Origin of the sequence: Mycobacterium heckeshornense, from assembly GCF_016592155.1 — a bacterium.
Lineage (GTDB): Bacteria > Actinomycetota > Actinomycetes > Mycobacteriales > Mycobacteriaceae > Mycobacterium > Mycobacterium heckeshornense.
Genome location: NZ_AP024237.1, coordinates 4,869,562 through 4,927,232, shown reverse-complemented (window position 1 = coordinate 4,927,232; position 57,671 = coordinate 4,869,562). Strand labels below are relative to the sequence as shown.

The 57,671-nt window shown below is 66.2% G+C and carries 49 protein-coding genes and 1 pseudogene (2 of these 50 only partly in view); 29 read left to right on the top strand and 21 right to left on the bottom strand.

Features of this window, described 5'->3' with window-relative positions; all coding sequences use genetic code 11:
- The 7 genes from MHEC_RS23685 to MHEC_RS23655 all read right to left on the bottom strand — a co-directional run.
- Window positions 1-164: the 5' portion of an amino acid ABC transporter ATP-binding protein gene (locus MHEC_RS23685; RefSeq protein WP_172442176.1), read on the bottom strand. Its footprint begins 586 nt before the window's first position; the window shows 164 of its 750 coding nt (coding positions 1-164); its start codon is at window positions 162-164; its stop codon lies beyond the left edge, outside the window.
- Window positions 161-1,954, bottom strand: coding sequence for an ABC transporter substrate-binding protein/permease (locus tag MHEC_RS23680; RefSeq protein ID WP_048891412.1), 1,794 nt, complete (start codon window positions 1,952-1,954; stop codon window positions 161-163). Before MHEC_RS23680 ends, MHEC_RS23685 begins: the two co-directional genes overlap by 4 nt.
- A gap of 51 nt (window positions 1,955-2,005) precedes the next feature.
- Entirely contained in the window at window positions 2,006-2,701 is a 696-nt protein-coding gene (locus MHEC_RS23675; protein WP_048891363.1) for a GntR family transcriptional regulator, read from the bottom strand.
- A gap of 86 nt (window positions 2,702-2,787) precedes the next feature.
- Window positions 2,788-3,585 (bottom strand): LLM class F420-dependent oxidoreductase, encoded by a 798-nt coding sequence (locus MHEC_RS23670; RefSeq protein WP_048891411.1) that lies wholly within the window; start codon window positions 3,583-3,585, stop codon window positions 2,788-2,790.
- Window positions 3,586-3,595: 10 nt separating this feature from the next.
- Window positions 3,596-4,495, bottom strand: coding sequence for an alpha/beta fold hydrolase (locus MHEC_RS23665; RefSeq protein ID WP_048891362.1), 900 nt, complete (start codon window positions 4,493-4,495; stop codon window positions 3,596-3,598).
- A gap of 91 nt (window positions 4,496-4,586) precedes the next feature.
- Window positions 4,587-5,690, bottom strand: coding sequence for an inositol-3-phosphate synthase (locus MHEC_RS23660; protein WP_048891361.1), 1,104 nt, complete (start codon window positions 5,688-5,690; stop codon window positions 4,587-4,589).
- A 53-nt stretch (window positions 5,691-5,743) separates the two neighbouring features.
- Window positions 5,744-6,286, bottom strand: coding sequence for a PadR family transcriptional regulator (locus MHEC_RS23655; protein ID WP_003919781.1), 543 nt, complete (start codon window positions 6,284-6,286; stop codon window positions 5,744-5,746).
- A gap of 304 nt (window positions 6,287-6,590) precedes the next feature.
- Here MHEC_RS23655 and MHEC_RS23650 point away from each other — a divergent pair, with 304 nt between their 5' ends.
- The 8 genes from MHEC_RS23650 (at window position 6,591) to MHEC_RS23615 (ending at window position 16,678) form a co-directional block, all read left to right on the top strand.
- Window positions 6,591-7,025: a DUF5318 family protein gene (locus MHEC_RS23650; protein ID WP_048891360.1), complete on the top strand. Its 435-nt coding sequence runs from the start codon at window positions 6,591-6,593 to the stop codon at window positions 7,023-7,025.
- Window positions 7,018-9,612 (top strand): transglycosylase domain-containing protein, encoded by a 2,595-nt coding sequence (locus MHEC_RS23645; RefSeq protein WP_048891359.1) that lies wholly within the window; start codon window positions 7,018-7,020, stop codon window positions 9,610-9,612. Before MHEC_RS23650 ends, MHEC_RS23645 begins: the two co-directional genes overlap by 8 nt.
- Window positions 9,609-11,216 carry a glycosyltransferase family 87 protein gene (locus MHEC_RS23640; protein WP_048891358.1) on the top strand — a complete coding sequence of 536 codons (1,608 nt, stop codon included), beginning with the start codon at window positions 9,609-9,611 and terminating at the stop codon, window positions 11,214-11,216. Before MHEC_RS23645 ends, MHEC_RS23640 begins: the two co-directional genes overlap by 4 nt.
- Window positions 11,217-11,424: 208 nt before the next feature.
- The gene (gene rpsF / locus MHEC_RS23635; protein WP_048891357.1) at window positions 11,425-11,715 is read left to right on the top strand and encodes a 30S ribosomal protein S6; all 291 of its coding nucleotides are present in this window, start codon (window positions 11,425-11,427) and stop codon (window positions 11,713-11,715) included.
- 107 nt (window positions 11,716-11,822) lie between these two features.
- Window positions 11,823-12,317 (top strand): single-stranded DNA-binding protein, encoded by a 495-nt coding sequence (locus MHEC_RS23630; protein WP_048891356.1) that lies wholly within the window; start codon window positions 11,823-11,825, stop codon window positions 12,315-12,317.
- Between the two features lie 33 nt (window positions 12,318-12,350).
- Window positions 12,351-12,605 carry a 30S ribosomal protein S18 gene (gene rpsR / locus MHEC_RS23625; protein ID WP_003919774.1) on the top strand — a complete coding sequence of 85 codons (255 nt, stop codon included), beginning with the start codon at window positions 12,351-12,353 and terminating at the stop codon, window positions 12,603-12,605.
- A gap of 30 nt (window positions 12,606-12,635) precedes the next feature.
- Window positions 12,636-13,094 (top strand): 50S ribosomal protein L9, encoded by a 459-nt coding sequence (gene rplI, locus MHEC_RS23620; RefSeq protein ID WP_048891355.1) that lies wholly within the window; start codon window positions 12,636-12,638, stop codon window positions 13,092-13,094.
- Between the two features lie 497 nt (window positions 13,095-13,591).
- On the top strand, window positions 13,592-16,678 hold the full coding sequence (locus tag MHEC_RS23615; protein ID WP_048891354.1) for a replicative DNA helicase: 3,087 nt from the start codon (window positions 13,592-13,594) through the stop codon (window positions 16,676-16,678).
- A 639-nt stretch (window positions 16,679-17,317) separates the two neighbouring features.
- On the opposite strand, the gene MHEC_RS23610 is transcribed toward MHEC_RS23615, so the two are convergent.
- From MHEC_RS23610 to MHEC_RS23600, 3 genes are all read right to left on the bottom strand, one after another.
- A complete protein-coding gene (locus MHEC_RS23610; RefSeq protein ID WP_048891353.1) occupies window positions 17,318-17,731 on the bottom strand; it encodes a type II toxin-antitoxin system VapC family toxin in 414 nt (137 codons plus the stop codon).
- Window positions 17,724-17,978 carry a type II toxin-antitoxin system Phd/YefM family antitoxin gene (locus MHEC_RS23605; RefSeq protein ID WP_071700057.1) on the bottom strand — a complete coding sequence of 85 codons (255 nt, stop codon included), beginning with the start codon at window positions 17,976-17,978 and terminating at the stop codon, window positions 17,724-17,726. Before MHEC_RS23605 ends, MHEC_RS23610 begins: the two co-directional genes overlap by 8 nt.
- A gap of 158 nt (window positions 17,979-18,136) precedes the next feature.
- Window positions 18,137-19,042, bottom strand: coding sequence for an IclR family transcriptional regulator (locus MHEC_RS23600; protein ID WP_048891352.1), 906 nt, complete (start codon window positions 19,040-19,042; stop codon window positions 18,137-18,139).
- Window positions 19,043-19,107: 65 nt separating this feature from the next.
- Here MHEC_RS23600 and MHEC_RS23595 point away from each other — a divergent pair, with 65 nt between their 5' ends.
- Genes MHEC_RS23595 through MHEC_RS23575 form a run of 5 tightly spaced genes read left to right on the top strand, consistent with a single transcriptional unit; the run spans window position 19,108 to window position 24,292 of the window.
- Window positions 19,108-20,046: an SDR family NAD(P)-dependent oxidoreductase gene (locus MHEC_RS23595; protein WP_172442175.1), complete on the top strand. Its 939-nt coding sequence runs from the start codon at window positions 19,108-19,110 to the stop codon at window positions 20,044-20,046.
- Window positions 20,043-20,846 (top strand): acetoacetate decarboxylase family protein, encoded by an 804-nt coding sequence (locus tag MHEC_RS23590; protein ID WP_048891351.1) that lies wholly within the window; start codon window positions 20,043-20,045, stop codon window positions 20,844-20,846. The genes MHEC_RS23595 and MHEC_RS23590 overlap by 4 nt, the downstream gene beginning before the upstream one ends.
- Before the next feature lie 2 nt (window positions 20,847-20,848).
- Window positions 20,849-22,063: an amidohydrolase family protein gene (locus MHEC_RS23585; protein ID WP_048891350.1), complete on the top strand. Its 1,215-nt coding sequence runs from the start codon at window positions 20,849-20,851 to the stop codon at window positions 22,061-22,063.
- A gap of 13 nt (window positions 22,064-22,076) precedes the next feature.
- The gene (locus MHEC_RS23580) at window positions 22,077-23,354 is read left to right on the top strand and encodes an amidohydrolase family protein (RefSeq protein ID WP_048891408.1); all 1,278 of its coding nucleotides are present in this window, start codon (window positions 22,077-22,079) and stop codon (window positions 23,352-23,354) included.
- 29 nt (window positions 23,355-23,383) lie between these two features.
- The gene (locus MHEC_RS23575) at window positions 23,384-24,292 is read left to right on the top strand and encodes an SDR family NAD(P)-dependent oxidoreductase (protein ID WP_327037185.1); all 909 of its coding nucleotides are present in this window, start codon (window positions 23,384-23,386) and stop codon (window positions 24,290-24,292) included.
- A 26-nt stretch (window positions 24,293-24,318) separates the two neighbouring features.
- On the opposite strand, the gene MHEC_RS23570 is transcribed toward MHEC_RS23575, so the two are convergent.
- The gene (locus MHEC_RS23570) at window positions 24,319-25,350 is read right to left on the bottom strand and encodes a fused (3R)-hydroxyacyl-ACP dehydratase subunits HadA/HadB (protein WP_048891348.1); all 1,032 of its coding nucleotides are present in this window, start codon (window positions 25,348-25,350) and stop codon (window positions 24,319-24,321) included.
- A 217-nt stretch (window positions 25,351-25,567) separates the two neighbouring features.
- Between MHEC_RS23570 and MHEC_RS23565 the strand changes: the two genes are divergently transcribed.
- Window positions 25,568-26,479: a hypothetical protein gene (locus MHEC_RS23565; RefSeq protein WP_235434789.1), complete on the top strand. Its 912-nt coding sequence runs from the start codon at window positions 25,568-25,570 to the stop codon at window positions 26,477-26,479.
- A gap of 73 nt (window positions 26,480-26,552) precedes the next feature.
- The gene (locus MHEC_RS23560; RefSeq protein ID WP_048891346.1) at window positions 26,553-27,842 is read left to right on the top strand and encodes an acyl-CoA dehydrogenase family protein; all 1,290 of its coding nucleotides are present in this window, start codon (window positions 26,553-26,555) and stop codon (window positions 27,840-27,842) included.
- A 29-nt stretch (window positions 27,843-27,871) separates the two neighbouring features.
- Here the strand turns inward: MHEC_RS23560 and MHEC_RS23555 are convergent, their stop codons facing one another.
- The gene (locus MHEC_RS23555) at window positions 27,872-28,615 is read right to left on the bottom strand and encodes a methyltransferase domain-containing protein (protein WP_048891345.1); all 744 of its coding nucleotides are present in this window, start codon (window positions 28,613-28,615) and stop codon (window positions 27,872-27,874) included.
- A gap of 198 nt (window positions 28,616-28,813) precedes the next feature.
- Here MHEC_RS23555 and MHEC_RS23550 point away from each other — a divergent pair, with 198 nt between their 5' ends.
- Both MHEC_RS23550 and MHEC_RS23545 read left to right on the top strand, forming a co-directional pair.
- The gene (locus tag MHEC_RS23550) at window positions 28,814-29,680 is read left to right on the top strand and encodes an SDR family NAD(P)-dependent oxidoreductase (protein ID WP_048891344.1); all 867 of its coding nucleotides are present in this window, start codon (window positions 28,814-28,816) and stop codon (window positions 29,678-29,680) included.
- Window positions 29,677-31,239 (top strand): AMP-binding protein, encoded by a 1,563-nt coding sequence (locus MHEC_RS23545; RefSeq protein WP_048891343.1) that lies wholly within the window; start codon window positions 29,677-29,679, stop codon window positions 31,237-31,239. Before MHEC_RS23550 ends, MHEC_RS23545 begins: the two co-directional genes overlap by 4 nt.
- Before the next feature lie 11 nt (window positions 31,240-31,250).
- Here the strand turns inward: MHEC_RS23545 and MHEC_RS23540 are convergent, their stop codons facing one another.
- On the bottom strand, window positions 31,251-36,047 hold the full coding sequence (locus tag MHEC_RS23540) for a cation-translocating P-type ATPase (RefSeq protein WP_048891342.1): 4,797 nt from the start codon (window positions 36,045-36,047) through the stop codon (window positions 31,251-31,253).
- A gap of 116 nt (window positions 36,048-36,163) precedes the next feature.
- Here MHEC_RS23540 and MHEC_RS23535 point away from each other — a divergent pair, with 116 nt between their 5' ends.
- The gene (locus MHEC_RS23535) at window positions 36,164-36,307 is read left to right on the top strand and encodes a hypothetical protein (protein ID WP_201399647.1); all 144 of its coding nucleotides are present in this window, start codon (window positions 36,164-36,166) and stop codon (window positions 36,305-36,307) included.
- Window positions 36,308-36,337: 30 nt separating this feature from the next.
- On the opposite strand, the gene MHEC_RS23530 is transcribed toward MHEC_RS23535, so the two are convergent.
- From MHEC_RS23530 to MHEC_RS23520, 3 genes are read right to left on the bottom strand one after another with little or no spacing between them, the layout of a single operon-like run.
- Window positions 36,338-36,745: a nuclear transport factor 2 family protein gene (locus tag MHEC_RS23530; protein ID WP_235434788.1), complete on the bottom strand. Its 408-nt coding sequence runs from the start codon at window positions 36,743-36,745 to the stop codon at window positions 36,338-36,340.
- Between the two features lie 27 nt (window positions 36,746-36,772).
- Window positions 36,773-37,408: a class I SAM-dependent methyltransferase gene (locus tag MHEC_RS23525; RefSeq protein WP_048891341.1), complete on the bottom strand. Its 636-nt coding sequence runs from the start codon at window positions 37,406-37,408 to the stop codon at window positions 36,773-36,775.
- A gap of 9 nt (window positions 37,409-37,417) precedes the next feature.
- On the bottom strand, window positions 37,418-38,320 hold the full coding sequence (locus MHEC_RS23520) for an alpha/beta hydrolase (protein WP_048891340.1): 903 nt from the start codon (window positions 38,318-38,320) through the stop codon (window positions 37,418-37,420).
- Window positions 38,321-38,442: 122 nt separating this feature from the next.
- Here MHEC_RS23520 and MHEC_RS23515 point away from each other — a divergent pair, with 122 nt between their 5' ends.
- The 4 genes and pseudogenes from MHEC_RS23515 to MHEC_RS23500 all read left to right on the top strand — a co-directional run bounded on the left by MHEC_RS23515 (window position 38,443) and on the right by MHEC_RS23500 (window position 43,093).
- Complete coding sequence (locus tag MHEC_RS23515) at window positions 38,443-40,098, top strand: AMP-binding protein (protein ID WP_048891339.1); 1,656 nt, start codon at window positions 38,443-38,445, stop codon at window positions 40,096-40,098.
- A 3-nt stretch (window positions 40,099-40,101) separates the two neighbouring features.
- Window positions 40,102-41,701, top strand: a pseudogene (locus MHEC_RS23510) (AMP-binding protein); the annotation flags it as partial.
- Between the two features lie 178 nt (window positions 41,702-41,879).
- The gene (locus tag MHEC_RS23505; protein ID WP_235434787.1) at window positions 41,880-42,632 is read left to right on the top strand and encodes an enoyl-CoA hydratase/isomerase family protein; all 753 of its coding nucleotides are present in this window, start codon (window positions 41,880-41,882) and stop codon (window positions 42,630-42,632) included.
- On the top strand, window positions 42,629-43,093 hold the full coding sequence (locus MHEC_RS23500; RefSeq protein WP_048891338.1) for an SRPBCC family protein: 465 nt from the start codon (window positions 42,629-42,631) through the stop codon (window positions 43,091-43,093). The genes MHEC_RS23505 and MHEC_RS23500 overlap by 4 nt, the downstream gene beginning before the upstream one ends.
- 9 nt (window positions 43,094-43,102) lie before the next feature.
- On the opposite strand, the gene MHEC_RS23495 is transcribed toward MHEC_RS23500, so the two are convergent.
- From MHEC_RS23495 to MHEC_RS23475, 5 genes are read right to left on the bottom strand one after another with little or no spacing between them, the layout of a single operon-like run.
- Entirely contained in the window at window positions 43,103-44,572 is a 1,470-nt protein-coding gene (locus MHEC_RS23495) for an AMP-binding protein (protein ID WP_048891405.1), read from the bottom strand.
- Window positions 44,569-45,342 carry an SDR family NAD(P)-dependent oxidoreductase gene (locus tag MHEC_RS23490; RefSeq protein WP_048891337.1) on the bottom strand — a complete coding sequence of 258 codons (774 nt, stop codon included), beginning with the start codon at window positions 45,340-45,342 and terminating at the stop codon, window positions 44,569-44,571. Before MHEC_RS23490 ends, MHEC_RS23495 begins: the two co-directional genes overlap by 4 nt.
- A 1-nt stretch (window position 45,343) precedes the next feature.
- On the bottom strand, window positions 45,344-46,933 hold the full coding sequence (locus MHEC_RS23485) for an AMP-binding protein (RefSeq protein ID WP_048891336.1): 1,590 nt from the start codon (window positions 46,931-46,933) through the stop codon (window positions 45,344-45,346).
- 7 nt (window positions 46,934-46,940) lie between these two features.
- A complete protein-coding gene (locus MHEC_RS23480) occupies window positions 46,941-47,678 on the bottom strand; it encodes a GntR family transcriptional regulator (RefSeq protein ID WP_048891335.1) in 738 nt (245 codons plus the stop codon).
- Entirely contained in the window at window positions 47,675-49,291 is a 1,617-nt protein-coding gene (locus MHEC_RS23475; protein WP_048891334.1) for an SMP-30/gluconolactonase/LRE family protein, read from the bottom strand. The genes MHEC_RS23480 and MHEC_RS23475 overlap by 4 nt, the downstream gene beginning before the upstream one ends.
- Window positions 49,292-49,462: 171 nt before the next feature.
- Here MHEC_RS23475 and MHEC_RS23470 point away from each other — a divergent pair, with 171 nt between their 5' ends.
- From MHEC_RS23470 to MHEC_RS23440, 7 genes are all read left to right on the top strand, one after another.
- The gene (locus MHEC_RS23470; RefSeq protein ID WP_048891333.1) at window positions 49,463-50,314 is read left to right on the top strand and encodes an SDR family NAD(P)-dependent oxidoreductase; all 852 of its coding nucleotides are present in this window, start codon (window positions 49,463-49,465) and stop codon (window positions 50,312-50,314) included.
- Window positions 50,311-51,669 (top strand): aromatic ring-hydroxylating oxygenase subunit alpha, encoded by a 1,359-nt coding sequence (locus MHEC_RS23465; protein WP_048891332.1) that lies wholly within the window; start codon window positions 50,311-50,313, stop codon window positions 51,667-51,669. The genes MHEC_RS23470 and MHEC_RS23465 overlap by 4 nt, the downstream gene beginning before the upstream one ends.
- Before the next feature lie 62 nt (window positions 51,670-51,731).
- A complete protein-coding gene (locus MHEC_RS23460; protein WP_048891331.1) occupies window positions 51,732-53,579 on the top strand; it encodes a flavin-containing monooxygenase in 1,848 nt (615 codons plus the stop codon).
- Window positions 53,580-54,515 (top strand): SDR family NAD(P)-dependent oxidoreductase, encoded by a 936-nt coding sequence (locus MHEC_RS23455; RefSeq protein ID WP_048891330.1) that lies wholly within the window; start codon window positions 53,580-53,582, stop codon window positions 54,513-54,515.
- 16 nt (window positions 54,516-54,531) lie between these two features.
- A complete protein-coding gene (locus tag MHEC_RS23450) occupies window positions 54,532-55,725 on the top strand; it encodes a CaiB/BaiF CoA transferase family protein (RefSeq protein ID WP_172442177.1) in 1,194 nt (397 codons plus the stop codon).
- Between the two features lie 3 nt (window positions 55,726-55,728).
- Window positions 55,729-57,435: a thiamine pyrophosphate-binding protein gene (locus tag MHEC_RS23445; protein WP_048891328.1), complete on the top strand. Its 1,707-nt coding sequence runs from the start codon at window positions 55,729-55,731 to the stop codon at window positions 57,433-57,435.
- 14 nt (window positions 57,436-57,449) lie between these two features.
- Window positions 57,450-57,671 carry the 5' portion of an aldehyde dehydrogenase family protein gene (locus MHEC_RS23440; RefSeq protein ID WP_048891327.1) on the top strand. It continues 1,215 nt past the right edge of the window, so only the first 222 of its 1,437 coding nucleotides appear in the window; the start codon lies at window positions 57,450-57,452; the stop codon falls past the right edge of the window.

Sequence of the window (57,671 nt, the reverse complement as noted above, 5' to 3'; positions counted from 1 at the left end):
AGCAACGTGGACTTGCCCGAACCCGACGGACCAATCACCGCCACCGTGCTGCCCGCCGGTACGTCGATATCCACCCCCCGCAGCACCGCGTTCGGGCCGAATGACAGATGAATATCCTTGCCCGCCAACGAAACCGGCTCACGACGCGCGATCTGTGCCGTCACGTCATCTCCTGGGCGGAGATGGAGCTGGGGTCCAGCGGGTCCTGCGGCTCGGCAACCACCCGGCCGCGGCGCAGCCGAGCGTCGATGAAGTTCACCAGATGCGTTAGCGGGATGGTCAGCGCCAGGTAGAAAATGCCGGCGGCCACCAGCGGCGAAAGGCTGCCGGTCTGGGCGTTGAGGTCGCGGCCGACCTGGAACAGTTCGCGCTGCCCGGCGACCAAGCCCAGGAAATATACCAGCGCGGAAGCCTTCAGCAACGCGATGAACTGGTTGACCAGCGCGGGCAGCACCCGCCGGATGCCCTGCGGCACCACCACCAGCCGCATCGCCGCCGGATAGCTGAACCCCAGCGCCCGCGACGCCTCGAGCTGGCCGGGGTCGACGCTTTGGATGCCGGAACGGAAAATCTCGCCCACGTAGGCCGCCGCCGTCAGCCCGAGCGCGGCGATCCCCAGCGGATAGGGATTGCTGTTGGTCAGCCCGCCCACCAGCGGCCCCACGCCCAGCCCGATCAGCAGGATGATCACCACCTCGGGCAGGCCGCGGAAAATGTCGGTGTACACCCGCGCCGGCCAGCGCAGCCAGCGCACGTGCGAGATCCCGGCGATCGCCAGCAGCATGCCGACCACCAGCCCGATCAGGCTGGCGCTGAAAGTCAGGAGCAGCGTGTTCGGCAGCCCCGTCGCCAACAGCGCCGGGATGGCCTGCTTGTAGAGGCTCCAGTCGAAGAACGAGTCGCGAAGCTGGGCCAGTGTGGATTTCGCCGCGACCGGCTCGTCGACGGTCCGGTGATGGCGTGCGGCGATCACGGCGAAGGGCGGCAAGTGTGGTTGCGGCGCCGCCTTGGAGCCGGGTTTCCAGCCCGGCGGCAGTGGCCTGGGCACCCAGTCGGCGTAGAGCCGCGACCAGGTGCCGTCGGCGATGACGGCGTCCAATCCAGAGTTCAGGGCGGCGAGCAGCGGGCGGTTGTCCTTGGCCACCGCGTAGGCCACGTAGTTGCCGAGGCTGAAGGTATGGGCGACGGTCACCGCCGGGTCGCCCGGGCGCACCGCGTCGAGCGCCTCCAGGGCCGGTGCCACCCAGGCGTCGATCTGACGCGTTTTGAGGCTGGCGTACACGGTGTTGAAGTCGGGGAACTTCACCGGCTGCAGGTGCAAAGTTTCCACGACGTAGGCATCCTCGACCGTGCCCTGAACGACCCCGATGCGTTGCCGACCGGTGAGGTCGTCGAATCCGGCGATCGGTGAGCCGGACGGAACGACCAGCGAAAAGTAGCCGAAGTCATAGCCATTGGTGAAGGCGACGGTGCGCCGCCGGGCGTCGGTGGCGGTGATCGACGCCGAACCGACATCGAACCGGTGGGACGCCACCTGGGCGAGCAGTCCGGAGAAGTCAGTGCCGGCGAAGGTCACCTTCAAACCCAGCTTTGCCGCGATGGCCCGCAGCAGCTCGTTGTCGAAGCCGCTGTAGCGGCCCTGGGCGTTGATGCAGCTTGTCGGCGGGGCCTGCGACAGTGTGCCGACCGTCAGGGTTCCGGGGGTGATCAGCCCCAGCGCGCCGATGTTTACCGCTGACAGCGGCTCGACGGTGGGGGTCGTGTACTTGTCCTCGTGCGGACGGCGGGCGCTGGCCAGCTTGCGCGGCAACGCGATCGCGTTGTCGGCGCCGGTTGGGGCGCACTGGTTGGTGTCGGCTGCGACGGGCGGGGCTATTCCGGGGCCGGCCACCATCATCAGCGCGGCGGTCAGCACCAGCACCCGCCCCGCACGCCGTCCAAGGTTGACGCTCATGACCGCAACGTATCGGCTGGTGGGCCGTTCAGCCACGACCGGTGGGTGCGGTCACAGCGCGACGGCGTGCGCAGACCCGGAACCCACCCAACCGGGAGGGGCGAACACCCCGCGGCGAACCAGTTCGGCGAGCATGACTTTGCCCATCACGTCGGCGCGGCCGATGCATGCGGCGCGCGCAGCGGCCGGGTCGCGTCGATGGATGGCCGAGGTCTCCTCTTCGTAGAAGGGCAAGAGTTCGTCGCGGCCGTTCTGATAGGTCGCCCAGAACATTCGCGGGATCAGGGTTTGGGTGGCGCGGATCGCGGCATGTAACCGCGGCCCGGCGTACTCGTCATTGACGGTGCGCCGGTACTGCGCCGCGGCGTCGAGGAAAGCGCGCGATTCCCCGGCAGTGCGCAGCACGCGCAGCAGGGTGTCGAGCTGCCCGAGGATCCGCGGCGTCGGGTTGGCCGCCGCGCGCGCGGAGGCCATGCCGTTGAGCATCCCGTAGAGCTCGTGATGTTCGGCGACGGTGTCCTCGTCGAAACGCTCGATAAACGCGCCGCGGTGATAGCGGGTGGACAGGATGCCGTCGTGTTCGAGCTGCACCAGCGCCTCCTGGATGGGGACGCGGCTGATCCCGAGTTGCTTGGCGATCTCGTTGCGGTCGACGCGGTCGCCGGTGCGCAGCTTGCCGGTCAGCACCAGGTTCAGGATGTGGGAGACGACCAGGTCCTTCTCTTTGACCCCGTACTTCTTGGGCATCGGTGGCTCCTGGCTTGCTCTGCAGATACGCGCTGTAAAGCTTCTCACGCGCCACACCGATGCGGTCCTTTTTGCCCGACCGGGCCCTACCGGCTGTCGCGCCACCGGCACAACGCCTCGGCGGCGCTCAAGTCGTAGTCGGGACCGGAGGAGCCGACCGTCAGCAATGTCACACCCAACCGGGTGAGATCCTCGGCCTCGGCGATCAGCGCGTCGTCGCCGCGCGCCCCGGTTTCGCCGCCGACCGCGGCGGAGTGTTCGATGGTCTCGGGGTTGCGCCCGACCGCCGCGCAGTGATCGGCCAGCACCGCCGCCTTGGCCGGGTAGGTGTCGCGGGTGGCGAAGCTGTGCCACATGTCGGCGTACTGGGCGACGAGCCGCAACGTCTTTTTCTCGCCCTGCCCGCCGATGAGGATCGGAATGTGGTGCGTAGGCGCCGGATTCAAACGGGCCAGACGCGATTTGATGCGCGGCAATGCGGCGGCCAGGTCGTCGAGCCGGCTGGCGGCCGTGCCGAATTCGTAGCCGTATTCGTCGTAGTCCTTCTTTTTCCAGCCAGATCCAATGCCGAGAATCAGCCGGCCGCCGCTGATGTGGTCGACGGTGCGGGCCATGTCGGCGAGCAGGTCCGGATTCCGGTAGGAGTTGCAGGTCACCAGCGCGCCGATCTGGATGCGTGACGTCTGCTCAGCCCAGGCGCCCAGCATCGTCCAGCATTCGAAGTGAGCGCCATCGGGGTCACCGTAGAGCGGGAAGAAGTGGTCCCAGTTGAACACCGCGTCGACACCGATGTCTTCACAACGGCGGACCGCGTCGCGGATGATGCGGTATTGGGAGGCGTGCTGCGGCTGCAACTGCACACCGATGCGTACGGGCTGCGTCATGGCCACCACGTTAGCGGTCGAGCACTGTCCGCAGGATGCCGACCAGGGTCCGGGGCTGATCGCTTTGCACCGAATGCCCGGAGTCGTTGACCACGTGGACACCACGGAAACACTTTGCGCGCCGGCGTAATTCGACGATGTCGTCGTCTCCGACGAAACCTGACATGCCGCCGCGGACCAGCGTGACGGGCGCGGCGAGGGATTGCACGTCGTCCCACAGGCCGGCGAAATCGGGTGCGGTGCGCATCGCGTCGTAGCGCCACGTCCAGCGTCCGTCGTCGAGCCGGCGCGAATTGTGAAACACGCCCCGCCGCAACGATTTCACGTCGCGGTGCGGTGCGGCGGCGACTGCCTGCTGCAGCATGGCCGCAAAGTCGGGGAATACCCGCTCGCCGTGCATCAACGCCACCGTGCCGCGCTGTTCGTCGGTGAGCTCGGCGTGTCGCTGCAACGACGACGGGGTGACGTCGACCAGCACCAGTTCGCGCACCAACTCGGGTGCCGCGGCGCCCACCGCTATCGCGGTCAACCCACCCAACGACATGCCCACCACCAGCTCGGCGCCCGAAGCCAGCTCCCGCAGTACCGGTATCAGCGCCTCGGCGTTGCGCCGCGGCGAGTAGTCGCCGTCGTCACGCCAGGCCGAATGGCCGTGGCCGGGAAGGTCCACCGCCAGCGCCGGCTCGCCCAAACCGACGATGACGGTGTCCCAGGTATGCGCGTTTTGCCCCCCGCCGTGCAGGAACACCACCCGCGGCGGACGGTCGCCCCAGCGCAGCGCACTGATCGCGCCGGCGTCGACGCGCTCCACGCTGGGCAACGCCCCGGTTACCCCGGCCTGCTCGGCGTTCTCGGGCAGCAGCGCGAACTCGGATAGCCCAGCTAATTCGTCGTCGGAGATGTCAGTCACCGGGTCAAGGCTAGCGATAGACTTCCGCGAAAATGCAACTGGCGACGGGTTTCCCAAGGTAGGGCCGGCGATAGTGGCACTCTCGCGAGCGTTAAGCCTTGATGAACTCTTCGAGCCGGGCGCGCGCGATGTCGTCGGGCAGCTGCTGTGGCGGGCTTTTCATCAGATAGGCCGACGCCGCGACGACCGGGCCGCCGATGCCGCGGTCTTTGGCGATCTTGGCCGCCCGGATGGCGTCGATGATGACGCCGGCCGAGTTCGGCGAGTCCCACACCTCGAGCTTGTACTCCAGGTTCAGCGGTACGTCGCCGAAGGCGCGGCCTTCCAGCCGCACATAGGCCCACTTTCGGTCGTCGAGCCAGCCGACGTGGTCGGACGGGCCGATGTGCACGTCCTTGGTTTTGAACTCGCGTTGCAGGTTGCTCGTGACCGCCCGGGTTTTGGAGATCTTCTTCGACTCCAGCCGCTCGCGCTCGAGCATGTTGAGGAAGTCCATGTTGCCGCCGACGTTGAGCTGCATGGTGCGGTCCAGCTGCACACCGCGGTCCTCGAACAGCTTGGCCAGCACCCGATGCGTGATCGTGGCGCCGACCTGGCTTTTGATGTCGTCGCCGATGATCGGCACCCCGGCGTCGGCGAACTTGGCCGCCCACACCGGATCGGACGCGATGAACACCGGCAGCGCGTTGACGAACGCCGCGCCGGCGTCGATCGCGCACTGAGCGTAGAACTTGTCGGCCTGCTCCGAGCCCACCGGCAGGTAGGACACCAGCACATCGACCTCGGCGTCGCGCAGCACCTTGGCCACATCGACCGCGTCGGCGTCGGAAAGCTCGATGGTGTCGGCGTAGTACTTGCCGATGCCGTCGAGCGTCGGTCCGCGCTGCACGACCACGTCGGTGGGCGGGACGTCGGCGATCTTGATGGTATTGTTCTCCGACGCGAAGATCGCCTCCGACAGGTCGAACCCGACCTTCTTGGCGTCGACGTCGAACGCGGCGACGAACTTGACGTCGCGGACGTGGTAGGGCCCGAACCGCACGTGCATCAAGCCGGGCACCGAGGAGTTCTCGTCAGCGTCCTGGTAATACTGAACGCCCTGGACCAGCGAGGACGCGCAGTTACCGACGCCGACAATGGCGACTCGGATCTCTGGCTGCGCCCCCGGCGCCTGCGGCGGCTTGTGCTCACTCATAAGGCGTTCTCCTTACCTGTACCTGTGCGGGTTGACGTGGTGCTCAGCTGGGTCTACGCCTGCTCGGCGTGACCTTGGGCGACCCGCTCCGCGGCGATCAACTCGTTGAGCCACTTGACTTCGCGCTCGCTGGACTCCAGCCCGAGTTGATGCAGCTGGCGGGTATAGCGGTCGAACGAGCTGCTGGCCCGCGCCACTGCTTGACGCAGACCTTCCCGGCGCTCTTCGACTTGGCGGCGGCGCCCTTCCAAAATCCGCATCCGCGCCTCGGCCGGAGTGCGGTTGAAAAACGCCAGGTGTACCCCGAAGCCGTCGTCGGTGTAGTTGTGCGGACCGGTGTCGGCCACCAGTTCGGCGAAACGCCGCCGACCGGCGTCGGTGAGTTGGTACACCCGCCGGGCCCGCCGCACCGGCGTCCCGGCCGGGGCTGCGTTCTCGGCGATCAGGCCGTCGGCCTGCATGCGCCGCAACGCCGGATACAGCGAGCCGTACGAAAACGCGCGGAAGGCACCGAGTAGACCCGTCAGCCGCTTGCGCAACTCGTAGCCATGCATGGGTGACTCGAGCAGGAGACCGAGGATGGCCAGCTCCAGCACCGAGTCACCTCCTTTGCTCCGTCGTGGCGACGCTGTCATATCGACACACAGCCTCGAGTAATAATATCGTCCCGATATATTTGCCACCACACCAGCTTTTGTTGGTGCGGTGTTCACCGGCTCGCCAGGTACCGGCGGGGCTCACGACGGATAGTTCACCTCTCCTCACGCCGCGGCAACCGTGTCCGCTTCCGCGCTGGAGCGCACCACCCTGGCGGTGCGCCCGGCCCGGCGCGGAGCGGAGAGCCGCACAACTTCTCGGCCAGCATCTCGGCAAGGGCCGCACGGACGTACTCTGGTCACCATGCGACTCCAGCGACAGGTGGTGGACTACGCATTGCGCCGCCGCTCACTGCTGGCCGAGGTGTACTCGGGACGCACCGGCATCTCGGAGGTGTGTGACGCCGATCCCTACCTGCTGCGCGCTGCGAAATACCATGGCAGACCCAGCCCGGTGATGTGCCCGATCTGCCGGAAAGAGCAGCTGACGCTGGTGTCGTGGGTGTTCGGCGAGCATCTGGGACCGGTGTCGGGTTCGGCCCGCACCAGCGAAGAGCTGGTCTTGCTGGCGTCCCGCTTCGACGAGTTTTCGGTACACGTAGTGGAGGTGTGTCGGACCTGCAGCTGGAATCACCTGGTCAAGTCGTATGTCCTGGGTGCGGCACGCCCGGCCCGTCCTCCTCGGGGGTCGCGCGGCACCCGGGCAGCGCGCAACGGTGCCCGCACGGCCAGTGAATAGCGAAGGGCGCCACGACCGCTCATCCACCGACGTCCCGCTCGGACCGGCGCCGGGCGGTGCGGCCAGGCACAGCCGGGATCGCCGGTCACGCGGTCCTTCCCGCCCGGCGCGCAGTGGGCCGACGCATCGGCCGATACCGCCTGACGACCGGTTGACGACCGTCTTGCCACCCGTCACCGATGACACCTCGCCCGGCCTGCGCGACCCGATCGAGGAGGTCAAGGCGGCGCTGGATGGCACTCGGCCCAGAACCCCGCAGCGGGCTCCAATCGAAACGGTTGCGGCCGCGCTGGACAGTGCCCCGCCGCCGCGCGGGCACCGCCCGCTGACCGGCGGCCCGCCGCCCGGCGGCCTGCCACCCGGCGGCCCCCCGGCAAGGAGGCCGCCGCATCGGCTTGGCCAGTTGGGCCGGCGACTGCAGCAGCTGAATTGGGATCGGCTGCACCATCTCAACTGGGTGTGGGTGCGACGCGGCCTCTACGTCGGCGCGGCCGTGCTGCTGGTATTGCCGATCATCACCTTCGCCATGGCCTATTTCATCGTCGACGTTCCCAAACCGGGAGACATTCGCACCAACCAGGTTTCGACGATCTTGGCCAGCGACGGCTCTGAGCTCGCCAAAATTATTCCGCCCGAAGGCAATCGGGTCGACGTCGATCTCAAACAGGTACCTGTGCATGTGCGCCGGGCGGTGCTGGCCGCCGAAGACCGCAACTTCTACTCCAATCCGGGCTTTTCGCTGACGGGTTTCGCGCGGGCGGTGAAGAACAATATCTTCGGCGGCGACCTGCAGGGCGGTTCGACGATCACGCAACAATATGTGAAGAACGCACTGGTCGGGTCTCAGCGCGTCGGATTCGGCGGGTTGATCCGTAAGGCCAAAGAGCTCGTCGTCGCCACCAAGATGTCGGGGGAGTGGTCCAAAGACGATGTGCTGCAGGCCTACCTGAACATCATCTACTTCGGCCGAGGCGCCTACGGCATCGCAGCCGCGTCCAAGGCTTACTTCGACAAACCCGTCGAGCAGCTCACCGTCGCGGAGGGCGCGCTGCTGGCCGCACTGATCCAGCGACCGTCCACGCTTGATCCTGCGGTCAATCTCAAGGGCGCGACGATCCGCTGGAATTGGGTGCTCGACGGGATGGTGGAGACCGGGGCGCTGTCACCGAGTGACCGCACGCAACAGGTGTTTCCGCAAACCGTGCCGCCGGAGCTGGCCCGCGCGCAGAACCAAACCACCGGACCCAATGGCCTGATCGAACGGCAGGTGACCAAGGAGCTGCTGGACCTGTTCAACATCGACGAAAAAACGCTGTACACCCAGGGACTGCAGATCACCACCACCATCGACCCGCAAGCCCAGCACGCGGCGGAGAAAGCGGTGTCGACCTACCTCGACGGCCAGGACCCCGAGATGCGGGCCGCGGTGGTGTCGATCGATCCGCACAACGGAGCGGTGCGGGCATACTACGGTGGCGCGGATGCCAACGGTTTCGACTTCGCCCAAGCGGGGCTGCAGACGGGCTCCTCGTTCAAGGTATTCGCGTTGGTGGCTGCCCTGGAGCAGGGTATCGGCCTGGGTTACCAGGTGGACAGCTCACCGCTGACGGTCGACGGCATCAAGATCAGCAACGTCGAGGGTGAAAGCTGCGGAACATGCTCTATCGCCGAGGCGCTGAAACGGTCACTCAACACCTCCTACTACCGGCTGATGCTCAAGCTCAAACACGGCCCGCAAGACGTCGCCGACGCCGCGCACCGAGCCGGCGTCGCCACCAGCTTTCCCGGTGTGCCGCATACCTTGTCTGAAGACGGTAAAGGCGGCCCGCCCAACAACGGAATTGTGTTGGGCCAGTATCAGACTCGGGTCATCGATATGGCCTCGGCCTATGCCACCCTGGCGGCGTCGGGTGTCTACCACGCGCCGCATTTCGTGCAAAAGGTCGTCAACTCCGATGGCCAGGTGCTCTTCGACGCCGCTACCCAGGGTAACAACGGCGAGCAGCGCATCGACAAGGCCGTCGCCGACAACGTCACGTCCGCGATGCAGCCGATAGCCGGCTATTCGCGCGGGCACAATCTGGCCGGGGGGCGCTTGTCGGCGGCCAAGACCGGGACCACACAGCTGGGTGACACCGACGCGAACAAGGACGCCTGGATGGTCGGCTACACCCCGTCGCTGTCGACCGCAGTCTGGGTCGGCACCGTCCGGGGCGACAAGCCGCTGGTCAACAAGTGGGGTTCGCCGGTATGGGGGTCGAGTTTACCGTCGGATATCTGGAAGGCGACCATGGACGGCGCGCTGAAAGGCACCCCCAACGAGTCGTTTCCCAAACCGGCCACGATCGGTGGCTACGCGGGGGTGCCCGCGGCCCCGCCGCCGCGGGTGGAGGCGCCGCCGTCGGAGACCGTGATTCAGCCGACGATCGAAGTGGCACCGGGCATCACGATTCCGATCGGCCCGCCCACCACCGTTCCCGTGGCGCCGGCCCCCGGCCCTGTCGCGCCGGCGCCAGGTGGGTTCGCGCCGGGGCCGGGTCCCTTCGCACCGCCGGGAGCGCCCCTAGCGCCCGCACCGCCACCGTGACCGACACCGACACCCGTCGCGCGACCATCTCGCCGCGGCCGTTGGCCGCTGACTTGCGAAGCGCCGACGAGCGCGACTGCCCCAGCCGCACAGACGCTTTGGGCTCGGCGCTGTCGACGGTGATCGGCGGGCCGGTGGGCCGGCACGCCCTCATCGGCCGTGCACCGTTTCTGACCCCGGTGCGGGTGATGTTTGTGATCGCGCTGGTGTTCTTGGCGCTGGGCTGGTCGACGAAGGCCGCGTGTCTGCAAAGCACCGGCACCGGGCCGGGTGACCAGCAAGTGGCCAACTGGTCCAACCAGCGCGCGTACTACCAGTTGTGCTACTCCGACACGGTGCCACTCTACGGCGCGGAGTTGTTGAGCCAGGGCAAGTTTCCCTACAAGTCCAGTTGGATCGAAACCGACTCGGCCGGCAAACCACAGACCCGCTACGACGGCCGGCCCGCGGTGCGCTACATGGAGTATCCGGTGTTGACCGGGGTCTATCAGTACGCGTCGATGGCGCTGGCCAAGACCTACACCGCGCTGAGCAAGCTGCATGTGCTGCCGGTGGTGGCCGAGGTGGTGGTGTTTTTCGATGTTGCCGCATTTGGGTTGGCGCTGGCCTGGCTGGCGACCGTGTGGGCCAGCGCGGGCCTTGCCGGTCGGCGGGTGTGGGACGCGGCGCTGGTGGCCGCCTCGCCGCTGTTGATCTTTCAGGCCTTCACCAATTTCGACGCGTTGCCAACAGCTTTCGCCATCAGCGGACTGCTGGCGTGGGCCCGTCGGCGGCCGGTGCTGGCCGGTGTGCTGATCGGCCTGGGCGTCGCAGCCAAGCTGTATCCGGTGTTGTTTCTGGTGCCGCTGGCCATCCTCGGTATTCGGGTGGGGCGGCTCGCGGAGGTAATCCGTGCGGCGGCGGCGGCGCTGGTCACGTGGCTGGCAGTGAATCTCCCGGTGATGGTGCTGTTTCCGCGGGGTTGGTCAGAGTTCTTCCGGCTCAACACCCGACGCGGCGACGACATGGATTCGGTTTACAACGTCATCAAGTCATTCACCGGCTGGCGTGGCTTCGACCCCGAACTCGGATTTTGGCAGCCGCCGGTGGTGTTGAACACCGTCGTCGCCGTGTTGTTCCTATTGTGTTGCAGCGCTATCGCATACGTCGCACTGACGGCTCCGCAGCGGCCCCGGGTGGCGCAGCTGGCATTTTTGGTGGTCGCGGCTTTCCTGTTGACCAACAAGGTGTGGAGTCCGCAGTTCTCGCTGTGGCTGGTGCCGCTGGCGGTGCTGGCGGTGCCGCATCGCCGGATCCTGTTGGCGTGGATGACAATCGACGCGGTGGTGTGGGTGCCGCGGATGTATTTCCTGTACAGCGCGCCTAATCGGGGCCTGCCCGAGCAGTGGTTCACCGCCGCGGTGCTGCTGCGCGACGCCGCCGTGGTGCTGCTATGTGTGCTGGTGGTGCGCCAGATCTATCGCCCGACCGAGGATCTGGTGCGCTGGGGCGGACGCCTGGATGATCCGGCGGGCGGCATCTTTGACCGGGGCGCCGACGCGCCGCCCAGCTGGCTGCCCGGCTGGCTGCGGCCGCCGAAGCTGCGCCGAACCGCCGCACCCTGACAGCGCCGAACGTGCATTCTGGGCGGACAATTGGCTGGATTGTCAACGCCTGCGCACGGTCGACATCCGCACCGGACACTTCCGGACGCCCACGATTACCCACGCCACGGCAGCATCCGGTAGCCTGGTCGGGTTGCCGGCGCAGGCGACCCTCCTGCCACGGATTGGTCCGTGGCCGCACACGACCATAGGAGGTGATGAGGTTCTCATGCGTCCGTACGAAATCATGGTCATCCTCGACCCGACCCTCGACGAGCGCACCATAGCCCCGTCGCTGGAGGCGTTTCTCAATGTGGTCCGCAAGGACGGCGGCACCGTGGAGAAGGTCGATATCTGGGGTCGGCGGCGGCTGGCTTACGAAATCGCGAAGCATTCCGAGGGCATCTATGCGGTGATCGACGTCAAGGCCGCTCCGGCGACGGTGACCGAACTGGACCGCCAGCTCAAACTCAATGAGTCGGTAATGCGGACCAAAGTGATACGCACCGACAAGCACTAGCGTGGTGATGAACGGCGATAGACGTCGGAGCTGTTGCGTAGGCTCTGCGGTGAGCCGCCTGCGCGCTGTGCGCAGAGCCGAGCACCCGGCGAAACCAGGAGGACGTTGTGGCTGGTGACACCACCATCACCGTCGTCGGCAACTTGACCGCTGACCCCGAACTGCGGTTCACCCCGTCGGGTGCCGCCGTGGCGAACTTCACCGTCGCGTCGACACCGCGGATCTACGACCGCCAAACCGGGGAATGGAAGGACGGGGAGGCGCTGTTCCTGCGGTGCAACATCTGGCGTGAGGCCGCCGAGAACGTGGCCGAGAGCTTGACCCGCGGGTCGCGTGTGATCGTGACCGGACGGCTCAAGCAGCGTTCGTTCGAAACCCGGGAGGGCGAGAAGCGCACGGTGGTCGAGGTCGAAGTCGACGAGATCGGCCCGTCACTGCGCTACGCCACCGCCAAGGTCAACAAGGCCAGCCGCAGCGGCGGCGGCGGCGGTGGACCTCGCCCGGCGGCGGCCCAAGGCAGCGGCACAAGCGCCGACGACCCGTGGGGCAGCGCCCCGGCGTCCGGCTCGTTCGGTGGTGGCGACGACGAACCGCCTTTCTAACCACAAGCAGCACAGCACGAAAGAGACGCACCCATGGCCAAATCCAGCAAGCGGCGCCCGGCACCGGAAAAGCCGGTCAAGACACGCAAGTGCGTGTTCTGCGCCAAAAAAGATCTGGTGATCGACTACAAAGACACAGCGCTGCTGCGCACTTATATCAGTGAGCGCGGCAAGATCCGGGCCCGCCGGGTCACCGGCAACTGCGTACAGCACCAGCGCGACATCGCGCTCGCGGTGAAGAACGCCCGCGAGATGGCGTTACTGCCCTTCACCTCTTCGGCGCGGTAGTCGCGCAATCTGGACCGAAAGTACGACACCATGAAGCTGATCCTGACCGCCGACGTCGACCATCTCGGCTCGGTCGGCGACACCGTCGAGGTCAAAGACGGTTACGGCCGCAACTTCCTGCTTCCGCGGGGGTTGGCGATCGTCGCGTCACGCGGCGCGCAAAAGCACGCCGACGACATCCGCCGGGCCCGGGAGTCCAAACGGGTGCGCGACCTGGAGCACGCGAACGAAATCAAGGATGCGCTCGAGGCGCTGGGGCCGATCCCACTGCCGGTGCGGGCGGCACCCGACACCGGCAAGCTGTTCGGGTCGGTGACCGCCGCCGATGTCGTCGCCGCCATCAAGAAGGCGGGCGGGCCGAACCTGGACAAGCGGATCGTGCGGCTGCCCAAAGAGCACATCAAGTCGCTGGGCGCGCACACGGCGAGGGCGCACCTGCATCCCGAGATCGACGTCGAACTGACGCTCGACGTCGTCGCGCAGGGTTAATCCCCCAACCGGCCACCCCGGTAGCGGCCATAATGGCTGCCGCCGGGGCGTTGCTGGCTGCGCTGGCGAACTGTCGGGCCAGTAAATACGGCTGTGAACGTAACCGTCTGTTAACGCCGGAAATAACTGACTGCAATGCAACACGCCCGACATGGCAACCTGCCGCGACACGCCGAAGAGATTCTCATCCACACAAATTGTGCGCTGCTGTGGTCCGCTTATCTGCGGAAATACTGTTACGCCGCGCATTCGTCCACAGGTTGTCCACAGCCGCCTCAACACCGGCGCCGACGGATATGCACACACGATGCACAGCTTCATAAACAGCGGCCCTTGGAGGAGGTGCCAGCAACGTTTAGCGTCGACGCGTCGCGAACTGCGGGCGGTCTTCTCGAGGGTGCGCGACGGGAGCCACGAACTGTCGGTGCTTTGACCTACAGTCGATACGCCGATCGAATGAGCGTTCGAAAGTTGGGCTGGAGGAGGTGAGGAAGCCCATGGCGGTTGTCGACGATCTCGGCTACCCCGGCATGGACGCGGCTTCACCCAGCGAGGACTTCGGCCGTCAGCCGCCGCAGGATCTCGCCGCCGAACAGTCGGTGCTTGGCGGGATGCTGCTGTCCAAGGATGCAATCGCCGACGTGCTGGAACGGTTGCGGCCCGGTGATTTCTATCGCCCCGCCCATCAGAACATCTACGACGCCATCCTGGATTTGTATGCGCGTGGCGAGCCGGCCGATGCGGTGACGGTCGCCGCCGAATTAGACCGCCGTGGCCTGCTGCGCCGGATCGGCGGGGCGCCGTATCTTCACACGCTGATCTCGACGGTGCCCACGGCGGCCAACGCCGGCTATTACGCGGGAATCGTCGCTGAAAAGGCGCTGCTGCGCCGTCTGGTCGAGGCCGGCACCCGGGTGGTGCAGTACGGCTACGCCGGCGCCGAAGGCTCGGACGTGGCCGAGGTGGTCGACCGGGCGCAGGCGGAGATTTACGACGTCACCGATCGGCGGCTCACCGAGGATTTCGTCGCCCTGGAGGACTTGCTGCAGCCGACCATGGACGAGATCGACGCGATCGCGTCGGCCGGCGGCCTGGCACGCGGCGTGCCGACCGGTTTCACCGAACTCGACGAAGTGACCAATGGTCTGCATCCGGGACAGATGATCATCGTCGCGGCCCGGCCCGGGGTGGGCAAGGCGCTCGCGCTGGATACGCCGTTGCCGACGCCGTCCGGCTGGACGACGATGGGCGACGTCGCGATCGGTGACGAGCTGCTCGGCGCCGACGGGCAGCCGACCCGGGTGGTCGCGGCGACCGACGTCATGCTGGGCCGGCCGTGCTACGAGGTCGAGTTCTCGGATGGCACAGTGATTGTCGCCGACGCCGACCACCAGTGGCCGACGGGCTACGGGATTCGCACGACGGCCGAATTGCGCTGCGGATTGGACAGCATCGCCGCCGCCGGGTCGATCGCGCGGTACGCCGAGCGCCGCGCCACCACCAACTTGATGTCGCCGGTGCTGCAGCTCGACGCGGTGCGCCGGGTCCGCAGTGTTCCGGTGCGCTGCATCGAGGTCGACAACTCCACACACTTGTATCTGGCCGGGCGCGGCATGGTGCCCACCCACAACTCCACGCTGGGGCTGGATTTCCTGCGGTCCTGCTCGATCAAGCACCGGATGGCCAGCGTCATTTTCTCGCTTGAGATGAGCAAGTCCGAGATCGTGATGCGGCTGCTGTCAGCGGAGGCGAAAATCAAGCTGTCGGATATGCGTTCAGGTCGGATGAGCGACGACGACTGGACGCGGCTGGCGCGGCGGATGAGCGAAATCAGCGAAGCGCCACTGTATATCGACGACTCACCGAACCTGACCATGATGGAGATCCGGGCGAAGTCGAGGCGGCTTCGGCAAAAAGCCGATCTGAAGCTGATCGTGGTCGACTACCTGCAGCTGATGACCTCGGGCAAAAAGTTTGAGTCGCGGCAGGTCGAAGTCTCCGAATTCTCGCGTAACCTCAAGCTTTTAGCGAAGGAGCTTGACGTACCAGTTGTTGCGATCAGCCAGCTGAACCGTGGTCCTGAGCAGCGCACCGACAAGAAACCAATGCTCGCCGACCTACGTGAGTCGGGTTGTCTCACTGCGAACACCCGTATCCTGCGCGCAGACACCGGCGCCGAGGTGACGTTCGGGGAGCTGATGCGCACCGGTGAGCGCCCGCTGGTGTGGTCGCTGGACGAGCAGTTGCGAATGGTTGCCCGGCCCATGACCAACGTCTTCCCCAGTGGCCGCAAGGAGGTGTTCCGGCTGCGCTTGGCCTCTGGACGGGAAGTGGAGGCGACCGGTAACCACCCGTTCATGACGATCAATGGTTGGACTCCATTGGAACACCTGAAGGTTGGTGACCGGCTTGCCGTGCCACGCAGGGTTCCGGAGCCGGTTGATACCCAGCGGATGGCCGACTCTGAAGTCATCTTGCTGGCGCACATGATCGGCGATGGATCGTCTGTGAAGAATCAGCCCATTCGGTATGCGAACGTCGACGAAGCAAATCCAGCTGAGGTGGAGATTTCCGTCGCGGACTGCGGTGTAACCGCCGTGCGCGGCGACTACCCGGCGGCCCAGGTGACGACACTACGGCTGCCGGCGCCGTACCACTTGACGCACCGTAAGCGAAATCCAATCGCTGCATGGCTGGATGAGCTGGGGCTTTTTGGGCTTAGGAGTCACGAAAAATTCGTGCCGCGAAAGGTTTTCGCGTTGCCCAATGATCAGGTCGCTTTGTTCCTCCGCCATCTGTGGGCAACCGACGGCTCCGTACGCTGGGAGCACATAGCTGGTCAGGCGAAGATCTATTACGCTTCGACTAGTCGCCGACTGGTGGATGACGTCGCTCAACTACTCCTTCGTCTCGGCGTACTTGCCAAGGTCACCCGCGTGACGAAATCAGGTCATCGCGATTGCTGGCACTTGTGCATCGACAGGGCCGAGAACCAGGCCAAGTTTTTGCGCCATGTCGGGGTGTATGGCGCGCGTGCTAAGTCGGTGCAGGCAGTTCTCACCGAACTCGAGGCACGGACCGGTCGTCCGGGCGTCGACACCATACCAAGGGAGGTACGGCAGAAGATCGACGAGGCCCTGTCCGCTAAAAAGCGTACGCCCCACCAACTATCGGTGGCGATGAAGTCCAAATTTGCGGTGGCGACACGGAGGTTTGCCCCAGGCCGCTCACGGTTGGACAATGTCGCCGCGATGCCCAAAGACACAGAACGTCACGTACTCGCCACAAGCGACGTGTTCTGGGATCGTATTGTCGAGATCACGAGCCTCGGTGAAATGGACGTGTACGACGGGACAGTAAGTGGCACACACAATTTCATCGGCAACGGTATCAATCTCCATAACTCATTAGAGCAGGACTCGGACATGGTCATCCTGCTACACCGCCCGGATGCCTTCGAACGCGACGACCCCCGCGGCGGCGAGGCGGACTTGATTCTCGCGAAGCATCGCAACGGCCCAACCAAGACCGTGACTGTCGCCCATCAACTGCATCTGTCGCGGTTCGCCAATATGGCGCGGTAGCGGCGGGCCACCGCGAGGGCCATGGCCAATCTCAGAATTCTCCGAAAGGCGCTGGAAATCCTCAACAACGCCGCTGCCGTGCGAGCGGTCGCAACAAGCGATCGGCTTTGTCCATGTGGCAACGACGATCTATTGTCGGCGAGAAGGCCACGGCCAAACGATGCATGTCCATGAACGTGCTAAGCAACTTGGCTGGCCGTCTAGCGAAATGATCAAGGTCCTGAATCTGCGATGGGCAAAGTCGAGGCCCCTGTGGTCAGATCTATCTTGCGAGAATTCGCCAGCGAGATCCTGACTCGGTCAAAGGGATCACCGATTTCTACCGCGACGGCATTCACGCCACGGGCGTGGATCAGCTCGCTGAGCATGCGCGCGTGTCCAAGCATCGCGTATCGCGTTTTGCTCTGTTCGAGACCCTGATGGCCCGGGGCATCCCACCGTCGGACAGGATGCCAACGGCTGGTCACACGGCACTGTGGATTCGTGCAGCGCAAGGCGTATTACGAAGAGTGCCAACGGTATTGAGACCGGACGGCTCCGACCCTGGGCGCGGGTGGGCGGTCGTGGGCTCAGTGACGGACTGTGCCGGCAGCGCGCCCCACTGGTTTTCATTGTTATGTTTGGCTGAACCCGTGGCGATCAGACGCCGATGACGGTCAGGAAGTGTTCCAGCCCTCGGAAGTCATCGACGTTGCGTGTGTAGAGCGGGAGGTCTGCGGCCACGGCCGTGGCGGCGATCAACAGATCGACGGCTCGCGGGCCACGCGCCTTACGCCCCGCCGCGACGACCGTGGCGTAGATGCGCCCGTAGGCCCTCGCCGAATCGCCGTCGAACGGCAGCGGATCGAAGCTGGCCTCAGCTCGTTGTAGGCGATCTTGACGTCGCGCTCGCTCACCGGCATCGGTCGTCGCATGAGGGCCAGCGGAAAGCTCAGCCATGGTAAGGGCGCTGATTGCGAGTTCCATTGGTAGCTGCGTGGCGGCGATGTGATCTAGATCGATCACGACGGAGGTGTCAATGAGCCCGCGAGACGGACGACGTGCATCAGCCACGAGGCGCGATCTCCTGGCTGACGGTCCGATCGAGATCGGCCCGGAACCGATCGAACGCCACCCGCGGACCACCCCTAAATGCGGCGACGGCCGCTTCAGCGCTTATGAACCGATGCCTACGTAACGGGGAAAGCTCGCCGACCGGGATTCCATTCCTGGTCACGACGAAAGACTCGCCTTGGTCAAGCTGGCGCATGATCTCGCCACTGTTATTGCGTAGCTCCCGCTGAGTGATCTGCTTAACCACACCGACATCGTAGCATGTGTGCTACGCATGGATCTCCATGCCGGCTGTCACTCACCTTCAACAGCGGCGTGGCCCCTCAAGCGCCACCTGTTCGGCGCCCATCGCGTCGATGATGTAGATCTACCGCCCCACTGAAAAGCCCTTCGCCACAAGGGTTCCTACGTATCGATGCGGCCCGCCGGCGATTTCTCAGTCAATGCGGCGCTTAGTCGCCGCGTCACCGCGGAAAGCTGCTCACCCAGGCCGATGACCGCTGCGGCGCTCATCGGCTTGGCGCGGGGGACCAGGCTGAGCATCAAGGCGATGCGCGCCCCGTGCTCCAGGATCGGCGAGTCGATGTGGCTCACCTCGTAGGTGCGGTCCGGGTCCAGGCTGATGGGGAACCACTCTTCGGTGTGGATGAGTTCGTCGGTCAGCGCCTGCGCCAGCTGGCTGAGCCGGGTGGACCGTACTTCGGCACTACGCACGATCTGCGCCAGCTCCCGCAGGCGCAGATCGGGCAGGATGTGCAGACCGACTGCGTAGCCACGCCGCTTGGCCGCTGCCAACGCCTCGCGGTAGCGATCGCGCACGTCCTCGGGCAGGGAGGCTAGCCAGCGCTCCCGAGCCTCCGGCGAGGCCCAGGCAACGATCGGCGCCCCATACGGCGGGCGGTGCGGGAACTGGGTGCCAACCGGCATCGGGTGACCGCCGCCGTGTGGGCTTCGGACCTGGTCCACGACGGTGGAGCAGTCATCGCTTACCGAGAAGGCGATGCAGTGCGCGCCTGTCGTGGCCGACAGCTCGGCCATCGCAGAGCGGGCCAGCACCAGGGCCGGATAGCGGCTCGCCGCTTCCCGGCCGAGCCGGATCAGGGCGGGACCGAGGTGGTAGGTCTTGCGAACCGGGTCGCGCAGCAGCCAGCCGGCCCGGAGCAGTTCGGACAGCATCGAGTGGCAGCTGGCCTTATGGACGCTCAAGTGACGCGACACTTCGGCCAATGTCATCCCCCGGCTTCCATCCTCGGCCAGCTGCTCGAAGAGGGTCACCACCCGCTCGGTCTGCGGCGAGGGACGCGGAGCCATACGCCATATGGTCGCATAATACGACCAGTTGCGGTGGCATGCGCGACCATGTGACCATTGCCACAATGACTGACCTGCGCGGCAAAACGGCGGTCGTAACCGGCGGAGCCGGAGGCATCGGCCAAGCCCTGGGCAGGCGTTTCGGCCGCGAGGGCATGAACGTGGTGCTCGCCGATGTCCTCGCCGAACCGCTGGACGGGGCAACCCGGGCACTCGCCGACGAGGGCATCGAGGCGGTCGGCGTGGTCACCGACGTCACCGACTATTCCTCGGTCGAATCACTCGCCAACCAGGCGCTCGATCGCTTCGGCGCGGTGCACGTGGTGTGCAACAACGCCGGCACCGGCGCGGTCTCCGAGGGCTACATGTGGGAGCACGACCTGGCCGATTGGCGCTGGGGTATCGACGTCAACGTGCTGGGCGTCGTCCATGGCATCAAGGCTTTCGTGCCCATCCTGCTCGAGCAGGGCGAGGGACATGTGGTCAACACCTGCTCGGGCAACGGCGGATTCGCACCGATTGCCCGGGGCGCCCTGGGCGGACCGGCCACGGCGGTCTACCCGATGACCAAGGCCGCTGTGCTCTGCCTGACCGAAAGCCTCTACAGCCACCTGGAGATGACCGGGACGCGGGTGCGGGCGCATGTTCTATTTCCCAGCGGCTTTTTGAACACCGGCATCTGGGAGTCGTGGCGGCACCGGCCGCAGCGCTACGCCGCAACTCAGCAACGCCGCACCCCCGAGCACACACTGGCCGACGTTGTGGCCGGCTTCGCGGCCGCCGGCACGCGTGTCGAGTTCACTCCGCTGGAAACGGTCGCTGACCAAGTGGTGGACGGAATCCTGGCTGACCGCTTCTGGATGATGGGCCCACCGACACCCGCAGACGGCGTCGTGACCCGCAAAGCGGCATCGATCCTGGCGCGCCGCAACCCCGATTACCTGATCGACGTTCTGGGCCAGAGCGCCGAGAAGCAGCCTGCCATCGAAGGAGAAAAGCGTTGAGCACCAATGTGATTCGCTACGGTCCTCGACCACCGGGAGAGCAAGTCGATCACGAGATCGACGCCACCAAGGCACCCATCGCCACCGAAGCGGTGACCGTCACGTACCTGACCGATCCGGAGATCGTCGCGGCCGTACTGCCGAGGCCGCTGGAGCCGGCGGCTGAGCCGGTGGTGCGGGTCCAGCTGCAACGGGTGGCGATAGAAGGCAGGCCGCCGTTCGGGTCGGCGGTGTTTTCGGTGACCGCCCGGCACGGCGACCTGGAGGGCGACTATCCGCTGGTCATGCCCCAGTCGACCGAACAGTCGGTCACGGGCGGACGCGAAACGTTCGGCGAGCCAAAAAAGTTGGCCCACATCGAGGTAGAGCGTGACGGCGATCGCGTCACCGCCACCGTCGACCGGCTGGGCTATCAGCTGATCAGAGTCCACGGTGAGGTCACCGGCTCGGCGGCCCTGCCGCCCGACCAGGTGAACACCGAGTTCTACTTCAAGTTCCTGCGTGCCCCCGACGGCAACGGCATCACCGACCCGCACCTGGTCTACGGCGAGTACCACCGCCACTACGAGCTGCTGGAGAACATCAACGGCACACTCGAATTGGGGGAATCTCCATTGGATCCGGTGGCGGACATTGCGATTCGCCAGATCAGGTCGATCACCTGGTGTCGCCGGCGCACCGTCCAGGTGGGACGCATCGCGGCGCGGGTGCCGGCCGAGTGGCTGCTGCCGTATGTGCACCAGCGCTACGACGACGTGGCACTGCTCGCCGCTCCCCGACCCGAGCCAACGCGGGTGTAGCGATGGATCGGTACACGGTCATTTCGGCTGACTGCCACGCCGGCGCGGATCTGCTCGACTACCGCGAGTACCTCGAGCCGCAGTACCGCGACGAATTCGACGGCTGGGCAAAGACATACGTCAACCCGTTCAGCGACCTCACCGAGCCCGACGCCGAACGCAACTGGAACAGCGACCGGCGTAACGCTGACCTGGATCGAGAGGGCATTGCGGGGGAAGTCATTTACCCCAATACCGTGCCGCCGTTTTTCCCCCAGGCGAGCTTGGCCGCGCCCCCGCCGGAGACCGCACGGGAGCTCGAGCTGCGGTGGGCCGGCCTGCGTGCGCACAATCGGTGGCTGGCCGACTTCTGCTCCGCCTCGCCCGAGCGGCGCGCCGGGGTGGGCCAGATCCTGCTCGGCGATCTCGACCAGGCGGTTGCCGAGGTGGCACAGATCGCCAGACTGGGGCTGCGTGGCGGTGTGCTGCTGCCCGGCGTCGTCCCCGGCACCGGCATCCCCCCGCTCTACGCCGAGCACTGGGAGCCGCTGTGGGCGGCGTGCGAGCAGGCGGGCGTGGTGGTCAACCACCACGGCGGCAACGCCGGGCCGAGTCCGCTCGACGGGTGGGGCAGCTCGTTCGCGGTGTGGGTGTACGAGACGCACTGGTGGGCGCATCGGGCGCTGTGGCACCTGATCTTCAGCGGCGCACTGGACCGCCACCCGGAGCTCACCGTGGTCTTCACCGAGCAAGGCGCCGGGTGGATACCGGCGACGCTGGACTCGCTGGACGTGGCGGCGGCCCGTTACCGCCGGGCTAGCTCGGCGATCGCCCGCTTCGCCGGGCCCACCGCCGGGTCGCTGCCCCTCAAGCCCAGCCAGTACTGGGCCCGCCAATGTTACGTCGGTGCCAGCTTCATGCGGCCGGTCGAATGCGCCGAGCGCCACCGCATCGGCGTCGAGAAGATCATGTGGGGAAGCGACTACCCACACTACGAAGGGACCACTCCCTACACCCGGGAGGCGCTGCGCCACACCTTCAGCGGTGTCCCGGCCGACGAGGTCGCGGCCATGGTGGGCGGGAACGCGGCGGCCGTGTACGGCTTCGATCTGGAGGTTCTTGCAGCGTTGGCCCAACGAATCGGCCCGACCGTGGCCGAGATCGCCGAGCCGCTGCCGGCCGTGCCGGCCGACGCGAGCAGCACCGTCTTCGAACCCGACCCCATCCGTGCCTGGTAGCGAAAGGACCGAAGTGGCCCCCCAAAACAGCTACGTCGTCATCTCCGCAGACACCCACGCCGAGCTGCCCACCGAGCGCTACCGCGAGTACGTCGACCCCGAATACCGGGAGGACTTCGAGGCCTACCTGGCGGAGAAGCAGGCCGCGGCGCGGGCGGGTGGGTTCATCGACGAGGAGTTCGCGCAAGCGTGGTTCACCGAGCACGGCGACGGCATCGCCGGCGGATGGGATGTTTCCCTGCGGGACAAGGAGCTCGACGGCGACGGGGTGGTCGGCGAGGTCATCTTCCCCGACGCCGACGCCGTGACCGGGGTCGCCGGCGCGCCGTTCGGCGCCGGACTGGGCCAGTCGGGGGACCTCGACCCGGGCCGCGCAATGGCCGGCGCGCGGGCCCACAACCGCTGGTTGGCCGAACTGTGCAGCCACAGCCCCGAGCGGCGGGCCGGGGTCGCGGTCGTGCCGATACTGGCCGACGTCGACGCGGCGGTGGCCGAGATCACCCGCGCCGCGGAGTCCGGACTGCGGGGCGGGATCCTGATCCCCGCCCGCTGGGTGGGCTACCCGCCCTACCACGACCGTCGCTACGACAAGGTCTGGGCCGCCTGCCAGGACCTGCAGATGCCGGTGCACACCCACTCCGGTCCCGCCTCGCAGGAGGAGTACGGCGGACATCTGGGCATCTACGTCACCGAGGTGCGCTGGTGGGGCGTTCGGCCGCTATGGTTCGCGTTGTGGTCGGGGGTGTTCGAGCGGTTTCCCCGGCTGCGATGGGGCGTCACCGAGTGCGGTGCCTTCTGGGCCAACGACCTGCTCTGGCTGATGGACACCCGGTACCTGCGTGAGCACTCGGCCAAGAAGATGAGCCATCGGATGGAGGGCGATCTGACGATGCCGCCCTCGGCCTACTTCGACCGGAACTGTTTTATCGGCGCCACCACCACGGAACGCCGGGAGCTGGCGCGGCGCTACGAGATTGGCGTGTCAAACATGCTGTGGGGCAATGACTTCCCGCATCCGGAGGGAACCTGGCCGCACACCCGCGACTGGCTGCGTCGCTCCTTTTGGGATGTCCCCATCGCGGAGACCCGGCAAATGCTGGGCCTGGCGGCAGCCGAAATCTACAACTTCGATCTCGACGCGCTGGCTCCACAGGCCGAGCGCATCGGCCCGACCCCCGAGGACCTCGGCCAGGACGATGCGGTGAGCATCCCCAAGTGGGAGACCGCCCGCCGGACCGGCCGCCACTGGCTGACGGGCGCAGAGCCCATCCCGGACCTGGTGGAGAAGTGAGCGTGTAAGCGGGGAAACCAAGTGCGCCGATGTGCGCAGCACCCCTCCCAACGTTTCGCCCCTTTGGTTTCTATCCTCCCCGTTTAGAATGCGAATCCGGATCTGGACCGGCACGGTTGCGCACACCACCGAAGCGGGTCCCAGAGGAAGGAACAACGTCTTCAATGGCAGAAAGCGTCGAGGAGCTATTCGGACTGACCGGCAAAATAGCGGTCGTCACCGGCGCCGCCGCTGGCATAGGTCTGGGTGTCGCGCGAGTCCTCGCACTGGCCGGCGCCACGGTGGTACTTGCCGACCTCGACCACGCCGAAGCCCGACGTCAAGCCGCGGCCCTCACCGCAGCAGGACACCAGGCAGTAGCCGTCGCCGTGGATGTCGGCGAGGAGACGTCGATTGTCGAAGCATGTGGGCACATCGTCGAAACCGTTGGAGTGCCATGGCTGTTGGTAAACAACGCAGCGTTGCAGGATCGTGAATACCTGCTCGACGCGACCGCTTCAGAATGGGACCGCGTTCACAACGTCAATGTTCGCGGCGCATTCCTCATGACACGCGAGACGGCGCGGGCAATGGTCGCCGCCCAACAGGGCGGCAGAATCGTCAACATCGCATCCAACGCGTTGCGCGGAGGACTGATTAAAGGCCTCGTCTCGTACACCTCATCGAAAGGGGCTCTTGCAGCTCTGAGCATTGCGTCCGCGTTCGAGCTCGCCGAGCACTCAATCACCGTCAACACGATCCTTCCCGGTGCGGTCATCACCCCCGGTGCAATGAATGCCAAAGGCCCGCTCAGTGTCGGACCCGCGACACGCCAGACACCGTTCGGCTTTCAGCAGCCCGACGAGATCGGCGCCGCGGTGCTATTTTTCGCTTCCACCGCGGCGCGACCTATTACCAATCAGGTCCTCGCGGTAGACGGCGGGTTCTCTATCAGCTGAGCGGTTCTTGGGTCGACAAACGCTGATCAGCGGAAGCGGACGCTGGCCGTCGCCAGGCCGAAGATCTTTCGGCCATCAGATTTGGCGGAGATGATGACGACACCGCTGCGGGTTGCCGGATCCAGCGCCTTGATGCGGCCGCTGAATTCGATGTCTGCGCCCTCGGTGGCCGACACGACCGCGGGCTGCGACAGCCGCACCGCGTAGCGCGTGACCGCGCCGGGGTCACCGGACCATGCCGAGACGAACCCGGCACCCAAACCCATGGTGAGCATGCCGTGGGCGATCACATCGGGCAGCCCGGCCAGTTTGGCGATGTCCTCGTCCCAGTGAATCGGGTTGGCGTCGCCGGCCACGCCGGCATAGTTCACCAGGTCACCGCGGGACAGGCGCGCATGGCGCGCGGGTAGCTCGTCGCCGACCTGGACGTCTTCGAAGGATGGCGTCCCCGGTGTGCGGGTCGCGCCGCCCTCGGCGATTCGAACGTCGCCGTCGGGGCGCAGCGTCTTCTCGTAGTCGGCATCGGATTCGCCGATTGCGGCGAGGTCCACGTCGTGCATCATCGCCTTCTGCGCGGCAGTCTTGATCGCCGGATCGACATCGTCGGCGGTGACGCCGACGACGGTGGTGTGCAGGGTGTGCACCCGTTCGCCGGCAGTATCGGTGAAGGTATTGGTCACGGTGATCAGGTCTCGGCCGGCGATGCGTCGCACCGACGTCAGTTCGACGTCGACGTGCAGCTCGTCGCCGGCGACGATCGGTCGGTGCTGCTCGAAGACTTCTTCGGTCTGCACATAGGTGTGGTAGCCCACGACCACCTTTTCGAACATGCGGCGATTGCAGGCCATGCCCGGGACCGACGTGAATGTCAACGGCGCGACCAGATCCGGGTAGCCCAACTCCGCGGCGGCGCCGACGTCCCAGTGTGCGGGGTGATAGTCCTGCACCGCCCGGGCGTACTCGCGCAGCTTCTCGCGGCCGACCAGATAGGTGCGGTCCATCTGGTAGTAGTGGCCGACCCGCGATTCGAGCGCCGATGCTTCTGCTGCTGTGGTCATGAATGTGCCCAACTTTTCTACTCGCCTCTTCGCTGAGGCTGACCACAGCACACTAACGCGCCGCCGGACATTGACAGCAATCAGCGTTTGACCTGTGGCCGCGCCGGTGCAGTGGGCGGTCCTCAGCCGGTCCGAGGTGGACCGAGCGGCGTCGCCGCCAAGCCGCGGCTCTAGTCTGAACCCGCATTGCGGAGGCTCGGGCAGAAGGGAGGCCACGATGAGTTGGCCCGCGCAACCGGCCGGGGCCACCCAGCCACTGGGATCCGGAGAGCTGAACGCGTCGACGCCGCCACCAAAGCCACGTCGCCGCGAACCGCGCTGGTATTGCACAATCGGAGGCTGGCGCGGGCTGTGCTGGCTGGGCGGGGGAGTCGCAGCCAGCGTGGCCATCGGCTGGTACATCGTCTTCAGTCCCGGCGAAAGCGGATCCAAGGCGCAGTGGTTCTTCGGCGCCGTTGTTTTCGGTGTCGGCCTGATAGCCCTCTGGCAGACCGTCGCCATCCAGCGGCAGGCGGCCCGGAACGCGGCCGAGTCCCACGAACGCCTGCGCAGCCAGCTGGCCGCCGCCGAGGAACGGTCTGCCCGCGAGCTGGCCTTGACCCGACGGTTGCACCAGACCGAAATGGAAGCTCAACGGGCGTTGCACCGCGCGGAGATGGAAGCTCAACGGGAACTGGCTCGCGCCGAGCGCGCGCACCTGCTCCAACGGCTGCAAAAGCAAGCGCTGGTCGAGGTATCGCGCGCTGTCGGTGCGCACACCCGGATGCTGGCCCTCCTGTGGGACGAAGGGGCGAGGGTCCTGCGCTTCGATGACCGCGACCAACGGGAGCAAGCCATGACTCCGATCATCGAGCGGATCGCTCAGGTGGTGGACGACTTTGCGGTCGAGATCGACAACGCCCACCTGCTCGTCGAGGACGAGCACCTGCATCGCGCGCTGCAGCACGTCAACGAGGCTGCGGTGATGGCGATGCGGGTCGCCGAGGAGGTGCACGCCGCCGTCGTCGAAGGCCATCAACCACATCCCAATCCCATTCCTGCGGTGCAGCGCCTCATGTACAAGAGGGCCACGGAGGCCCGGCGTCTCGCATGGGATTTGCTTCGCGCCGGTCTGCGCGATCGCGGTTAGCGTGGCTCGTGATGCGGGACCAGGCCGATACTCGTCTGTACCGCTGGCCAACCGATTGACCGCAGGAGGCGCCGTGGCCTGGGACTTTTCCACCGAGCCGGAATTCCAGAAGAAGCTCGACTGGGTTGAGGAATTCTGCCGCGAAGAGATCGAGCCTCTCGAGTACGTCTTCCCCTACGCCGTCCGTTCACCGGACCCCGTGGTGAAGGGCTACGTCCGCGGCCTGCAGCAGCAGATCAAAGAACGCGGGCTTTGGGCGATCTTCCTCGACAAGAAGCTTGGCGGCCCGGGTTTCGGCCAGCTGAAGCTTGCGCTGCTCAACGAGGTCATCGGCCGGTATCCGTCGGCGCCGGCGATGTTCGGCGCCGCGGCGCCTGACACGGGCAACATGGAAATGCTGGCCGCCTACGGAACCGAGGAACAGAAGCAGCGGTGGCTCAAGCCGCTGCTCAACCAGGACATTTTTTCCGCCTATTCGATGACCGAACCGCAGGGCGGTTCGGATCCCAACCTGTTCAAGACCCACGCGGTCCGTGACGGCGACGAGTGGGTGATCAACGGCGAGAAGTGGTTCACCTCGGCGGGCCGGGTGGCCGACATCTTATTCGTCATGTGCACCAACGGGATGTTCGTGGTGCCGCGCAAGACGCCCGGCGTCGAGATCATGCCGGAGCCCCGCAACCACAACCACATCATCTACCGTGACGTCCGCGTGCCCCTCGACCACCTGCTGGGCCCGGAGGATGGCGCCAAGGTGCTCGCCCAGCGTCGCCTCGGCGGTGGCCGCATCCATCACGCCATGCGCACCATCGCCCAATGCAAATTGGCGCTGGACATGATGTGCGAGCGGGCGCTGTCGCGAGAATCGCACGGCAAGGTCATCGCCGAACACCAGATGGTGCAGGAAAAGATCGCTGACTCCTACGCCGAGCTGCTGCAGCTGCGGCTGATGGTGCTTTACACGGCGTGGAAGATCGACAACACGAGCACGCAGGAGGCCCGCACCGAGATTGCGGCCGTCAAGTTCACGATGGCCAAGGCTCTGCGAGAGATATCCTTCCGCGCACTGCACATCTTCGGCTCGCTCGGCACGACCGACCTGACTCCGCTGCAAGCGATGTACGCCGGCGCGCCCACCATGGGTATCGCCGATGGAGTCGACGAGGTGCACAAGGCTACCGTTGCCCGACGGCTCCTGGCACAGTACCGGCCGCAGCAGCACCCGTACTGGCCGACGGAGTACATTCCGGCCAAACGCGAGGCGGCGTGGAAGAAGTTTGAGCCAAAGTTTCAGGCACAGCCCGAATTACGTGCGTCGGCCGAGGCCTACAAGAAATACTTCGCCGCCCGGCGCTCCGGCTAGCGGGAAGCGAAAACATTTGAGCAACAGCATTATCCACGTTTTGCGCGGATCCATTGGAAAGTGGCGACGATCTTGGTGCGCACGCTGACGAAGCCATGGTCTTCCAGAATGTCGCCGATCTCGTCTTCCCCGAAAACGTAGGCCCCGATATCGGGAAAGGCACGCCAAAGCTGAGCAGCGCGTCCGGCGGTGGGCACCATGACGGCCAGCCGCCCTCCCGGCCGCAGCACCCGCGCCATCTCGGCAAGCGCCGCCGCGGGATTCGGGACCAACTGCAGCACGGCGATCGAGACCACCGCATCGACGGTCTGGTCGCGAAGCGGCAGCTGTTGCGCGTCAGCCCGCAGGAAGCCGACCTGCGGTCCCCACTGGGTGCGCACCGCGCGCGTCAACATCGCCTCGGACAAGTCGACACCCAAGACCAGGCCCTCCGGGCCGGCGGCCCGGGCCAGCGACGCGGTAATGCTGGCAGGGCCGCAGCCGACGTCTAATACGGTGCTGCCGGCCGAGATGTTCAACCACTCGATGGGCAGCCGCAAAACGCCGAGCAGCCTACGCACGAGGGCCTGCTGGGTGTCGTAGATCGCCGCCACCAGCGGCGATGTCCATATCGTCTGGATCATGCCCTTGCTCGGTGGGGATTCCTCCGCCGCCGCGGTGCCGAGCAAGTCGAGGTAACCCTTGCTGACTTCCGGGTCGGCCGGCGGATCACTCAGCAGCTCCAGCGCCTTGCGCAATGCGGGCGGCAATGTGGTGGTGTGGAGATCGGTCATACACCGTCCTTCCGCCAAATATCAAGCCGTACTGGTGATTACCTAACCCGCCTCATGTCAAGCGGTGTTGATTCGCAGCCTACGCCCGGCCGCTGCCGGCTGCGTTAACGCGGCGAGAAAACGCGGCGAACCCACGACCCGAACCCCGGCGGCGCCTGCCTGGCTGGTCGAATAGCCGCGTGCGGTGAGAATAGTGCCATGACCGTGGCCGCCAGGGTGATCGACAGGCTGGTCAACCCGCCGCGGGTCGCCGATCCGGACACATTGCGCCGCGCCGTTGCCGGCAAAACGGTGCTGGTGACCGGGGCGTCCTACGGTGTCGGTGAGGCCACCACGCGCGCGGTGGCCGCCGCAGGCGCAACCGTCCTCGGCGTCGCCCGCTCGGCCGATCGGCTGGACGACCTGGTGGCAGCGATCACCGCGGGTGGCGGACGAGCGGTCGCGCACCCGACCGATCTCACCAACGAAGCGGCCGTCAGCGCGCTGACCAAACGCATCGCCGACGAGCACGGCCCACTGGACGTCGTGGTGAGCAATGCCGGTAAGTCGATTCGGCGCTCGCTACATCACCAGTACGACCGCGCGCACGACTTCCAGCGCACCATCGACATCAACTATCTGGGGCCGATCCGGCTGCTGCTCGGCGTGCTTCCCGCGATGCGCGCGCACGGCGGCGGCCACATCATCAGCATTTCGAGTGTCGGGGTGCGGGTTCCGCCCGGGCCGCAGTGGGGTGCCTACCAGGCGTCGAAAGGAGCCTTCGACATCTGGCTGCGCAGCGTCGCCCCCGAGCTGCATGCCGACGGCGTCGATGTCACCACGATCTACCTGGCCTTGGTGCACACCCGGATGAGCGAGCCTACCCCCTTCCTGCGCAAACTGCCGGGGCTATCGGCCGACGAGGCCGCCGACGTGGTCGCCAAGGCGATCATCGAACGGCCGCGCACCATCGAGCCGTGGTGGGCCTGGCCCGCAGAAGTCACCACGGTGGCGCTGGCCGGCCCGGTGGATTGGGCGGCGCGACTGTGGTATCGGTACGCGATCGAGCGCAAGCACCGACCATGACGACCGCGAGCGTGGTCACCACCACGGCCCGAGCACTGCTGCGCTCCCGATTGCTCACACCGCCAAATCCGGCCGGGGCGCTTTGCCTGGTTCGCGAAATGTGCCGCGGTGGCACCAATCCCGTTACGCTGCTGGCCATCGCGGCGGCGCGTGCGCCGCATCGTGCGGCCGTCATCGACGACGACGGCGTTATTACCTATCGCGAGCTGCAATCGAAGACCGAAGCCCTCGCTCACGAGCTGTACCGCCGCGGTGTTCAACCAGGGCAGACCGTCGGGGTGCTGTGCCGCAACGGCCGCGGCTTGCTCGAAGCGGTGTTCGCGGTCGCGTTGGTCGGCGCCGACGTTGTGCTGGTCAATACGGAGTTCCGCGCCGATGCTCTGGCCGCCGCGCTGAGCGCTCATCGAATCACAACCGTGGTGTGCGACAACGAATTTGCCCAGCAGGTGGCGGCAACCGCAGAGTCGATGACGGCGATCGACCCGGCAACGATTGAGACCCGCGGGCGTGAGCGGCCCAAAGTCGCGGCGGCCGGCCGGATCATCCTGCTGACATCGGGTACCACCGGTAAGCCCAAGGGTGTGCCCCGCGCCCCGCGGATACTGTCGGCGTTCGGCGTTGGCGTGACGATACTCGATCGCACCGGGCTGCGGCTCGGTTCGCGAATTTCGGTGGCCGTTCCCATGTTTCATGGTCTGGGCTTGGGCATGGCCATGCTGACCGTCGGCCTGGCCGGCACCATACTGACCCGCCGGCGCTTCGACGCCGAGGCCGCGCTGGCCCAGGCGTCGCTGCATCGCGCCCAGGCGTTTACCGCCGTGCCGGTGATGCTGGCGCGCATTGTTGACCTGCCGCACACCGTGCGGGTCCGCAACCCGGTGCCGTATCTGCGGGTGGTGATTTCCAGCGGCGACCGCCTCGATCCCAGTGTGGCGCGACGGTTCATGGACACCTACGGCGACATCCTCTACAACGGCTACGGCTCCACCGAGGCCGGCGTCGGGGCTTTGGCCACGCCGGCCGACTTGCGCGAAGCTCCGGAAACCGTGGGCCGACCGGTTGCCGGCTGCTCGGTGCGCATTCTCGACGAAAACGGCAACCCGGTCGGACCACACGTCACCGGGCGTGTGTTCGTCGGCGGCACGCTGACGGCGCGCGGCTACACCGGCGGTGGCGCCAAAACGGTCGTCGACAACATGATCAACACGGGCGACATGGGATACTTCGACGAATCCGGGCGCCTTTACGTCGTCGGCCGCGAAGACGACATGATCGTCTCCGGCGGGGAGAACGTCTATCCGCGCGCGGTGGAAAACGCGCTGGCTGAGCATCCTGACATCGCCGACAATGCGGTGATCGGCGTTCCCGACGAACAGTTCGGTCGTCGCCTAGCCGCTTATGTCGTGCCTCGGCCGGACACCGAGATCGACGAGGCCGCGGTACGGGAATATCTGAAGGACAAGGTTTCTCGCTTCGAACAGCCGAGAGACGTCAGCATCGTCAGCAACATCCCACGCAACCCCGCCGGTAAAGTCATGCGAAACGAACTGCCGACCTGAAACCGTGCGGTCTACTCCACGACCCGCAACCGCGGCGCCACGTCTCGCACCGGCGCCGACGCGTCGACGGTTTTGGCCAACCAGTTCGGGGCCAGGGCCGAGACGGCGGTGGCTGCGGCGGTCGCGCCGATTACACCGGTCCAGGCGACGGGTCCCAGCGGTGTGCACCCGAAGAACTGGCTGAGGCCGGGGGTCTGGACGATGCCCACCAAGACTGCGGCGCTGCCCAGCGCGGTGGCCACCACCAGTGGGCTGTGCCGGCGCGTCAGCAGGGTTTGCGTCAATTGTGTTCCGACCAATGCGGTCAATCCCATGGTCGCTGTGCGTCTTTGGGTTCCCGGAGTCCAACGCCCGATGGCCCAGGCCGCGGTGGCGCCGGCGGCGGTGACCACGCCGCGGTTGACGATTTGACGCATCAGCGGCGTGTCCAGCGACGGTGCCGGCTCGGTGAGCACCGCGCGCTGGTAGGCGCGGTGTGCCGCATCGGCGCCGTTGGCAGTTTGCCCGTCGTCGTCTGCAGGTTCGGGGAATACCGGGGTGACCGCCACCGCCAGCGCGGGAAACATGTCGGTGAGCAGGTTCACCAACAGCAGTTGACGCGTCCCGACCGGTGCGCGTCCGGCACCGAATGCGGTGCCGATGATGGTGAAGATCACCTCTCCCACGTTGCCGCCCACCAGAATGGTCAGCGCATCACGCACGCCACTCCACATGCCGCGGCCCTCCACCAACGCGTCGACCAGGACGCCGAGGTCGTCGTCGGTCAGCACGATGTCGGCCGACCCGCGAGCGGCCGACGAACCGCGGCCGCTCACCCCGATGCCCACATCGGCCAGCCGGATCGCGGCGGCGTCGTTGGCGCCGTCGCCGACCATCGCGATCACCTGCTCGCAACGGCGCAGCGCCGCGACGATCTGTACCTTCTGTTCCGGGCTGACGCGGGCGAAAACCTGGACCTCGGAAGCGAGTCTGGCGCAGGCGTCCTCGTCGAGCCCGGTGAGCTCGGCTCCGGTAACCACCCGCACGTCGGCCGGCAGCCCTAACTGATGGGCGATGGCCCGGGCCGTGACGGGGTGGTCCCCGGTGATCAGCACGACGCGTCGCCCGGCATTCTGGAGCGCTTCGATCAGCGGCCGGGCCGACGGTCGGGCGGTGTCTGCCAGACCGACATAGCCGAGCAGGTCCAGATCCTGTGCGGCGGCTTCGACGGCGTCGGCGTCGGTGTCGGACTCGTCGGCGGTCTCGCCGTCCCACCGGCGCCGCGCCACCGCCAGCACCCGCAAGCCGCGCTCGGCGAGGCCGTACACCACCGACTCGGCATGCTCGCGCTCGGCATCGGGATCGGCAAACCGGCAGCGCGGCAGAATCTGCTCGGGTGCGCCCTTGAGCACCAGCATCGGTTCCTGCGGCTCATCGCTGAACGCGCCGATCGTGGCTGAGAACCCACGACTGGATTCGAACGGAACCTCCGCGATCACCGTCCAGTCCGAATCAGCTTGGGCATCAAGCGAACTCGCAGCGGAGATGATCGCTTCATCGGTGGCATGTGCGTGTCCATGCTGATCCTCCGGCTCCGGGCAGGCCCGCGCGGCGGCGAGCAGCACCTCGGCGGCCGGCGCATCGGCCAAGTCGGGAAATGCCTGCGCCGGGTCGGTGGACGCCGGCACGGCACACACCACGTGCAGGCGGTTCTCGGTCAGCGTGCCGGTCTTGTCGAAGCAGACGGTTTCGACGCGGCCCAGCGCTTCGATGGTGCGCGGCGCGCGGACCAGCACCCCGCGGCGCGACAACCGGCGCGCGGCGGCCAGCTGGGCGACCGATGCCACCAACGGTAGTCCTTCGGGCACCGCGGCCACGGCGATGGCAATGCCGTCGGCGACCGCCTGACGCAGCGAAGCCCGGCGCAGCAACGCCAGGCCGCTCACCGCCACGCCGCCGGCGAGCGTCAGCGGAAGCACCTTGCTGGTCAGCTCCCGCAATCGGGCCTGCACTCCCCCTGCCGGTTCGACATCGGAGACCGCCGAGATCGCCCGTTGGGCCGCGGTGGCCGACCCAGTGGCGACGACGATGGCGCGCGCGTGCCCGGCGACGATGGTGCTGCCCTCGAACAGCATGCTGGCCCGGTCGGGATCGTCGGCGGCGACCGGCTCTACCTGCTTGTCGACCGGCAGCGACTCGCCGGTGAGCAGGGATTCGTCGACCTCGAGATCCTCGGCGACCAGCAGCCGCGCATCCGCGGGCACGACGTCCGGAGCGGCCAGGTCGATGATGTCGCCGGGGCGCAGCGCGCTGGCCGGCACCGTGACCATCCGTTCGGTACGCCGGGCTTCGTCTAACCGCCGCCGGGTGGTTGCCATCACCGGGACGACGACACGGCGCGTGAAGCGCTCTTGTTCGGCGAACAGCTCGGCGGCCGCACGTTCCGCGCGCAGCCGCTGCACCCCGCCGACGAGCGCGTTGGCGGTCATCACGCCGGCAACCAGCAGGGCATCGATATTGCTGCCCACAACGGCTGACGCCGCGGCCCCCACCGCCAAAATCGGGGTCAGCGGGTCCCGAAGCTCGGCCCGGGTCGCCGCCAGCAGCCGGCCGGCAGCACGGGCCGGCTCGCGCAGCGGCGCCAGCGGCGGACTGTCGGACAGATCGGTGAGGAAGCGTTGCCAGGACGACACGCCCGGCTCGGCAGCCAGCGGGCGTCTCCTTCCGGCCAGCCGCGAGTAAACGATCTCGGGATCGAGGGCATGCCACGCGGTCAGCGGTTGCGGGGTGGGCTCGGGTAGCCGCAACACTTTCCGGGCCGACCAGGCGCCCGAAATCAGCGCCGTGGCCGCGGCCGCGTTCACCGGGCTGAGCCAACGTCGTATGGTCACGGGATTGGCTTGCTTGGGCTCGCCGGTGACGGCGATCAGTCCGGCCAGCGTGCTGCCGCCCTGAGCGAGATGCACACCGGTTTCACTGACTCGCCGCGCGGCCGGCAACGCCGACAGGATGCGCACCGCCGCGGCAAGGTCGGTGCCGGTGATGATGTCAGCGGTCCACGGGGTGGCCGCTTTCGGATCATCGAGTGCGACCCCGACGTCGGCGACGGCCAGCGCCGCCAGTGTGTCGGTGGACGCGAAATCCGGGTGCAGCGCGGTGATCAGCAACACCGGCCCGCGGTCGGCCCGCAGGTCGCGGACCAGCTTCAGCAGCGGCGTGCCGGCCGGGTGGGCGACCGCGGCGCTGGCCGCCAGATCGTCGGTGCCGGCGACATGCCGCAACACCACTCGGGCACCGGTGCGATGTGCGGTTTGCAGCAGCGGGATGGCGAACGGATCGACCTCCCAGCCCACCTCGACGCTGCCCACGTGCTTGCCGTCGACCACCAGCTCGGCGCGCTCCAGCCCCTCGGCCGGCGTGGCCGCCGGCCCCTGCGGCGGTAGCCATCGCAGCCGCGCGCCGATGGCCGGCAGCTCGTCGGGATCGGGTTCCGGGGCCTGTTCGCCGTGCAGCAGCGCGTCGGCGACTTCGTACACCCGGTCGTCGTCCCAGCCGGGGGCGCCGCCTGTGGCTCGCAGCACCGCCCGCGCGTCGCCGCGCAGTGCCGCGCCGTCGATGACAATGACCTCGATGCGGTCCAGGCGGCGCAGAGCGCCGCGGTCGAGCACCAGTTGGCCGGCGTCGGCCAGTCCGCGGCCCAACACCGCCGCGAACGCCTCCCGGCCGTAGACCGCTGCCTTGGGTATCGCGGCCAGGATCGCGTCGGCGACAGCCTCGGGCCCGCCGCCGGCCAGCAAGGTGCCCGCGGCGGCGACCAGGGAGCCGTTGGCCGCCTGACCCAGGTACTGCTCGACCGGACCGGGCATCGCCCCCTTGGCGGTGTCGATGGCGGCGTCGACGGCTCCGTCGACCACCACGTGCGAAGGTTCACTTTCGGCCTGCGGGGACCCCGATGCCTGCGGTCCTGCACCGTTCGACGAGATGACGGGAACCACCGGGGCTTGCGGACGCCGCGGTGACGCCATCTCGGGCTCACGCTGCCCCCAGGTCCGGCGATGAGCCGCGGCTTCGGCGATCTGAAAGCCCCGCTGCGCCAGGTCCAGCACCGGTGTGCCGAAAGACTGTGCAAGCGCATGCACCGCCGCGGTTGAGGCGCTGAGCGCCAACTCGGTGCTCACCCGGCCCAGCCGCGACTCCAGCACCGACCGCACCCGCGGTTGGTTGAGGACGGCGACGGCGGCGCGCGCGGTTCGCGGCGCGGCCGGCAACCGGCTCAGCCAGCCGGCGACCGCGGCACCGACGGCCACCACGTCGAGGGCCGCAGCGGTGAGCGGCACCAGCATCGCCGCCGGATCTCCGGGGTCGGCGAACGGAGCTATCCGGGGTGCTGGCTCGTGGTCAATCGCCTCGGCTGCCAGCGATGTCACCGCCTCACGCACCGCATCCGTCATCGTGTCGCCGTCGACGGACCCCGCATGCTCGACCACCAGCCGACCCAGCGCCCGCTCGACGTGGGCCGACGACACGCCCGGAACCTTGCGGGCCGCGTGCTCGACCGCGGCCGCATGCTGATGCCAGCGCGGAAAAGGCAGCAGCGGATCCAGGTCGACGTGCAGGCGCCGGTCGGTGTGCCAGCACACCGCCGGTGCGGCCGCGCGATGGGAATTGCCCGTCGTGCCGAGCACGCGTTCGGCCGATCGCACGACCGGGGCGGTCAGCAACTGCGCCGCACCCACAGCACCGGCCGCGCTTTGCACACCGACCCGCGCCACCCGCGCCGCACTATCGGCCATGCCACCGACGACGGCGGCCACACCCGGAACCCTCATCGCGTTACCCTTCACGTCTGCCGCGGCCAAGACATACGACTATTACCTAACACTGCCCGCAAAGTTCCCTGGTGAACTGCATGGCGGCGAACGGCTCGGCATCGAGGAACACCCGGATGGCGTTTCCCGCGGCGCCGACCGGAGCCGCCCCGTCCGGGGAACAGCGATACACCGTCACGCAGCGATCCGGGCTGAGCGCATGTGCGCTCGACGACAGGGTCGACCGGCCCCTACCGGTGGCCTGGGTGCGGCAGCCATGACGAGTATCAGGCCGCGCATGAGCGACGGGGCTAACCGCCGGCGCGGCCACCGTCAACCCGTGGCACCCCGCCGGGCTGCTTGATGAACACGCTCACGTACGAGATCAAGCCATCGTCGTCTTGCTCGAACACGAGGCACTCCGGGTATTCGGTTGGCACACCGTCTATCTCGAACGTCTCTGTCAGCTCGACAAACGAAAGGCGTTGGGAGGCACGGGAAATCCGACGCACATGCAACCGGTAGCCGTGCAGTCCGGAGAAAACACTGCGCAAGAAGCCGATATAGGATTCTTTGCCTTGGACGACGTCGCAGAACGGGCCGTCCCGGACCAGGCCCTGGTCCGCGATGGTGGTGGCCAGACCATCCCAATCCTGGCTGCCCAGGCATGCCAGATAACGTTCCACCACACCGTCGCTGCCTCGGCTCACGTCATCCACGTCGCCCTCCTGGCTTGGTGTGCAACGTTAGCTCTTGACCCCGACGGTGAGCAGATCGGACAGGATCTTCATCCACACGGGTCGGCGGATGCGGTGCTGTTCGGTGACCGTGAAGCCGGCGTCTTCGAACAGTGCGCGCATCTCGGCCGGCGACGGGTGATGCGCCGGTTTCCACCGGCTGGCCGGTGGGGCCTGTAGGCGAGGTTGACGCGCGCTGAGCGCCGTGACCGCCACCAGCCCGCCGGGTGCCAGCACGCGGTGGAACTCGCGCAGCGCCGCCGGCTGGTCGAAGAAGTGGAACGCCGACGTCGTCACTACGGCATCGAGCGCGTCGTCGTCGAACGGAAGATGCTCGGCCGGGCCCTTGAGCCACTGGACCCGATCCGACCGCGCCCGGGCCTGGGCCAGCATCCCGTCGGACATATCGACCCCGTACACCTCGTCGGGTTCGAGTTCACGCTGAATTCGGTCAGCTAAAACACCTGTGCCGCAAGCAATATCCGCTATCCGGCTAGATGCATGGGTACGCAGTTGCTCGATTACCTCGTCTTGGGCCGGGCGATAGACCCAGCGTTGGAGAATCGGGAAGTTGTAGGCGGGGGCCGCAAAACTCCAGAACCGGGTAACCGTGTCATTGAAGCCGCGTCGTCGAGCTGCTTCCATGGGTGCAGCCTAACCATCGGCAGCGCGCCCGACCTGCCCGGCCCACGCCAGCAGTTGCCGCCACAGGAGGTGGCGCGTTGACGCCATGTTGTGGCAGTGTGCGCTGCCGGCCACGACCAGGGTGGTGATATGGGGACTGCGACGGTAGAACCGCGGCTCGGCGCGCGGCTCCGGTGAGACGTCGACTGCACCGTAGCCGAGCAGAACCGGTACTTCGATCAGCGCCGCCTCGTCAGCGACGATGCCGGGTATTGCTGCCGCAGAAAAACAGCGCGGCACAACGGACTTCGTGGTCGCGGTGTCGGCCTCGACCACCGCGGGCGGCACGTCCGCGAGATGGAACCAGCTGTGCAACCAATCACGCGAGGCTTCCAGGTACGGTTCGGGGATCATGCCGGCGAATTGCTCGGCCAGCTTTTTGCGGCCCTGGGCGGTGGCGGCCGCGGCGATGAAGTCCGGATCGAGGTTCAGCGGGGCGACGTGCTGGTTGGTGCAGCCGAGAAGGGCCAGGGCGGCGTAGCAGCGGGATGCGGCCTGCTGCAGGATGGCGAGATAGCCACCCAAGGAGTGCGCGATGGCGATGGGCGCCGTTGTGCTACCGATGATTTCAGGCAGCGCGGCCACCGCGCAGGACAATGCGGCGGCGATGTCGTCGAGGCTGATGTCACGCGCTGGCCTGGTGCTCTCGCCGGTACCCAGCGGATCGATCGCCACCACGGCGTAGCCGCGCTCCGCGGCGTACGCGGCGAAGTTGTATCCGTAGTGGCCGGGCACGTCCAGATGCCAGTAGGCGCGGTTGTACGTCCCGCCGGGCAGGCACACCAGCACGATCGGATCCGCCGCCGCGGCGGGATAGTAGGTGGCGGCCAGCGACGCCGGCTCGCCGACCGCTTCGGTCACGTCGAGCCACACGCTGCACGTTCTCCTCTGCCGGTCGCCGCCAAATCTTAGCCACCGGGGCGGCCGCGCCGCCGACCGGCGTCGGCGGCGCAAACCGACTGCCGAACCGGCGCCGTCGCGGGATGCTATCTGACATGGCGACCAACACCGATCGCTATCGCGCGGCGCGTGACAGCGCACTCGCCGGCGACTTGACGTGGCCGCGCATCACCGGTTTTTTCAACTGGGCCACCGACTGGTTCGACGTCATCGCGCGCGGCAACGATCGCACCGCGCTGTGGATTGTCGACGACGCCGGCGGCGACCAACGGCTGAGCTTCGCCGACATGGCCGATCGCTCGGATCGGGTCGCGGCATGGCTGCACCAGCTGGGCGTGGGCAAGGGCGATCGGGTTCTGCTAATGCTGGGCAACCAGGTCGAACTGTGGGAGTCGATGCTGGCCGTCGCCAAACTCGGCGCCGTCCTCATGCCGACCACCGCCGCGCTGGGGCCCGCCGACCTGGCCGACCGCATCAGCCGCGGGCGTGCCGGATTCGTCATCGCCAACACGGCCGACACGGCCAAGTTCACCACGATCCCGGGTGACTACCGGCGCATCGCGGTGGGCGCCCCAGTCGATGGGTGGTACTGCTATGCCGACACCGCCGACATCGCTGGCACCGCTCCCGTTTCGGCTCGAACCACCGTCGAGGATCCGATGCTGATCTATTTCACCTCGGGGACAACCAGCACACCCAAACTCGTGCAGCATTCTCAGATCAGCTACCCGGTAGGGCATCTGTCGACGATGGCCTGGATCGGTGTGCGGCCCGGCGATGTGCACTTGGCGATCAGCTCCCCGGGTTGGGCCAAGCATGCCTGGAGTTGCCTTTTCGCACCGTGGATCGCCGAGGCGACGATCTTCGTCTACAACTACCGTCGGTTTGACGCGGTCGCCTTGCTGGACCAGATTCGTCGCGCCGGGGTGACGACGTTCTGCGCACCACCGACCGTGTGGCGCATGCTCATTCAGGCCGACCTCGGTGACAAACCGGAACAGCTGCGCGAAATCGTAGCCGCCGGTGAGCCGCTCAACGCCAATGTCATCGCCGAAGTCGCACGAGCATGGGGGCTGACCATCCGCGATGGCTACGGGCAGACGGAAACCACGCTGCTGATCGGCAACCTACCCGGCCGGCCGGTCAAGCCCGGCTCCATGGGCGCGCCGCTGCCCGGAGTGCCCGTGGTATTGGTCGACCCGGCCACCGGGCAACCTGGCGACGAGGGCGAAATCTGTCTTGACCTCGGCGCTCGCCCGGTCAACCTGATGACCGGCTACCCCGACGACGGCCAACGGCCAACCGCGGGCCGCTACTACCGCACCGGTGATGTCGCGCGCCGCGACGCCGACGGCGACATCACCTACGTCGGCCGCAGCGACGACGTGTTCAAGTCCTCGGACTACAAGGTGTCGCCGTTCGAACTGGAAAGCGTTCTCGTCGAGCATCCCGCGGTTGTTGAGGCGGCCGTGGTGCCGCAGCCTGACCGCACGCGGCTGTCGATTCCTAAGGCCTACATCTCGCTGGCCACCGACTGGAAACCCAACGCCGACACCGCGCGAGCGATCATGGAATACGTGCGCGACCGCGTCCCGCCGTATCTAAGGGTCCGGTGCGTCGAGTTTTCCGAACTGCCGAAGACGATTTCGGGCAAAATCCGCCGGGTGGAACTGCGTCGCCGCGAAGAGACCGCACACCGGGCCGGAACACCGATCACCACGGAATACCGCTACGAGAATGTGGTGGGCTAGGTGATGCGGTCCTACGACACCGGACCAACTGCGCCACCGATTCTCGAGGAGACGGTCGGAGCGAACTTCGAACGCACGGTCGCCGCCAACCCGGATGCCGAGGCGCTGGTCGATGTGACCGCCGACCGGCGGTGGACCTACGGCCAACTGAATACCGAGGTCGATTTAATTGCAAGGGGTTTGATATCGCTCGGGATAGCGAAAGGTGAACGCGTGGCCATCTGGGCGCCGAACTGCGCCCGATGGACCATCGTGCAGTATGCGACCGCGAAAATCGGCGCGGTCCTGGTCACCGTCAACCCTGCCTACCGCACACACGAACTCGCTTATGTGCTCAATCAGTCCGGCGTACGCACGCTGATCGCCGTGACGAAGTTCAAGACCTCGGACTACCGCAGCATGATCTCCGAGGTGAGTCCTGGCTGCGCAGAGCTCAAAGACGTGGTCTTCCTCGACAACGACGACTTCGACACTCTACGCGACTGCGGGAAATCGATCCCGGAGCGCGAGCTGACGGCGCGCTCGGCAGCGTTAGCCAACACCGACCCGGTCAACGTCCAGTACACCTCGGGAACCACCGGATTCCCCAAGGGGGCCACGCTGTCGCATCGCAACATCCTCAACAACGGCTTTTTCGTCACTGAATTGCTCAATCTGAACCGAGATGACCGGCTATGCATCCCGGTGCCCTTCTACCACTGCTTCGGCATGGTGATGGGCAACCTCGGCTGCACCACGCACGGGGCCACCATGGTCATCCCCGCACTCACGTTCGACGCCGGGTCGACATTGGCCGCGATCGAAACCGAACGCTGCACCGGCGTTTACGGTGTGCCGACCATGTTCATCGCGATGCTCAACCATCCCGATATCGCCCGCACCGACCTGTCGTCGCTGCGCACGGGGATCATGGCCGGGTCGGTGTGCCCGGTGGAGGTCATGAGGCGCTGCATCAGCGAGATGAACATGACACCGGCCATTGCATACGGCATGACCGAGACGTCGCCGGTGTCGTGCCAGACGCGCAGCGACGACGACCTTGAGCGGCGCATCTCAACCGTCGGGCGTGCTCACCCATGTGGAAATCAAGATCGTCGATCCGGGCAGTGGCGACATCGTCGAGCGGGGTCAACCCGGCGAGTTGTGTATCCGCGGCTACTCGGTGATGCTGGGGTACTGGCGCGACGAGCAGCAGACTCAGCAGGTCATCGACGCCCAGGGCTGGATGCACAGCGGAGATCTCGCGGTCATGCGCGACGACGGGTACTGCACGATCGTCGGACGGCGCAAGGACGTGATCATCCGCGGCGGGGCGAACATTTATCCGCGCGAGATCGAAGAATTCCTCTATGCCCATCCCGACGTCGAAGAAGCACAGGTGGTCGGGGTCCCGGACGAGAAGTACGGCGAAGAGGTGTGCGCCTGGATCCGGATGAAGCCGGGCCGGCCGCCGCTTGACGCAGATGCCGTGCGCGCTTTCGCCGCCGGCAAGCTGGCGCACTACAAAATTCCGCGCTACGTCCGTGTTGTCGACGAGTTCCCGGTGACGGTCACCGGTAAGGTGCGCAAGGTCGAGATGCGGGAACAAAGCGCCAGGCTCTTGCAGGCAGGCGCGCTGAAAGACGAGGCGGGACAGGAACGATTCTGCGATCGGCCGGTCAGCCAACGGCTTCCGCCCATTGAGGGCGGAAGCAGGGGTTGATCGCGCACGTCTTGCGCCGAGACAGATGCGACGCTCCTGACTTCTGGCCGGCGAACGGGGGCTGGGAAAGGACACGGTTATGGCGAAAAGCGAATTCACGATGGATGTAGAACCGCTCAACGGTGTGACGATCGCCCGATTCGACCATCCGCCGGTAAACGCTCTTGACCTCGCGTTGGTCGACGACGTGGTTGCGACAATGCGCAACATCGAAGGCCCGGTTGTGATAACCGGCGCGGGCAAGTGCTTTTCGGCCGGTGTCGACCTGCGCGCAATCCTCGACGGAGGACGCGAGTACACCGACCGCTTCATCACGGCGCTGTCGTCGGCTTTCCTCGCGGTCTTTGACCATCCCGCACCGGTGGTCGCTGCGATCAACGGACACGCCATTGCGGGTGGGTGCGTCTTCGCGATGGCCGCAGACGTCCGAGTGATGTCCGCCGGCACCATTGGCCTGACCGAACTTGCGGTGGGTGTGCCGTTCCCGGTAAGCGCCCTCGAGATATGTCGCTACGCGATGGGCGCCTCCGTCGCCCGTGCAACATTGCAGGGCAGGACGCTTGACGTGCAGGCAGCCTCGGCGCGGGGATGGATCGACGAGGTGGCCGGGCGGGAGGAGCTGATTTCACACGCGGTTGCGATCGCGCGGGCACTCGGCGAGCACTCGCCGAGTGCGTACGCGGCCACCAAGGACCAGCTGCATCGTCCCGTTCATGCTGCGATCGATGCTGGCGCGGACATGGATGCACAGGCGAGGACATCCTGGCTGGCGGACGAAACACGTGGCCGCATTGCCGCTTTCGTCGACACACTTGCACGCGACCGTCGATGAACTGGTGCCTCAGAAAAACTGAACATACGCTGTCGCAAGAGGTTCCGGCGGCGCCAAGTCAGGTGCGGGCTTTCTATGCAGACTTGCAGAACATAAGGCTCGTGCATCCGCTGATAGTCGCCATTCGTCCGCAGGCACGGCTCGAAACCACAGACGGGTACACCCAGGCTTACCGCATAACTGATCGAATCCCATTGGGGAAGATGGTAGTTCGCATCAGCTACCGGGCCAGGATCCACGTGCCGACACATGGCGAAGTGATCACCGAGGCGCGGCAATTCCCCGGCGTCCGGCTGCACGGAACCGTGGCATTCGAACGGTTCGACGCTGGCACCCGGGTCGTCGAGCGGTTATGCATCACGGCTCCGCGTCCGCTGGCCAGGCTCACTATCCGCCAAGCGCTCGACGCGCACGTCGCGATGCTGTCGGCCATCTGCCGGCACTTCCAATCACCGCCATGATTGCCTGCGTCACACCAACTGGCGGCGCAGTTCACGTTTGAGCACTTTGCCGTAGCTGTTCTTCGGTAACTCCTCGACGATCACGTACCGCTTGGGACGCTTGAACCGGGCGATGCGCTGCAGCAAATGCGCGTCCAGGTCCTCGGGTTTGGTTGCCCCCACGATGAATGCGACCACGATCTCGCCCCACTCGGCGTCAGGGACCCCGACCACGCACGCTTCTGACACGCCCGGGTGCTCGAGCAGCGCTTCCTCCACTTCCCGGGGATAGATGTTGCTGCCCCCGCTGATCACGACGTCTTTGCTGCGGTCACGCAGCGTCAGGTAGCCGCGCTCATCGATGCAACCGACGTCACCGGTGTGCAGCCATCCATGCTGCAGCGTCTCACGGGTAGCCGCCGGGTCATTCCAATATCCGCACATGACAACGTCGCCGCGGCAGACGATCTCACCGATTTCGCCGGTGGCGGCCCGGGTACCGTCATCGCGGAGCACCGCGACTTCCACACCCGAGCGCGGATAGCCGACCGAACCCAGGATCGTGTCGTCGGCCGTCTCGTGGTCGACGCGGCGCAGGGCAGTGATGGTCATCGGGGCCTCGCCCTGGCCATAGATTTGCGCGAATATCGGACCGAATGCGGCCAGTGCCTTCTTGATGTTCTGCAAGTACATCGGGCCACCGCCATAGATGATCGTCCGCAGTTGCCGCGGGCGTTCGCGGCCGGTCTCGACGAGGCGCTGCACCATCGTCGGCGCCAAGAAGGCGCTGCAGCCGGGATGGTGGTCACACAGGTCGAGGAACTCGCCGGGTTCGAATCTGCAGGACGCCGGAACCACCTGGCGGGCACCGCGCAACACATAGGCGGGGATGTAGAGTCCGGAGCCGTGTGACATCGGCGCGGCATGCACCAGGCTGCATCCTTCGTCGGGTGCGTCGATGTCGGCGAGGTGGGCGAGTGTCATCGCCATCAGGTTGCGGTGCGTGAGCATGGCGCCCTTGGGCCGGCCGGTGGTTCCGCTGGTGTAGAACAGCCAGGCCAGCGCCGAAGGATCGGTGCACGGTGGCGTGGCGGGGCTGACGGCGAGGCGCTCTGAATACCCTTGTCCGCCAATCGTTTCGATAGGATACGCAGCACCCGCAGAAAAGCCGGCGGCAATCTCCACGGATGCGAAAACCTGTGCAACACCGGCATCGTCGAAAATCTGTGTCATCTCTCGCGGATGCAGTTTGTAATTGATCGGGACCGCGATACATTCGGCCGCCCAGATGGCAAACAGAAGTTCGACGATCTCCGGGCGGTTCTCGCTGGCAACCCCGATCCGCGCGCCCGCCGGGCAGGTCTGGCGGATGGAGCCGGCCAATCGCAGCGAGCGATCCCGTAACTGGTCCCAGGTGCAAAACAGGCGCTCGCCGTGGTACACGGCGCCGCGCTCGGAAAAGCGATGCGCGGCCTGTCCAAGCAGTGTGAACAGGTTCATCGGGCCGACCACTGCGACGCCAGCGCAAAGTCAGAAAGGTATTTAGTGGAACTCCAGCCGCCGTCGACGACGATCGTTTGCCCGTTGATGAAACTTCCTCCGGGCGAGCACAAAAACGCCACGGTGCTCGCCACGTCGTCGACCGTGCCTAGCCGCTGATGCGGGGTCATCTCGACGTTAAGCCGGCGGAAACGCTCGTCCCGCAGTCGGGGTGCGGTCATCGGCGTCTCGATCACGCCGGGCGCCACGGCGTTACACCGGATGCCACGTGAACCGTATTGACAGGCGATGTGAGTGGTCAGGGCCGTCAGTCCGCCCTTGGCCGCGGAGTAGGCACCACCGCGCAACCCCCCCACCACGGCGAACGTCGACGTGATATTGATGATCGCGGAGCCAGGCTGCATGTGCGGCAACACATCCCGCGCCAACCGAAACGGTGCCCGCAGCATCAAGCCGAGGAAGTGGTCCAGGGTTTCGTCGTCGGTTTCGTGCAGCGGCTTTGGGCTGCCGACTCCCGCATTGTTGATCAGGAAGTCGACATGACCCCACCGTGCGACGGCGGCGTCGACAATGCGTCGCGGCGCGTCGGCGGCGGTGAGATCCACGGCCAGGGTGGCGACACGGTCGCGATCACCGATAGCCGTCTCGAGATCGTTGAGGCGACCATAATCCCGACCGGTCCCCAGCACGGTCATCCCCGCCTCGGCAAGTTTTGTCGCGCAAGCAAAGCCGATAGCACCGCTTGCGCCGGTGACGATCGCTACCTGCATATCATCTGTCCGCCTTCATGAGCACCCCTTTGATCTGATGTTTCAACACCTTTCCTGCGTCGTTTTTCGGCAATGCGGTCCAGATCACCACCTGCTCAGGCGCTTTGAACTTGGCCACACCGTGTGCTTGCAGGAAGTCACGCACGCTGGCGACGTCGGGAGCAGGCACGGTGGCGGGCACGATCACCGCGCAGGCCCGCTCACCGGTCGACGCGTCGGGCAGGCCGACGATAGCGATCTCGGCGACACCGGGGTGCCCGATGAGAATATCCTCGATCTCTTTCGGCGAAATGTTCTCGCCCTTGCGGATGATGACGTCCTTGGCGCGGCCGGTGACGATCAGGTACTCGTCGTCGACCCAGCGGCCGAGGTCTCCGGTACGGAAATACCCGTCGGCATCGAACGAGTCAACTTCGTCCTCGGGATGCAGATAGCCGACCAGCATCTGGGGTGCGCGGGCGAGGATCTCGCCATCGCCTGTCGATGCGCCGTCGCGGGCGGCGATCTTGACCTCAGCGAAGCCGAGACGCCCGTCGGTGTCGGCGGCGCGGTCCGGGTCGTTTGGCGCGCCGATCGTGGTGACCGGGACCTCGGTCGAGCCGTAGACCCGGGTGACGACGGCTCGCTCGAAGTAGCCGGCGGCACTGCGGATCAACGAGGGCGGCACCGACGCGCCGCCGCAGACGAACAGTTTCAGGTCGGGAAGCCGGGTACCGGCCCGCCGCGCCGCGTCGAGCAGCTGTTCCAGAAACGGTGTGGCCCCGGCGACATGGGTGCAGCGCTCGGCTCGCATGAGTCCTACGGCAACATCGGCGTCCCACCGGTCCATCAGCACGGCGGCCGTTCCGAGCAGAAGCGGACATTCGAACGCATAGATCGACCCGCCGATGTGGGCGATCGGGGACGGAACCAGGAACCGGTCGCCCGGCTCGACCAGCCAGTGCTCCCGGATCTGGCAGATCAGCGCGTGAAGTGAATTATGGCTGTGCAGCACGCCTTTCGGCCGTCCCGTGGTACCCGATGTGTAGAGCATCATTCGCACAGCGTCGGCGTCAACCGCCGGCCATTCATACGCCGGCGGCCGCTCCTCGATCAGGGATCGGTAACCAGTGTGACCGCCGGGATCACCGCGCAAGACGACAACCTCGGGGCGAGTGTCTAACTCGGCTAAGACCCTGCTGAGCATGGACGCGTAGTCATGGCGGCCGAAACGCGACGGCACAAACACCATGCGGCTATCCGCATCAGTGAGGATGAACCGCAGCTCGCGATCCCGCAGCGACGGCAGGATCGGGTTCACCACCATCCCGGCCAGCGTGGCCGCGAGGTAGATGACCACGGCTTCATGCCAATTGGGCAGCATGAACGACACCACGCTGCCCGTCGGCAGGCGCGCCAGCAGTGCCTGGGCGAGCGCTGTCGCCTGTTCGAGAAGGGACCGGCAGTCCAGCCGGTGATCGCCGTCGACTACCGCCACGCGCTGCGGAGTCCGTCGGGCGGCTTCATGCAGCGCGTCGGCCAGCGTGCTTTTGACCCACCACCCGCGGGCGTAAGCGTCAGCTGCGGTGTGCTCGTCGAAGCGGACTTTCACCGGCGGCTTAGTCTCGGACCCGGCGCATGGTCATCGAGTGCCGGAACCGCGAGGACGGATGCGTGTTGATCGTCACCTGGGCGACCTCTCCATCTGACGTCTGATAGGTGCGGCGGATTTCCAGCCCCGCGGTTCCCGGCTCGACCCTGAGGCCGCCGGCCAACTCGCGGGAGAGCACCACTGCGCCGATCTCCTGATGGACCTCGACGATACTCACCCCGAACAGGTCCTCGATCAGCGGGAAAGCTGGCCCGGTGCGGCGTTGCAGCAGCCTGCCGACCGCGGCGAAGGCGCGGTTGATGTAGTACTCGGTGCGGCAAATCGGTGCCGAGTTTTCCCCGGCCTGCCGGTACCCGCGGACGGCCAGCCACTGAGTGCCCACCGGCAGGCCGCTGCGCTCGGCGAGATTGTCGTCGACGGTCACCATGGCGGTCGAGTCGATGGCGAAGTGGGTGCCGGTCGCGAAGGCGAGTAGGTCATTGATTGACTTCACGTCCTGGGCATAAGAATTCGAGGCCGGCCGGGGAACGACGAGTGTTCCCGCCCGGGGCCGCGACACGACGAGGTTGTCTTCCCTGAGCCGGCGCAGCGCTTCCCGCACGGTATAGCGGCTGACGCTAAACCGCTGGCACAGTTCGTGTTCGGTGGGCAGCTGCGAGCCCACCGGATAGACTCCGTCGACGATCTCCTTGCGCAGCGTGCGCGCTACCTGAAGGTAGCGATGATCGGTGGGGCTGACGGTCATCGACGGTCCCCGGCGGCTACTGGTCGTAACGCGAGGACGCTGCCGTCCGCGTCGGCGGAGACGAATAGGGTGCCGTCCGGTGCGGCCGCGATACCAGCGAACGGGCCCTGGGGGCCGGAGAACGGCGGCAAGCCCTTGAGTGGTTTAGGCATCACACCTGGCGGGGCGCCGACCGGCAAGCCGGCGGCAATCGTGCGCCGCGCCCTGGTGTCCAGATCGAACTCGACCAGCTCCTTAGCGTCGGCGTCGACGACATATAGCCGCTGGCCGACTACGGCAATGCCTTGGGGGCGGCACAATTCGTCAACCACCGGCTCTGGGTGTGAGCCTGTCAACCGGACTACCCGCCCGGCGCCGGATTCGGCGACCAGCGCTGAGCCGTCGGCGGCGATCGCCACGCCCACCGGGTCGCACAGCCCGCACGCCAGCGTCTCGACGCCGCCGGTGCGCAGCAGCAGGACTCGCCCGGTGCCCAGCTCGGCGAACACCACACCAGAGGACGCGACGGCCACACCGTAGAGCTGGTCGAATCCGTCTGCCAGCACCTGGCTTTCGCTGGCCGACGGCCGGTAGCGGGCAACCTGACCACCCGACGTGGTCACCACGAACTGCCCGGCGTCGACTGACGCCACACCACGCATAAACCCGGGGTAGCCGGGGGAGAACAGCATTGCGACGGTCCGCAACTTCGCACCGGGATCGAGCACATAAAAGACGGTGCCGTCGGCAATGTAGAGGTGCCCGTCGTGGCCGATCGCCAGATCCAGCGGCCAGTTCAGGCCGCCCGGCAACACCGTGGCGGTCTCGCCTCCGGGCCGAATCTCGGTGAGCTCGCCGGTGAAGTTGGATACCAAAAGCCGGTCACCGGCGAAGGTGAGGTTGTCCAGCCCGGGGCTGAGCGTAGCCAGGATGCTTCGCTCGCCGCTGCGGGGATCGATACGCAACACCTGTCCGCTAGCCACCTGGGTGGAGACGATGTAACCCTCCGAATCGAACTTCACCGCATCCGGCACGCCGAGATCGGCTGCGACGCAGTGGGGTTCACCGCCATCCAAATCGACACGCCAGATCTCGTTGGTACCCATCACCGGGAAGTACAGCAGGCCGTCCGGACCGACTTCCATCGCGTTGGGCAGCGGCACATTGTCTAGCAGCACGCGGGGCTCACCGCCGCCGAGGTCCATTTCGAGGATGCGCCCACCGACGCGGCACTCACTGATGAACAGCCGTCCCTGGTGAAATGTAATACCGTTGGCGGCGGGGACATCATCGCGCAGCACCCGCGGCCGCTTCCCGGGCTCCAGCACGCTCACCCTGCCATCCATGACCTCGGTGGCGTACAGGTTGCCGGCGGGGTCAAACGCAACGTCGTCGGGTGCGACGATGTCACCGCCCTTGGCGCTCACGGTGTCCAACTGTCCGGTTCGCAGATCCAGCGCGCTGATCTGACTGCCCGTCACCTGCGCGATATAGATCCATCCATCCGGACCGATGCGCAGGCCGTTGGCGCCGAAGAGCCTGCTGGGCGCGGTGAGCCGCTCGAGTTGCCACCCTTCGGCCACCTGCGGCGGGCTCACCGGGGTGTATCGGCCCGTTCCCGGCGACGTGGTCATGGCCTTACCGAACCCCCTTCGTCGCGTCGCAAACACTACCGTTGCGTCTGGTGCAGCTAGTCCAGACAACTATTCACGCATTGGCGCGACCCGCACTTGACGCGGTCTTAGCTTCAGCGGAATAGTGTTCTACTAAATGGAGAGTATCATATCTTGTCCGGACAAATATAGGTGGACGGTGATCGGTTGAGGCTGGACGGCCGCGTGGTGGTGGTGTCGGGCGCCGGTGGCGGCGGCATCGGCACCACGGTGACGTCGATGACCGCCCGGGCGGGGGCCACCGTGATCGCGGTGAGCCGATCCAAGGAGAACCTCGACGAGCACGTAACACCGCTGGCCCGCCAGGGTCTTCCGGTCATACCGGTGCCCGCCGACGCGTCGACCGACGAGGGCATCGAAACCGTCATCGACCGCGCGCGGGGCACCGCCGGCGAACTCTACGGGCTGGTCAACATCGCCGGCGGCGCGGCGCCGTCAACCTGGATGCCCGCCACCCGGGTGAGCCGAGGCGAGTGGCGGGACTTGTTCACCGCGAACCTCGAGACCGCGTTCTTCATGAGCCGGGCGGTGGCGGCGGAGCTGAAACAGCGCGGAAAGCCCGGCGCGATCGTGTCATTGTCCTCGATCAGCGGCATGAACACCGCACCGTTTCACATCGCCTATGGGACGGCCAAGGCGGCGGTGGCGGCGATGACGCGCACCATGGCCCTCGAGCTGGCGCTGGACAACATCCGGGTAAACGCGGTCGCGCCCGGGATCACCGCGACACCGGCCTCCGGTACGTATGTCGACGACGACCCGGAGCGTGACCGCCGCGCCATCGCGATGGGACGACGCGGACGCCCGGAGGAGATCGCCGGGGCCATCCTGTTTTTGTTGTCGGACCTTTCCAGTTACATCACCGGTCAGACCCTGCTGGTCGACGGCGGTCTCGACCTCAAGTGGTCTCACTTAGACGCGGACAACACGTCGTTGTTCCTCAAAGACGAGTCGTTCCGGGCGGCGCTAAGGAGCATGCAATGACCGACTCCAAAATCCAAGCAGCCGAAGAACTTTCCACACCGATGACGATCGGCGTCGATGCCTACCTTTCTGAGGACTACGCGCGCGCCGAACGTGACAAGCTGTGGCGCAAGGTGTGGCAGCAGGTTGGTCGGGTCGAAGACCTTCCCCAGGTGGGCAGCTACCTGACCTATGACATTCTCGATGACTCCGTCGTGGTGGTGCGTACCGGACCAGACACGTTGAAGGCTCACCATAATGTGTGCGTGCACCGCGGCCGACGGCTCATCGATGTCCCCGACGGCGCGAAAAGCGCTTGTGGCCGCAAGAAGTCGTTCGTCTGCGGATTCCACGGGTGGACATACGACCTGGAGGGCTCCTGCGTCCATGTGCCCGAGAAGCAAGACTGGCGTGGCGCGCTGACAGCCGAGAACACCCACCTGGCACCGGTCAACGTCGACACCTGGGGCGGCTGGGTATGGATCAACATGGACCCAAACTGCGAGCCGTTGCGTGATTACCTCGAGCCCGCCGCCACCATGCTCGACCCGTTCCAGTTGGACAAAATGCGTTGCAAGTGGCGCAAATGGCTGCATTTTGACTGCAATTGGAAAGTGGCCATGGAGGCGTTCAACGAGACCTACCATGTCGCGACGACACACCCGCAGTTCAACAAGTTCGGCAGCTTTCGCGGCTGGGCCAAGGCTCAGGGGCGGCACAGCAACATTGGGTATGACGCGCCGAAGGATCTGGAGAAAACCAAATCCAAGATAAGACTGGGCACCGGCGCCGATCCGCGCATCTCCACCGCGCAGATGCAGGTCTACACCCTGGAAGAAACCAACGCCACCACCACCAAGACATTGGTGGACGCCGCGCGCAGACTGGTCGACGAACTTCCGGAGGGCACCCCGGCAGACCAGGTGCTCGAGCATTGGCTGTCTTCGGCGCGCCGTGATGACGCTGCCCGCGGGGTGATCTGGCCCACCATCGACCCCGAACATCTGGCGGCCAGCGGCACAGCGTGGCAGATCTTTCCCAATTTCCAGATCGGTCAGGGCTTGACCACAGCGCTGTGTTACAGCGCCCGGCCCCACGGCTACGACCCGAACAAATGCATCTTCGAGGCCTCGTGCTACGAGCTTTACCCGGAAGGGCAGGAGCCACGCACGGAGTGGGAATACCTCCCGCCAAACGATCCCAGCTGGCGAACCGTGTTCCCGCAGGACTTTTCCAATATGGCCGCGGTGCAGCAGGGCATGAAATCGCTTGGTTTCAAAGGCACCAAACCCAACCCCTACATGGAACGCAGTACCGTCAACCTGCACTACCAGCTGTCCAAATACATGGGCATCGGCGAACCGCGCGAACTTTGAGGACAGCAGATGACCGCACCGGCGACGATGCAGAGGGTAGCGATGAGGAGGAGCTGCGCCAGATGACGACTCCCGATTGCGAGCAACCGACAAACACTCCCGACGACATCGACATCGATGCGCTGCGCGAGAAATACCGCCAGGAGCGTGAAAAACGTTTGCGGCCAGAGGGCTCTAAGCAGTATCTGGAACTGACCGGTGAGCTGGCCAAATTCTATGAGATCGACCCTTACACGGCGCCGCTGGTGCGTGATCCGATCCGTGAGGACATCTACGTCGCTGTTTTGGGAGGCGGCATCGCGGGCCTACTGGCCGGCGCCTACCTGAAGAAGGCCGGCGTGGAAGACGTGCACATCATCGAGATGGGCGGCGACTTCGGTGGGGTCTGGTATTGGAACCGTTTCCCCGGCATCCAATGTGACAACGATTCGTACTGCTACATGCCGCTGCTGGAGGAACTGGATTACATCCCGACCAAGAAGTACGCCGACGGCGCCGAGATTAGGGAGCATTGCCAGCGCATCGGAAAGCATTTCGGTCTCTATGACTCGGCAATCTTTTCGACCGAGGTCCGCGCGCTGCGGTGGGACGAGGCGATCAAGCGCTGGCGGATCAGCACCGACCGCGGCGACGACATCCGGGCCCGTTTCGTCGTCATGACAAACGGTTCCTTCAACCGGCCGAAACTGCCCGGGATTCCCGGAATTGAGGACTTCAACGGCCACCAGTTCCACTCGTCCCGCTGGGATTACGAGTACACCGGCGGGGATTCGACCGGTGGGCTGCACAAGCTGGCCGACAAACGTGTCGCGCTGATCGGCACGGGTGCCAGCGGCATTCAAATCGTTCCGTTCCTCGGTCGCCACGCCAAGCACCTGTACGTATTCCAGCGCACACCCTCGTCGGTCGACTCGCGTGGAAACACGCCCACCGATCCGGAATGGGTCAAAACGCTGAAGCCGGGATGGCAGAAGGAGCGGCAGCGTAATTTCCACCGTTGGAGCCCGTTTGAAGGGGTGGTATTCGACCAGCCGGACCTGGTCTGCGACTTTTGGACCGAACTGGGCCGCAACATGACTGCACGGATCGCGGCCATGAAGGATCCCGCGTCGCTGACCATGGAGCAGATCATGGCCATCCGGGAAGAAGAAGACTACAAGGTGATGGAGCGTCTGCGCCGCCGCATCGACAGCATCGTCGAGGACAAGCGGACCGCGGAGGCGCTCAAACCCTACTACCGATTCCTGTGCAAGCGTCCCTGCTCCAACGACGAGTACCTGGACACGTTCAACCGACCCAACGTCACCCTGGTCGACGTCGCGGAGTCGAAGGGCGTGGAACGGATTACCGAAAAAGCGGTCGTCGCCGGCGGTGTCGAGTATGAAGTCGACTGCATCATCTACGCCAGCGGATTCGAGATCACCACGGAAATCAGCCGCCGCTACGCCATCGACACCATCGAGGGCCGCAACGGGCTGTCGCTCTTCGACTACTGGCGCGACGGCTACAAAACGCTGCACGGCATGACGGCCCGGGGGTTTCCCAACCAGTTCCACACCGGCTTCATCCAGGGCGGCGTGGCCGCAAACACCACCGCGATGCTCGAGCAGCAGGCCGAGCACATCGCCTACATCATCGCCGAAGCTCACAAACGCGGCGTCGTCACCGTTGAGCCCAGCCAGCGGGCGCAGGACGAGTGGGTCAGGGTTATCCGCGAAACCGCCGTCGACACTTCGGCATTCGACCAGACCTGCACGCCGGGCTACTACAACAACGAAGGCGGTGGCGGCGGCGAAGGCATCCGCACCCATCTCGGCGAGCCCTACGGGCCAGGCTTCTACGCCTTCGGCGAATTGCTCGATCAATGGCGCGCCAAGGGCGATCTCGACGGCCTGGAACTCGGAACCTAGATGCCTGAGCTCAGATTCGACGATCGAGTCGCGGTGGTGACCGGTGCCGGCCGCGGGCTGGGACGCGCCTACGCCCGGATGCTCGCCGAGCGGGGGGCGAACGTCGTGGTCAACGATTCCGGCGGAGCCCTCAGCGGCGACGGCGTCGACGCCGCACCCGCGAACGACGTTGTGCGAGAAATCAAATCGGCGGGCGGCGAGGCGGCCGCGTGCACCGAATCGGTGGCAACCCCGACCGGCGGTGCGGCGATCATCGCTGCGGCGCTTGAGCGGTACGGGCGACTGGACATCCTCATCCACAACGCCGGCATCGTCCGCAGCAGCCCATTGCAGCAGATGAGCCACGAAGACTTCGACGCGGTCCTGGACGTCCACCTGCGTGGTGCGTTTCATGTCGTGCGGCCCGCGTTTCCGCACATGTGCGCGTCAGGATACGGCCGCATCGTGTTGACGTCGTCCATCGGCGGGCTGTACGGCAACCATGGCGTCGCAAACTACGCGGCCGCCAAGGCCGGAGTGATCGGGCTGTCCAATGTGGTGGCGCTTGAGGGCAGTGCACACAACGTGAAGTGCAACGTGATCGTGCCCGCGGCCGAGACCAGAATGGCGCAGGGCCGCGACACCTCGGGCTACCCGCCGTGGGGCCCGGAGTTGGTGGCGCCGGCGGTGGGGTGGCTCGCCCACGAATCCTGCTCGATCAGTGGCGAGATGCTGATCGCGATCGCCGGGCGGATTGCGCGTGCCGTCGTCGCGGAAACCCCTGGCGTGTACCGCGATTCATGGTCGGTCGAGACCGTCAGCGAGCAAATCGACGCGATCCGGGATGCGTCCGTGCCGGTGATATTTCCCGTCTTGCCCAATGCCCACGCCGACCACATCGCCTACAGCTTCCGGATGACCGGGCGGGAGATTCGGGAAGGAGCACCTCATGGCTAGGCCTGGCAGGGGTCCACTGGCCGGCGTACGGGTAGTCGACCTCACCGCGATGGTGATGGGGCCGTACTGCACCCAGATCATGGCCGACATGGGCGCCGACGTGGTCAAGGTCGAACCGCCGGAGGGCGACGTCACCCGCTACGTCACGGCGGGGCCCGCGCCGGGCATGAGCGGGGTATTCGCGAACGTCAACCGCGGCAAGCGCAGTATCGTGCTCGACTTGCGCTCCGACAATGGCAAATCCGCACTGTGGGCACTCATCGAAACAGCGGATGTGTTCATCCATTCGATGCGGGCCAAGGCGATCGGCAAGCTGGGCTTCGGGTATGACGACGTCGCCGCCATCAACCCGGCGATCGTCTACACCAACTGTTACGGCTACGGCCGCCGCGGCCCCGACCGGGACCTGCCCGCCTACGACGACACCATCCAGGCGGAATGCGGGCTGCCGGCCGTCCAACAGATGCTGACCGGGGAGGCCAGCTATGTCGGCACCATCATGGCCGACAAGGTCGCCGGCCTGACCGCGCTGTACGCGACCATGATGGCGCTATTCCACCGCGAGCGCACCGGCGAGGGCCAAGAGGTGGAGGTGGCGATGTTTGAGACCATGGCGTCGTTCATGCTGGTCGAACACGCCAACGGCGCGATCTTCGAGCCTCCCCTGGGGCCGGCCGGCTATCCTCGCGCGCTGGCCCCCAACCGTCGCCCCTATCAGACCAGCGACGGCTACATTTCGGCGCTGATCTACACCGACAAGCATTGGTCGGCGTTCATCGACGCCGTGCAGCCGCCCTGGGCCTGTGACCGGTACGCCACGCTCGAGCAGCGGGCCCGCCAGATCGACACGGTGTACGGACTGGTGGCCCAGACGATGCGGGAGCGCACCACCGGGGAATGGCTGGCCCTGTTTCGCAAGCTGGAAATACCCGCGGCGCCCATCCGCACACCCGACGCGCTGTTCGACGACCCGCACCTGAATGCCGTCGGGCTGTTCGAGACGGTGGAGAGCCCGTACGGGCGGATGCGCTTTCCCGGTGTGCCGACGTGGTTTTCGCACACCCCGGGCCGGGTCAGGGGGCCAGCCCCGGAGTTGGGCGCCCATACCGCCGAGGTGCTCGAGGAGATCAGCGCGAGCAGACGCAAAAGCGCCCGAGACGCCGTCGAAAAAGGGGCTTTTGTGTCTGCTCGCCAGGGAAAGGAACGCTGAGCAATGGGTGTGCCGGTCTACCAACGCATCTTGGACCTGTTCGAGGCCGAGGGTGTCACGACCCTGTTCGGCATTCCCGATCCGAACTTCGTCCACATGTTCGTAGAGGCCGACCGGCGCGGCTGGGCGGTGGTGGCCCCGCATCACGAGGAGAGCGCGGGCTTCATGGCCGACGCGGCCGCACGGATGACGGGTAGGCCGGGCTTGTGCATCGGGACGCTCGGGCCCGGGGTCGCCAACCTGGCCGGGGCGATGATGTGCGCCAGGGTGGAAAACTCGCCGGTCATCTTCATCGGCGGTCAGCGCGCCCGCATCACCGAACGACGGGTGCGGCGCGGGCGCATCCAGTTTGTCCGCCAGGAGGCGCTTGTGGAGCCGTCGGTGAAATACAGTGCGTCGATCGAATACGCCGACCAGACCGACGAAATCGTCCACGAAGCGATCCGCCGCGCGCTGTCGGGCACACCGGGCCCGGCCTACATCGAATATCCCGCGCACGTGCTGCTGCACGAGCTGGACGTGCCGGCGCCACCGCCACCCGGCACCTATCGCCTGGTCGGCCAGGGCGCGGGCGAGCGGGAAATCGCGGAGGCGGCAAGGCTGGTGCGCACTGCCAAGAACCCGATTCTGCTGGTCGGCCACGGTGTGCACACGTCGCGGGCCGGCGAACCGGTCAAGGCGCTCGCCGAGCTGATGGCTTGCCCGGTGATCCAGACGTCCGGCGGCACCTCGTTCATCGCGGGCCTGGAGGATCGCACCTTCCCCTACGGGTTCTCGTCGGCGGCGGTCGAGGCGGTGACCGCCTCCGACCTGTGCGTGGCGTTGGGCACCGAACTCGGCGAACCGGTCCACTACGGCAGGACCCGGCACTGGGCGCAAAACGACCCGATCCGCAAATGGATCTACGTCGAGCAGGATCCCACGGCGATCGGGGTGAACCGTCCGGTGGACGTGGCACTGGTCGGAGACCTGCGGACCGTCGTGCCACAGCTGGTAGACGCGCTCCGGGACAGCCCCCGCTCACCGTCGGCGGACCTGGCCCGCTGGGTCGAACAAGACGCCGAGCAGTTGGCTGAGGTGGCCGAGACCGCGCCCAGCGGCCAGATACCGATTCATCCCGCGCGTTTCGTGGTCGAGGCGACCAAAGCCTTTCCGTCCGAGGGCATCCTGGTGCGCGACGGCGGCGCAACGGTCATCTTCCAGTGGACTTATTCGCAGGCCAAACCGCGCGACGTCATCTGGAACCAGAACTTCGGACACCTCGGCACCGGCTTGCCCTATGCCGTCGGCGCCGCGGTGGCTGACGGTGGCAAGCGGCCGGTCATGCTGCTCACCAGCGACTCGTCGTTCCTTTTTCACATTGCCGAATTAGAGACTGCTGCACGGCTGAACCTGCCGCTGGTGTGCGTCGTGGGTGTCGACCACCAGTGGGGTTTGGAAGTCGGTGTCTACAAGCGAACTTTCCCGCAACCGTCGCCGCAGCCCGGGGTGCACTGGAGCAAGGACGTTCGCTTCGACACGATCGCGGAAGGACTGGGCTGCCACGGCGAATACGTCGAGCACGAGCAGGATATCGGCCCGGCGATCAAACGTGCCTACGCCAGTGGCCGGCCGGGGGTTGTGCACGTCGAGATCGACCCCAAAGCGAACTCGGAGGAGATGCCGAACTACGCAGAATTCAGAACTTGGTACGCCGAAGGAACCCAGTAGAGGAGGATGGCGTCATGCGCGAATATCTGAAGTTCTACATCGACGGCCGGTGGGTCGATCCGGTGCGGCCACACCCCTTCGACGTCGAAAATCCCGCTACCGAACAGGTCGGCGGCCGAATTTCACTCGGTTCGGCCGACGACGTGGACGCGGCGGTGAACGCGGCGCGGCGCGCCTTCGCCGACTGGTCGCAGAGCAGCCGGGAAGAGCGTCTCGAGCTGATGCAGGCGATTCTC

Coding starts and splice junctions, on each gene's coding strand:
- MHEC_RS23565 (WP_235434789.1), top strand. CDS start 25,568: ATGAGTTGGCCCGCGCAACCGGCCGGGGCCACCCAGCCACTGGGATCC.
- MHEC_RS23455 (WP_048891330.1), top strand. CDS start 53,580: ATGCCTGAGCTCAGATTCGACGATCGAGTCGCGGTGGTGACCGGTGCC.
- MHEC_RS23475 (WP_048891334.1), bottom strand. CDS start 49,291: ATGACCACGTCGCCGGGAACGGGCCGATACACCCCGGTGAGCCCGCCG.
- rplI (WP_048891355.1), top strand. CDS start 12,636: ATGAAGCTGATCCTGACCGCCGACGTCGACCATCTCGGCTCGGTCGGC.
- MHEC_RS23575 (WP_327037185.1), top strand. CDS start 23,384: ATGTGCGCAGCACCCCTCCCAACGTTTCGCCCCTTTGGTTTCTATCCT.
- MHEC_RS23525 (WP_048891341.1), bottom strand. CDS start 37,408: ATGGAAGCAGCTCGACGACGCGGCTTCAATGACACGGTTACCCGGTTC.
- MHEC_RS23615 (WP_048891354.1), top strand. CDS start 13,592: ATGGCGGTTGTCGACGATCTCGGCTACCCCGGCATGGACGCGGCTTCA.
- MHEC_RS23675 (WP_048891363.1), bottom strand. CDS start 2,701: ATGCCCAAGAAGTACGGGGTCAAAGAGAAGGACCTGGTCGTCTCCCAC.
- MHEC_RS23550 (WP_048891344.1), top strand. CDS start 28,814: ATGACCGTGGCCGCCAGGGTGATCGACAGGCTGGTCAACCCGCCGCGG.
- MHEC_RS23500 (WP_048891338.1), top strand. CDS start 42,629: ATGAACTGGTGCCTCAGAAAAACTGAACATACGCTGTCGCAAGAGGTT.
- MHEC_RS23680 (WP_048891412.1), bottom strand. CDS start 1,954: ATGAGCGTCAACCTTGGACGGCGTGCGGGGCGGGTGCTGGTGCTGACC.
- MHEC_RS23495 (WP_048891405.1), bottom strand. CDS start 44,572: ATGAACCTGTTCACACTGCTTGGACAGGCCGCGCATCGCTTTTCCGAG.
- MHEC_RS23670 (WP_048891411.1), bottom strand. CDS start 3,585: ATGACGCAGCCCGTACGCATCGGTGTGCAGTTGCAGCCGCAGCACGCC.
- MHEC_RS23545 (WP_048891343.1), top strand. CDS start 29,677: ATGACGACCGCGAGCGTGGTCACCACCACGGCCCGAGCACTGCTGCGC.
- MHEC_RS23570 (WP_048891348.1), bottom strand. CDS start 25,350: ATGACCACAGCAGCAGAAGCATCGGCGCTCGAATCGCGGGTCGGCCAC.
- MHEC_RS23585 (WP_048891350.1), top strand. CDS start 20,849: ATGGATCGGTACACGGTCATTTCGGCTGACTGCCACGCCGGCGCGGAT.
- MHEC_RS23540 (WP_048891342.1), bottom strand. CDS start 36,047: ATGAGGGTTCCGGGTGTGGCCGCCGTCGTCGGTGGCATGGCCGATAGT.
- MHEC_RS23490 (WP_048891337.1), bottom strand. CDS start 45,342: ATGCAGGTAGCGATCGTCACCGGCGCAAGCGGTGCTATCGGCTTTGCT.
- MHEC_RS23480 (WP_048891335.1), bottom strand. CDS start 47,678: ATGACCGTCAGCCCCACCGATCATCGCTACCTTCAGGTAGCGCGCACG.
- MHEC_RS23660 (WP_048891361.1), bottom strand. CDS start 5,690: ATGAGTGAGCACAAGCCGCCGCAGGCGCCGGGGGCGCAGCCAGAGATC.
- MHEC_RS23600 (WP_048891352.1), bottom strand. CDS start 19,042: ATGGCTCCGCGTCCCTCGCCGCAGACCGAGCGGGTGGTGACCCTCTTC.
- rpsR (WP_003919774.1), top strand. CDS start 12,351: ATGGCCAAATCCAGCAAGCGGCGCCCGGCACCGGAAAAGCCGGTCAAG.
- MHEC_RS23515 (WP_048891339.1), top strand. CDS start 38,443: ATGGCGACCAACACCGATCGCTATCGCGCGGCGCGTGACAGCGCACTC.
- MHEC_RS23650 (WP_048891360.1), top strand. CDS start 6,591: ATGCGACTCCAGCGACAGGTGGTGGACTACGCATTGCGCCGCCGCTCA.
- MHEC_RS23460 (WP_048891331.1), top strand. CDS start 51,732: ATGACGACTCCCGATTGCGAGCAACCGACAAACACTCCCGACGACATC.
- rpsF (WP_048891357.1), top strand. CDS start 11,425: ATGCGTCCGTACGAAATCATGGTCATCCTCGACCCGACCCTCGACGAG.
- MHEC_RS23535 (WP_201399647.1), top strand. CDS start 36,164: ATGGCGTTTCCCGCGGCGCCGACCGGAGCCGCCCCGTCCGGGGAACAG.
- MHEC_RS23555 (WP_048891345.1), bottom strand. CDS start 28,615: ATGACCGATCTCCACACCACCACATTGCCGCCCGCATTGCGCAAGGCG.
- MHEC_RS23465 (WP_048891332.1), top strand. CDS start 50,311: ATGACCGACTCCAAAATCCAAGCAGCCGAAGAACTTTCCACACCGATG.
- MHEC_RS23505 (WP_235434787.1), top strand. CDS start 41,880: ATGGCGAAAAGCGAATTCACGATGGATGTAGAACCGCTCAACGGTGTG.
- MHEC_RS23595 (WP_172442175.1), top strand. CDS start 19,108: ATGACTGACCTGCGCGGCAAAACGGCGGTCGTAACCGGCGGAGCCGGA.
- MHEC_RS23445 (WP_048891328.1), top strand. CDS start 55,729: ATGGGTGTGCCGGTCTACCAACGCATCTTGGACCTGTTCGAGGCCGAG.